The organism is Microbacterium sp. NPDC055910 (assembly GCF_042271185.1).
GTDB lineage: Bacteria > Actinomycetota > Actinomycetes > Actinomycetales > Microbacteriaceae > Microbacterium.
This window is the reverse complement of record NZ_JBHJZS010000001.1, coordinates 225,119-279,078: the sequence shown is the minus strand read 5'-3', so window position 1 is coordinate 279,078 and position 53,960 is coordinate 225,119. Positions and strand designations below refer to the sequence as shown.

General features: G+C 69.4%; 51 protein-coding genes, 1 tRNA gene and 1 other RNA gene (1 of these 53 cut by a window edge). 24 read left to right on the top strand and 29 right to left on the bottom strand.

The annotated features are described in order from the left end of the window. Positions 1-50 precede the first annotated feature (50 nt). The gene (locus tag ACFC3F_RS01380; protein ID WP_376125608.1) at positions 51-944 is read left to right on the top strand and encodes a DUF1295 domain-containing protein; all 894 of its coding nucleotides are present in this window, start codon (positions 51-53) and stop codon (positions 942-944) included. Positions 945-948: 4 nt separating this feature from the next. Here ACFC3F_RS01380 and galE read toward each other — a convergent pair whose 3' ends face one another. The 6 genes from galE to ACFC3F_RS01350 all read right to left on the bottom strand — a co-directional run bounded on the left by galE (position 949) and on the right by ACFC3F_RS01350 (position 7,125). Continuing rightward, positions 949-1,968, bottom strand: coding sequence for a UDP-glucose 4-epimerase GalE (gene galE, locus ACFC3F_RS01375; protein WP_376125605.1), 1,020 nt, complete (start codon positions 1,966-1,968; stop codon positions 949-951). 108 nt (positions 1,969-2,076) lie between these two features. Beyond that, positions 2,077-2,730 carry a thymidine kinase gene (locus tag ACFC3F_RS01370; RefSeq protein ID WP_376125602.1) on the bottom strand — a complete coding sequence of 218 codons (654 nt, stop codon included), beginning with the start codon at positions 2,728-2,730 and terminating at the stop codon, positions 2,077-2,079. A gap of 59 nt (positions 2,731-2,789) precedes the next feature. Next, a complete protein-coding gene (locus ACFC3F_RS01365; RefSeq protein WP_376125599.1) occupies positions 2,790-3,215 on the bottom strand; it encodes a pyrimidine dimer DNA glycosylase/endonuclease V in 426 nt (141 codons plus the stop codon). 10 nt (positions 3,216-3,225) lie between these two features. Further along, the gene (locus ACFC3F_RS01360) at positions 3,226-4,701 is read right to left on the bottom strand and encodes a malate:quinone oxidoreductase (protein ID WP_376125596.1); all 1,476 of its coding nucleotides are present in this window, start codon (positions 4,699-4,701) and stop codon (positions 3,226-3,228) included. A 37-nt stretch (positions 4,702-4,738) separates the two neighbouring features. Next, positions 4,739-5,815 carry an aspartate-semialdehyde dehydrogenase gene (locus ACFC3F_RS01355; protein WP_376125594.1) on the bottom strand — a complete coding sequence of 359 codons (1,077 nt, stop codon included), beginning with the start codon at positions 5,813-5,815 and terminating at the stop codon, positions 4,739-4,741. A gap of 23 nt (positions 5,816-5,838) precedes the next feature. Then, positions 5,839-7,125 (bottom strand): aspartate kinase, encoded by a 1,287-nt coding sequence (locus ACFC3F_RS01350; RefSeq protein WP_376125591.1) that lies wholly within the window; start codon positions 7,123-7,125, stop codon positions 5,839-5,841. Between the two features lie 105 nt (positions 7,126-7,230). Between ACFC3F_RS01350 and ACFC3F_RS01345 the strand changes: the two genes are divergently transcribed. Beyond that, entirely contained in the window at positions 7,231-7,722 is a 492-nt protein-coding gene (locus ACFC3F_RS01345) for a hypothetical protein (RefSeq protein WP_376125589.1), read from the top strand. Between the two features lie 20 nt (positions 7,723-7,742). On the opposite strand, the gene ACFC3F_RS01340 is transcribed toward ACFC3F_RS01345, so the two are convergent. From ACFC3F_RS01340 to ACFC3F_RS01295, 10 genes are all read right to left on the bottom strand, one after another. Beyond that, positions 7,743-8,675 carry a DMT family transporter gene (locus tag ACFC3F_RS01340; protein ID WP_376125586.1) on the bottom strand — a complete coding sequence of 311 codons (933 nt, stop codon included), beginning with the start codon at positions 8,673-8,675 and terminating at the stop codon, positions 7,743-7,745. Continuing rightward, on the bottom strand, positions 8,672-9,268 hold the full coding sequence (gene recR / locus ACFC3F_RS01335) for a recombination mediator RecR (protein WP_376125583.1): 597 nt from the start codon (positions 9,266-9,268) through the stop codon (positions 8,672-8,674). Before recR ends, ACFC3F_RS01340 begins: the two co-directional genes overlap by 4 nt. Positions 9,269-9,271: 3 nt before the next feature. After that, the gene (locus ACFC3F_RS01330) at positions 9,272-11,608 is read right to left on the bottom strand and encodes a DNA polymerase III subunit gamma and tau (RefSeq protein ID WP_376125580.1); all 2,337 of its coding nucleotides are present in this window, start codon (positions 11,606-11,608) and stop codon (positions 9,272-9,274) included. Positions 11,609-11,666: 58 nt separating this feature from the next. Beyond that, on the bottom strand, positions 11,667-14,186 hold the full coding sequence (locus ACFC3F_RS01325; RefSeq protein ID WP_376125577.1) for a glycoside hydrolase family 65 protein: 2,520 nt from the start codon (positions 14,184-14,186) through the stop codon (positions 11,667-11,669). Beyond that, positions 14,183-14,914, bottom strand: coding sequence for an HAD family hydrolase (locus ACFC3F_RS01320; protein ID WP_376125573.1), 732 nt, complete (start codon positions 14,912-14,914; stop codon positions 14,183-14,185). Before ACFC3F_RS01320 ends, ACFC3F_RS01325 begins: the two co-directional genes overlap by 4 nt. A 95-nt stretch (positions 14,915-15,009) precedes the next feature. Next, on the bottom strand, positions 15,010-16,245 hold the full coding sequence (locus ACFC3F_RS01315; protein WP_376125570.1) for an acetate/propionate family kinase: 1,236 nt from the start codon (positions 16,243-16,245) through the stop codon (positions 15,010-15,012). Continuing rightward, positions 16,242-18,386, bottom strand: coding sequence for a phosphate acetyltransferase (gene pta / locus ACFC3F_RS01310; protein WP_376125567.1), 2,145 nt, complete (start codon positions 18,384-18,386; stop codon positions 16,242-16,244). The genes ACFC3F_RS01315 and pta overlap by 4 nt, the downstream gene beginning before the upstream one ends. A gap of 37 nt (positions 18,387-18,423) precedes the next feature. Continuing rightward, positions 18,424-18,520, bottom strand: an RNA gene (gene ffs / locus ACFC3F_RS01305) — signal recognition particle sRNA small type. 23 nt (positions 18,521-18,543) lie between these two features. Continuing rightward, positions 18,544-20,175, bottom strand: a complete 1,632-nt coding sequence (locus ACFC3F_RS01300) for a DUF5671 domain-containing protein (RefSeq protein ID WP_376125565.1) — start codon at positions 20,173-20,175, stop codon at positions 18,544-18,546. Then, positions 20,172-20,645, bottom strand: a complete 474-nt coding sequence (locus tag ACFC3F_RS01295; RefSeq protein ID WP_376125562.1) for a hypothetical protein — start codon at positions 20,643-20,645, stop codon at positions 20,172-20,174. The genes ACFC3F_RS01300 and ACFC3F_RS01295 overlap by 4 nt, the downstream gene beginning before the upstream one ends. 115 nt (positions 20,646-20,760) lie before the next feature. Here ACFC3F_RS01295 and ACFC3F_RS01290 point away from each other — a divergent pair, with 115 nt between their 5' ends. The 4 genes from ACFC3F_RS01290 (at position 20,761) to ACFC3F_RS01275 (ending at position 25,373) form a co-directional block, all read left to right on the top strand. After that, positions 20,761-21,741, top strand: a complete 981-nt coding sequence (locus tag ACFC3F_RS01290) for an AAA family ATPase (RefSeq protein WP_376125560.1) — start codon at positions 20,761-20,763, stop codon at positions 21,739-21,741. Between the two features lie 10 nt (positions 21,742-21,751). Beyond that, on the top strand, positions 21,752-23,008 hold the full coding sequence (locus tag ACFC3F_RS01285) for a DUF58 domain-containing protein (RefSeq protein ID WP_376125558.1): 1,257 nt from the start codon (positions 21,752-21,754) through the stop codon (positions 23,006-23,008). Next, positions 22,998-25,259: a DUF3488 and DUF4129 domain-containing transglutaminase family protein gene (locus ACFC3F_RS01280; RefSeq protein WP_376125557.1), complete on the top strand. Its 2,262-nt coding sequence runs from the start codon at positions 22,998-23,000 to the stop codon at positions 25,257-25,259. The genes ACFC3F_RS01285 and ACFC3F_RS01280 overlap by 11 nt, the downstream gene beginning before the upstream one ends. Positions 25,260-25,285: 26 nt before the next feature. Further along, positions 25,286-25,373: transfer RNA gene (locus tag ACFC3F_RS01275), tRNA-Ser, on the top strand. Between the two features lie 24 nt (positions 25,374-25,397). On the opposite strand, the gene ACFC3F_RS01270 is transcribed toward ACFC3F_RS01275, so the two are convergent. Further along, on the bottom strand, positions 25,398-25,664 hold the full coding sequence (locus tag ACFC3F_RS01270) for a Txe/YoeB family addiction module toxin (protein WP_376125554.1): 267 nt from the start codon (positions 25,662-25,664) through the stop codon (positions 25,398-25,400). Continuing rightward, positions 25,661-25,909: a type II toxin-antitoxin system Phd/YefM family antitoxin gene (locus tag ACFC3F_RS01265; protein WP_376125551.1), complete on the bottom strand. Its 249-nt coding sequence runs from the start codon at positions 25,907-25,909 to the stop codon at positions 25,661-25,663. The genes ACFC3F_RS01270 and ACFC3F_RS01265 overlap by 4 nt, the downstream gene beginning before the upstream one ends. A 208-nt stretch (positions 25,910-26,117) precedes the next feature. On the opposite strand from ACFC3F_RS01265, the gene ACFC3F_RS01260 reads away from it, so the two are divergent. Then, positions 26,118-27,635 carry a SulP family inorganic anion transporter gene (locus tag ACFC3F_RS01260; protein WP_376125549.1) on the top strand — a complete coding sequence of 506 codons (1,518 nt, stop codon included), beginning with the start codon at positions 26,118-26,120 and terminating at the stop codon, positions 27,633-27,635. A 4-nt stretch (positions 27,636-27,639) separates the two neighbouring features. On the opposite strand, the gene ACFC3F_RS01255 is transcribed toward ACFC3F_RS01260, so the two are convergent. Together ACFC3F_RS01255 and ACFC3F_RS01250 are read right to left on the bottom strand one after the other, a co-directional pair. Then, complete coding sequence (locus ACFC3F_RS01255) at positions 27,640-28,047, bottom strand: arsenate reductase ArsC (RefSeq protein ID WP_376125546.1); 408 nt, start codon at positions 28,045-28,047, stop codon at positions 27,640-27,642. A 73-nt stretch (positions 28,048-28,120) separates the two neighbouring features. Next, positions 28,121-29,437, bottom strand: a complete 1,317-nt coding sequence (locus ACFC3F_RS01250) for an NAD(P)-binding domain-containing protein (RefSeq protein ID WP_376125543.1) — start codon at positions 29,435-29,437, stop codon at positions 28,121-28,123. Positions 29,438-29,523: 86 nt separating this feature from the next. On the opposite strand from ACFC3F_RS01250, the gene ACFC3F_RS01245 reads away from it, so the two are divergent. Both ACFC3F_RS01245 and arsB read left to right on the top strand, forming a co-directional pair. Then, on the top strand, positions 29,524-29,874 hold the full coding sequence (locus ACFC3F_RS01245) for a metalloregulator ArsR/SmtB family transcription factor (protein WP_376125541.1): 351 nt from the start codon (positions 29,524-29,526) through the stop codon (positions 29,872-29,874). Between the two features lie 46 nt (positions 29,875-29,920). Continuing rightward, positions 29,921-31,039 carry an ACR3 family arsenite efflux transporter gene (arsB, locus tag ACFC3F_RS01240; protein WP_376125539.1) on the top strand — a complete coding sequence of 373 codons (1,119 nt, stop codon included), beginning with the start codon at positions 29,921-29,923 and terminating at the stop codon, positions 31,037-31,039. A 48-nt stretch (positions 31,040-31,087) separates the two neighbouring features. Here the strand turns inward: arsB and ACFC3F_RS01235 are convergent, their stop codons facing one another. Then, a complete protein-coding gene (locus ACFC3F_RS01235) occupies positions 31,088-31,756 on the bottom strand; it encodes an NAD(P)H-binding protein (protein ID WP_376125536.1) in 669 nt (222 codons plus the stop codon). Between the two features lie 107 nt (positions 31,757-31,863). On the opposite strand from ACFC3F_RS01235, the gene ACFC3F_RS01230 reads away from it, so the two are divergent. Next, complete coding sequence (locus tag ACFC3F_RS01230) at positions 31,864-32,916, top strand: LLM class flavin-dependent oxidoreductase (protein WP_376125535.1); 1,053 nt, start codon at positions 31,864-31,866, stop codon at positions 32,914-32,916. A gap of 51 nt (positions 32,917-32,967) precedes the next feature. Here the strand turns inward: ACFC3F_RS01230 and ACFC3F_RS01225 are convergent, their stop codons facing one another. After that, a complete protein-coding gene (locus tag ACFC3F_RS01225; protein ID WP_376125532.1) occupies positions 32,968-33,462 on the bottom strand; it encodes a bifunctional nuclease family protein in 495 nt (164 codons plus the stop codon). Between the two features lie 88 nt (positions 33,463-33,550). Between ACFC3F_RS01225 and ACFC3F_RS01220 the strand changes: the two genes are divergently transcribed. From ACFC3F_RS01220 to ACFC3F_RS01200, 5 genes are all read left to right on the top strand, one after another. Beyond that, positions 33,551-33,847 carry a DUF503 domain-containing protein gene (locus ACFC3F_RS01220; protein ID WP_376125530.1) on the top strand — a complete coding sequence of 99 codons (297 nt, stop codon included), beginning with the start codon at positions 33,551-33,553 and terminating at the stop codon, positions 33,845-33,847. Between the two features lie 190 nt (positions 33,848-34,037). Continuing rightward, positions 34,038-34,526 carry a Dps family protein gene (locus tag ACFC3F_RS01215; RefSeq protein WP_376125625.1) on the top strand — a complete coding sequence of 163 codons (489 nt, stop codon included), beginning with the start codon at positions 34,038-34,040 and terminating at the stop codon, positions 34,524-34,526. Positions 34,527-34,536: 10 nt separating this feature from the next. Then, positions 34,537-35,541, top strand: coding sequence for a TIGR03557 family F420-dependent LLM class oxidoreductase (locus ACFC3F_RS01210; protein WP_376125528.1), 1,005 nt, complete (start codon positions 34,537-34,539; stop codon positions 35,539-35,541). A gap of 233 nt (positions 35,542-35,774) precedes the next feature. After that, a complete protein-coding gene (locus tag ACFC3F_RS01205) occupies positions 35,775-36,581 on the top strand; it encodes a M14 family zinc carboxypeptidase (protein ID WP_376125622.1) in 807 nt (268 codons plus the stop codon). A 328-nt stretch (positions 36,582-36,909) separates the two neighbouring features. Continuing rightward, the gene (locus tag ACFC3F_RS01200) at positions 36,910-39,321 is read left to right on the top strand and encodes a M14 family zinc carboxypeptidase (RefSeq protein WP_376125621.1); all 2,412 of its coding nucleotides are present in this window, start codon (positions 36,910-36,912) and stop codon (positions 39,319-39,321) included. 65 nt (positions 39,322-39,386) lie between these two features. Here the strand turns inward: ACFC3F_RS01200 and ACFC3F_RS01195 are convergent, their stop codons facing one another. Beyond that, entirely contained in the window at positions 39,387-39,788 is a 402-nt protein-coding gene (locus ACFC3F_RS01195; RefSeq protein ID WP_376125526.1) for a PPOX class F420-dependent oxidoreductase, read from the bottom strand. Between the two features lie 107 nt (positions 39,789-39,895). Here ACFC3F_RS01195 and ACFC3F_RS01190 point away from each other — a divergent pair, with 107 nt between their 5' ends. Together ACFC3F_RS01190 and ACFC3F_RS01185 are read left to right on the top strand one after the other, a co-directional pair. Continuing rightward, complete coding sequence (locus ACFC3F_RS01190) at positions 39,896-40,315, top strand: YciI family protein (RefSeq protein ID WP_376125523.1); 420 nt, start codon at positions 39,896-39,898, stop codon at positions 40,313-40,315. Continuing rightward, positions 40,293-41,549, top strand: coding sequence for an RNA polymerase sigma factor (locus ACFC3F_RS01185; protein WP_376125522.1), 1,257 nt, complete (start codon positions 40,293-40,295; stop codon positions 41,547-41,549). Before ACFC3F_RS01190 ends, ACFC3F_RS01185 begins: the two co-directional genes overlap by 23 nt. A 9-nt stretch (positions 41,550-41,558) precedes the next feature. Here ACFC3F_RS01185 and ACFC3F_RS01180 read toward each other — a convergent pair whose 3' ends face one another. Then, the gene (locus ACFC3F_RS01180) at positions 41,559-42,302 is read right to left on the bottom strand and encodes an NUDIX hydrolase (RefSeq protein ID WP_376125520.1); all 744 of its coding nucleotides are present in this window, start codon (positions 42,300-42,302) and stop codon (positions 41,559-41,561) included. Between the two features lie 204 nt (positions 42,303-42,506). Here ACFC3F_RS01180 and ACFC3F_RS01175 point away from each other — a divergent pair, with 204 nt between their 5' ends. Beyond that, positions 42,507-43,481 carry a lytic transglycosylase domain-containing protein gene (locus tag ACFC3F_RS01175; protein WP_376125517.1) on the top strand — a complete coding sequence of 325 codons (975 nt, stop codon included), beginning with the start codon at positions 42,507-42,509 and terminating at the stop codon, positions 43,479-43,481. An 8-nt stretch (positions 43,482-43,489) separates the two neighbouring features. Here the strand turns inward: ACFC3F_RS01175 and ACFC3F_RS01170 are convergent, their stop codons facing one another. The 4 genes from ACFC3F_RS01170 to ACFC3F_RS01155 form a co-directional block, all read right to left on the bottom strand. Beyond that, a complete protein-coding gene (locus ACFC3F_RS01170) occupies positions 43,490-43,963 on the bottom strand; it encodes a hypothetical protein (protein ID WP_376125514.1) in 474 nt (157 codons plus the stop codon). Between the two features lie 93 nt (positions 43,964-44,056). Continuing rightward, positions 44,057-44,440, bottom strand: coding sequence for a PPOX class F420-dependent oxidoreductase (locus tag ACFC3F_RS01165; protein WP_376125512.1), 384 nt, complete (start codon positions 44,438-44,440; stop codon positions 44,057-44,059). Between the two features lie 38 nt (positions 44,441-44,478). Beyond that, positions 44,479-44,883, bottom strand: a complete 405-nt coding sequence (locus tag ACFC3F_RS01160; protein WP_376125509.1) for a DUF3054 domain-containing protein — start codon at positions 44,881-44,883, stop codon at positions 44,479-44,481. A gap of 173 nt (positions 44,884-45,056) precedes the next feature. Further along, the gene (locus ACFC3F_RS01155) at positions 45,057-46,412 is read right to left on the bottom strand and encodes a serine hydrolase (protein WP_376125506.1); all 1,356 of its coding nucleotides are present in this window, start codon (positions 46,410-46,412) and stop codon (positions 45,057-45,059) included. A gap of 92 nt (positions 46,413-46,504) precedes the next feature. On the opposite strand from ACFC3F_RS01155, the gene msrA reads away from it, so the two are divergent. Further along, positions 46,505-47,047 carry a peptide-methionine (S)-S-oxide reductase MsrA gene (gene msrA / locus ACFC3F_RS01150; RefSeq protein ID WP_376125503.1) on the top strand — a complete coding sequence of 181 codons (543 nt, stop codon included), beginning with the start codon at positions 46,505-46,507 and terminating at the stop codon, positions 47,045-47,047. A gap of 69 nt (positions 47,048-47,116) precedes the next feature. Here msrA and ACFC3F_RS01145 read toward each other — a convergent pair whose 3' ends face one another. Beyond that, a complete protein-coding gene (locus ACFC3F_RS01145; protein ID WP_376125502.1) occupies positions 47,117-48,574 on the bottom strand; it encodes an aldehyde dehydrogenase family protein in 1,458 nt (485 codons plus the stop codon). A 117-nt stretch (positions 48,575-48,691) separates the two neighbouring features. Here ACFC3F_RS01145 and ACFC3F_RS01140 point away from each other — a divergent pair, with 117 nt between their 5' ends. The 5 genes in view from ACFC3F_RS01140 to ACFC3F_RS01120 are tightly spaced (at most 32 nt apart) and all read left to right on the top strand, a layout consistent with a single transcriptional unit that may run on beyond the window. Beyond that, a complete protein-coding gene (locus tag ACFC3F_RS01140; protein ID WP_376125499.1) occupies positions 48,692-49,471 on the top strand; it encodes an SDR family NAD(P)-dependent oxidoreductase in 780 nt (259 codons plus the stop codon). Beyond that, positions 49,468-50,979: a sugar ABC transporter ATP-binding protein gene (locus ACFC3F_RS01135; protein WP_376125496.1), complete on the top strand. Its 1,512-nt coding sequence runs from the start codon at positions 49,468-49,470 to the stop codon at positions 50,977-50,979. The genes ACFC3F_RS01140 and ACFC3F_RS01135 overlap by 4 nt, the downstream gene beginning before the upstream one ends. Then, positions 50,976-51,956: an ABC transporter permease gene (locus ACFC3F_RS01130; protein ID WP_376125493.1), complete on the top strand. Its 981-nt coding sequence runs from the start codon at positions 50,976-50,978 to the stop codon at positions 51,954-51,956. The genes ACFC3F_RS01135 and ACFC3F_RS01130 overlap by 4 nt, the downstream gene beginning before the upstream one ends. 32 nt (positions 51,957-51,988) lie before the next feature. Continuing rightward, positions 51,989-53,014 carry a sugar ABC transporter substrate-binding protein gene (locus ACFC3F_RS01125; protein ID WP_376125490.1) on the top strand — a complete coding sequence of 342 codons (1,026 nt, stop codon included), beginning with the start codon at positions 51,989-51,991 and terminating at the stop codon, positions 53,012-53,014. A gap of 16 nt (positions 53,015-53,030) precedes the next feature. After that, positions 53,031-53,960: the 5' portion of a Zn-dependent alcohol dehydrogenase gene (locus ACFC3F_RS01120; RefSeq protein WP_376125487.1), read on the top strand. The gene runs 156 nt beyond the window's last position; 930 of the gene's 1,086 nt are visible here — the first part of the coding sequence; the start codon lies at positions 53,031-53,033; its stop codon lies beyond the right edge, outside the window.

Sequence of the window (53,960 nt, the reverse complement as noted above, 5' to 3'; positions counted from 1 at the left end):
GACCACGCTAGCGCGTGGTCAGACCACATGCAAGCCCTAAAGTGTCAGCCATGGATCCGCTCGTCGTCACGCTCATCGTCGCCGGCGCCGTATGCGCCTTCTGCTGGATCGCCTCGCTCATCACGAAGGACACCTCGTGGGTCGACCGGCTCTGGTCGATCGTGCCGGTCGTCTACGTGTGGATCTTCGCCGGGGCGGCCATCGCCGCGGGAGAGGACGCCGCGCGCCTGATCGTCATGGCGGTGCTCGTGACGGCATGGGGTGCCCGGCTGACGTTCAACTTCGCGCGCAAGGGCGGGTACACCGGCATGGAGGACTACCGCTGGGCGATCCTGCGCGCGCGGATGCGTCCCTGGCAGTTCCAGCTGTTCAACCTCTTCTTCATCGTGCTCTACCAGAACGCGCTGCTCGTGCTCATCACGCTGCCCGCATACATCGCGTGGCAGCATCCGGCGCCGTTCACGATCTGGGACGGCGTCTTCGCCGTCGCGTTCGCGGGCTTCCTCGTGTTCGAGACGGTCGCCGACCAGCAGCAGTGGGCCTTCCACGCGCGGAAGAAGCGCGCGGGCGGCCACCTCGAGCCCGGGTTCCTGACGGCCGGCCTGTTCCGCTGGAGCCGCCACCCGAACTTCTTCGCCGAACAGGCCCAGTGGTGGATGGTCTATGCGATGGGCGCCACCGCGGCCGTGGCATCCGGTCTGGGCTTGTGGGGAGGTGCGGTCAACGGGACGATCGTGGGCGCACTGCTGCTCACGGTGCTCTTCATCGGCTCGACGATGTTCACAGAATCGATCTCGGCCTCCAAGTACCCCGCGTACGCGGAGTACAAGCGCACGACCTCGATGCTCGTGCCGCTCCCGCCGCGCAAGCCCGCCGCGTCCTCGAAGAAGGCGCCCAAGAAGAAGCCCGCGAAGGCGCGCAAACCCGTCGCGCGGCCCGCATGACGGCTCAGACCGACGCGTACCCCTGCGGGTTCTTCGTCTGCCAATTCCAGTAGTCGCGGCAGGCATCGTCGATCGTGAGCCGCGTCTGCCAGCCCAGCTCGCTGCGAGCCTTCGTCGGGTCGCAGTACGTCGCCGCGACGTCGCCCGGGCGACGCTCCAGGATGACGCGAGGCAGCTCGCGACCCACCGCCGCCTCGAACGACGTGATCAGCTCGAGGACGCTCACGGGCACGCCCGTGCCGAGGTTGAACACGGCGAAGCCCGGCTCAGCCTTCTCGAGAGCCGCGACGTGCCCTTCGGCGAGATCCACGACGTGGATGTAGTCGCGCAGCCCGGTGCCGTCGGGTGTGTCGTAGTCGTCTCCGAACACGCCGATGCGATCGAGCGAGCCGATCGCGACGCGCGACACGAACGGCATGAGGTTGTTGGGGATGCCGGCGGGATCCTCGCCGATGAGTCCCGACGGGTGCGCCCCCACCGGGTTGAAGTACCGCAGCACCGTGACGTTCAGCTCGGGATGCACCCGCGCGACGTCGGCGAGCACGACCTCGTTCATGCGCTTGGACTTGCTGTACGCGTTCGACAGGTCTACGCTCGTCGCCGACTGCTCGGTGAAGGGCAGATCGGCCGGGTCGGAGTACACCGTGCCCGTGCTCGAGAAGACGAACGAGCGGATACCGTGGGCGAGGCCCGCGCGCAGCAGCGCGAAGGTCGTGTCGAGGTTGTTCGAGTAGTACTCCAGCGGCTTCTGCGTCGACTCCCCCACGGCCTTGAACGCCGCGAGGTGCACGATCGCGTCGATCGGGCCGTGGTCGGCGAACACCTGCTCGACGGCGACATCGTCGGCGGCATCCCCCACCACGAGAGGCACGGCACGGCCCGAGATCTCGGCGACGCGCTCGGCGGCGACGGCACTCGTTCCGGACAGGTCGTCGAGCAGCACGACATCGTGGCCGGCATCGAGCAGGGCGACCGCCGTGTGGGTTCCGATGTAGCCGGCTCCGCCGGCGAGGAGAACGCGCATCCCCCTAGCCTAGATGCGGGTCGTGTCCGTGCTGCGAAGCAGCGTGGAGGCGGCCCGGATCTGGATCGAGTAGCCGGCGGAGGCGGCGTGTCGACATCTCCTGCCCCGTCAGCCGAGCCGTCCTCCCGACTCGCTCAGATAGCACTCGGCGCACATCGACTCGTAGGTCACCCGGTCGCTCGACAGCTCGTCGATCGCGACCTGGTCGCCGTCGAACACGAACCGCCCGCCGACGAGCCGCGCGTTGAAGAGCGCCTTTCGTCCGCAGCGGCAGATGGTCTTGAGCTCTTCGAGACTGTGCGCGAGTTCGAGCAGCCGCAGGGAGCCCGGAAACGCTTCGGTGCGGAAGTCGGTGCGGATCCCGTACGCGAGCACCGGGATGCCGTCGAGCACGACGATCCGCAGCAGATCGTCGACCTGCGCGGCCGTGAGGAACTGCGCCTCGTCGACCAGGAGGCACGCGACATCGGCCGCGCGGCCCGACATCGACGCATCGGGGATGAGCGTCTCCACCGCGTCATGGCGCAGCCGCGAGCGATGAGCGGCGAACAGCGCCCGGAGGTCGTCGTCGGGACGGATGAGGAAGTCGACGGGCCGGGACATCCCCAGGCGCGACGAGACGTGGTCGGCGTCCTTCGTGTCGATCGCGGGCTTGGCCAGCAGCACGCGCTGACCGCGCTCTTCGTAGTTGTACGCCGCCTGCAGCAGTGCGGTCGACTTGCCGGAGTTCATCGCCCCGTATCGGAAGTACAGTTTCGCCACGTGCCGAGCGTAGTCGCGCCGAGGTCGCCTCGCGACGCGACGGTCGACGCAGGGATCCCCTACGGGCGCTCCCACGACGCGATGCCCCCGCGCACCTCGCGGAAGCTCGGCGCGGGGCGCGGCACCTCTCCGACGCGCGGCAGCCACGCGGCATCCCGCATCGCGACCTTCGCACGCAGGTGCCCGTGTTCATAGGCGAGCTGGCCGTCGGTCACGGTGATGCCGGGCGTGGCGGCATCCGGGCGCAGGATCCGCGTGCGGTCGAACGAGTATCCGCGGGCGGTCGCCTCGGCCCACAGCGCCTGCAGGAAGTGGCCGATCGCATCGATCGGCTCGGCGCACGCGTGGAAGCGCTCGAGCTGCGGATGCCGCGTGTAGCCGACCGTCGCGCCGGTGAGCACCTTCTGTGCGAGAAGCGCCTCACGCCAGCACGCGACGAGGCCGACCCGGTCGAGCATCTCGGGGTGCAGCGACCAGAGCCTCACGGTGCGGGTGTCAGGCCAGGATGGAGAGCGTTTCGGCCGTCTCGGCGATCGATGCCTCGGCCACGTCGGGTCGCGTGTTGAGGGTCTCGCCGTAACTGGGCACGAGCTCGCGCAGGCGGCCCTCCCACGCGGGCAGCTGCTCGGGGAAGCAGGTCTTGAGCAGTCCGAGCATGATCGAGACGGCCGTCGACGCTCCGGGCGACGCCCCGAGCAGACCCGCGATCGTGCCGTCCGCGCCCGTGATGACCTCGGTGCCGAACTGCAGGACGCCACCCTTCTTCGGGTCCTTCTTCATGACCTGTGCGCGCTGGCCGGCCTGGATGAGCGTCCAGTCCTCGTCCTTCGCGGTGGGCATGAAGGTGCGCAGGCTGTCGACCTTCTTCGCGTGGTCCTTCATCAGCTCGCCGACGAGATAGGTGATGAGCGAGGGGTTGTCGATCGCGACCTTCATCATGGGCCAGAGGTTGCCGGGGCGCACCTGCGCCACGATGTCGGTGATGCGGCCGTTCTTGAGGAACTTGGGGCTGAAGGTCGCGAAGGGGCCGAACAGGAGCGATGCCTCGCCGTCGACGACACGCGTGTCCAGGTGCGGCACCGACATGGGGGGCGCACCGACCGAGGCCTGCGAGTACACCTTGGCCTTGTGCTGCGCGACGATCGCGGGGTTCGTGGTCTTGAGGAACTGTCCGCCGATCGGGAAGACGCCGTATCCCGAGATCTCGGGAATGCCCGAGGACTGCAGCAGTTTCAGCGCCCAGCCGCCCGCCCCGACGAACACGAAGCGCGCATCGGTGAAGCCCGGCGTGTGACCGATCGTGTTGCGCCAGTTCAGGCGCCACGTGCCGTCCTTCCGGCGACGGATGCTGCGCACCTCGTGATTCGTGACGACATCGACGCCGCGGTCGCGGAGGTGGTCGAAGAGCTGACGGGTGAGCGCGCCGAAGTCCACATCCGTGCCGGCGGGCACGCGGGTCGCGGCGAACGGCTCGCCGGCGACGCGCTTGTCCATGAGCAGCGGAGCCCACGTGTTGATGACGCGGGAATCCTCGCTGTACTCGATCCCCGCGAACAGCGGCTGATCCTTGAGCGCCTCGTAGCGCTTCTTGAGGTAGGCGACATCCTTCTCGCCCCGCACGAACGTCATGTGCGGCGCGGGATTGATGAACGTCGAGGGGGCATCGAGCACGCCCTCATCGACGAGCGTCGACCAGAACTGCCGGCTCTGCTGGAACTGCTCGTTGATCGCGATCGCCTTGGCGGGGTCGACGGTGCCGTCGGGCCCTTCGGGCATGTAGTTCAGCTCGCACAGCGCGGCGTGGCCCGTGCCGGCGTTGTTCCACGCGTTCGAGCTCTCGAGGGCGACGTCGCCGAGTCGTTCGACGACGACGATCTTCCAGTCAGGCTGCAGCTCGGACAGCAGCGTGCCCAGGGTGGCACTCATGATGCCACCGCCGACGAGAACGACATCCACGGGTTCGGTCACCATACGATTCTAGGCGCGCCCGCGTGCACGCCCCGACCGCTCAGACTCCGACGCCGTCGCGGAGCGACGCGGCGACGAGTTCGGCGATCTGCACGGTGTTGAGCGCGGCGCCCTTGCGCAGGTTGTCGTTGCTGATGAACAGCGCAAGCCCCTTGCCCTCGGGCGCGGACTGATCGGCGCGGATCCGGCCGACGAAGCTGGGGTCCTTGCCGGCGGCCTGCAGCGGCGTGGGCACCTCGTCGAGCGCGACACCGGGCGCCTCGGCGAGAACGGCGCGGGCGCGCTCGGGCGAGATGTCGCGCGCGAACTCGGCGTTGATGCTCAGCGAGTGCCCCGTGAACACCGGAACGCGCACGCACGTGCCCGCCACACGCAGCTCGGGCAGCTCGAGGATCTTGCGGCTCTCGTTTCGCAGCTTCTTCTCTTCGTCGGTCTCGTCTTCGCCGTCGTCGACGATCGAACCGGCGAGCGGGATGACGTCGAACGCGATGGGGGCGACGTACTTCTCCGGCTGGGGGAAGTCGACGGCAGACCCGTCGTGCACGAGCCGGAGCGTATCGCCCTGCGCGAGGACGCCCTCGACCTGGCCGAGCAGCTCTTGCGCACCCGCGAGACCCGAGCCGCTGACGGCCTGATACGTGCTGACGATGAGGCGCTCGAGCCCGGCCTCGGCGTGCAGGGCCTTCAGCACCGGCATGGCGGCCATCGTCGTGCAGTTCGGGTTGGCGATGATGCCGCGCGTGGCTTCGGCGATCGCGTGCGGATTGACCTCGCTCACCACGAGCGGAACGTCGGGGTCGAGACGCCACGCGCTGGAGTTGTCGATGACGACCGCGCCGGCTTCCGCGAAGCGCGGGGCGTGCGCGCGGCTGCCCGTCGCGCCCGCCGAGAACAGCGCGATGTCGATGCCTGCGGGGTCGGCGGTCGCGACATCTTCGATGATGACGGTCGTGCCGCCGAAGTCGATCGACGTGCCCGCAGAGCGGGCCGTGGCGAACAGGCGCAGTTCGCGGATCGGGAAGTCGCGCTCGACGAGGATCTCGCGCATGACGGTGCCGACCTGTCCGGTGGCGCCGACGATGGCGAGGGATACTCCGGAGTCGGAGATGCGGGTCATGGTGTCGGGTCCTCTCGGGTGGCTCAGCGACCGGTTCCGGCGTGGACGATCGCTTCGATCTCGCCGTCGAGGTCGTAGGCGGTGTGCACGGCGCGAGCGGCCTCGGCCAGGTCGTCGCCGCTGACGACGACCGAGATGCGGATCTCGGACGTCGAGATCATCTCGATGTTGATACCGGCGATCGACAGCGCCTCGAACAGCGTCGCCGAGACGCCCGAGTGCGTGCGCATGCCGGCGCCGACGACCGAGAGCTTTCCGATCTGGTCGTCGTGCAGCAGGTTCTCGAATCCGACCTCGGCCTGCTCCGCGGCGAGGGCGCGCAGCGCGACGCTCGCCTCGATCTTGGGGACCGTGAACGAGATGTCGGTGCGTCCGGTGGTCGCCGCGGACACGTTCTGCACGATCATGTCGACGTTGGCGCCGGATTTGGCGACGACCTTGAAGATCTCGGCGGCCTTGCCCGGCACGTCGGGAACGCCGACGACGGTGACCTTGGCCTGGCTGAGGTCCGTCGCGACTCCCGCGACGATCGGCTCTTCCATCTGTTCTCCCTTTTCGCCGTCGGGAAGCGTCATTCCCGGTCCCAGCACGTAGGTCCCGACGCCCGAGCTGAAGGTCGAGCGCGCGTGGATGAGCACGCCGTGCCGACGCGCGTATTCGACGGCGCGGATGTACAGCACCTTCGCACCGTTTGCCGACAGCTCGAGCATCTCTTCGCTCGTGACCACCCGCAGCTTGCGCGCCTTCGGCACGACGCGCGGATCGGCGGTGAACACACCGTCGACGTCGCTGTAGATCTCGCAGGCGTCGGCATCCAGTGCCGCGGCGAGCGCGACGGCTGTCGTGTCGGTGCCCCCGCGGCCGAGCGTCGTGATGTCGCGCGTGTCGCGGTTGAACCCCTGGAAGCCCGCGACGATGACGATGGCGCCCTCGTCGAGCGCCTCGCGCAGGCGCACGGGCGTCACATCGACGATCCGCGCCGCGCCGTGCGTGGCATCGGTGATCATGCCCGCCTGGCTGCCCGTGAAGGATCGCGCCTCGAAGCCCATCGAATGGATCGCCATCGCCAGCAGCGCCATCGAGATGCGCTCGCCGCTCGAGAGCAGCATGTCGAGCTCGCGCGGGGCGGGGATGGGCGCGACCTCGGTCGCGAGTTCGAGCAGTTCGTCGGTCGTGTCGCCCATGGCGCTCACGGCGACGACGACGTCGTGGCCGGCGCGGCGGGTATCGACGATGCGCTTCGCCACGCGCTTGACGCCCTCGGCATCCGCGACAGACGACCCGCCGTATTTCTGGACGATCAGCGCCACGATGGAACTCCCCGGATGCACGGACGGATGCCGCACACAGACCTCCATCTTACGGAGCCGGCCATGCCCTCCCGCTCATGTGACGACGTCGCTAGAGTGCACGTCATGAGCGGGTTCCTGCAGGAGTGGAGCGAGTTCAACGTCGCGATGACGGGAGCCACGGCCGCTCTGGCGGGCCTGGTCATCGTCGCGGCGAGCGTCAACATCGGCGACATCGTCGCCTCCCGCCCCCTGACGGCTCGGCTCGGGTCGGCGATCGTGATGCTCGTCGTGGCGCTCATCGCCTCGGCCCTGGGGCTCGTGCCCGGCATCGACGGGCTGTGGTTCGGCGGTCTCGTCGTGGCGGCAGCCCTCATCGCACTGGGATTCCAGATCGCCACGGCGCGGGTGCTCGCCGCCGACCGGGATCCGCGCGACGGCGCACGATGGGCGAAGTCGCTCCTCGGGTTCGTTCCCGCGGTCGCCTATCTCGCCGCGGGTGTGCTCGCGCTCGCGGCGCAGCCGGCCGCTCTTGCGGTGGCCGCCGCCGGCGCCCTCCTCGCGATCGTCGGCGCGATCCTCGTCTCCTGGGTCGCGCTGGTCGAAGTGCTGCGCTGAGCGGCGCGGTCGAGGGCGGCTCAGCCGAGTGCGACGGGTGGGATGTCGCCCGGCGGCTTCTTGGCGCGAAGCGCGCCGCCGGTCGCCGCGAGCCAGCATCCGAGGATCACGAGCGGGAAGCCCACGATCAGCCCCGGCGTGATCTGCTCGCCGAGGATGATGACGCCGAGGATGATCGCCACGACGGGGTTGACGTAGGTGAACAGCGGCGCGCGCGACGGCCCGACGAGATCGATCAGCGCGAAGAAGACGATGAAGGCGACCGCGGTGCACACGACCGCGAGCAGGACGAGCGCCGTCGTGCTCTCGAGCGTCGGCATCTCGTGCTGCGTGAGCAGGGCGATCGGCAGATAGAAGATGCCGACGGCGGCGAGCGAGATCGTGATGGTCCCGAGCGCGGGGATGCCCTTGAGCTTGTGCGCGACGATGAACGGCGCGATCGCGTACCCGATGGCGACGAGCAGCAGCTCTCCGATGGCGATGAGGGCGCCCGGACCGCCGACGGCCAGGCCCGGACCGGCGACGATGACGGCGACCCCGCCGAAGCCGATCGCGAGTCCGATCACCCTCGACGGCTTCAGGACCGACCGGTCCCCCGCCGTGAAGGCGACGATCGCGGCGAACAGCGGCACCGTCGCGACGAGGAGTCCCGTGAGCCCCGAGGGCAGCGTCTGCTCGGCGTGGCTCAGGAGCAGGAAGGGCCCGGCCATCTCGACGGCCCCGAACACGAGCACCCAGCCGAGCTTCTTCCACGCGGGCCGCAGCGCTCCCTGCCGCATCGCGAACGGCAGCAGGATGAGGGCCGCGATGAGCGTGCGCCCGGCGACGACGGATGCCGGTGAGTACGAGTCGACCGCCTGCTTGATGAAGAGGTAGGGCATGCCCCACAGCAGGCACATCGCACCGAACAGCACCCAGGCTCGCGGAGTGAACCGCTGGAGTACGGCGGTCATCCGACCGACCGGCGCCCTTCGAACGCGCGACCGAGCGTGACCTCGTCGGCGTACTCGAGGTCGCCGCCCACGGGCAGACCCGACGCGAGCCGGGTCACGGCGATCTCGAGCGTGTGCAGCAGTCTGCTCAGATACGTCGCGGTCGCCTCGCCCTCGAGGTTGGGGTTCGTCGCGAGGATGACCTCTTGCACCGTGCCGTCGGCGAGTCGCTGCATGAGCTGCGTGATGCGCAGGTCGTCGGGGCCGACGCCGGCGATCGGGCTGATGGCGCCGCCCAGCACGTGGTAGAGACCGCGGAACTCTCGCGTGCGCTCGATCGCCGCGACGTCTTTGGCGTCTTCGACGACGCAGATGAGCGTCGCGTTGCGTCGCGGATCGCGGCAGATGCTGCAGCGGTCCTGCTCGGAGACGTTGCCGCACACATCGCAGAAGCGCACCTTCTCACGCACCTCGCTGAGCAGCTGGGCCAGGCGCGAGACATCGAACGACGGCGACTGCAGGATGTGGAACGTGATGCGCTGCGCCGATTTCGGGCCGATGCCGGGAAGCCGGCCGAACTCGTCGATGAGGTCTTGGACGATGCCGTCGTACATGGTCTATCCGAACTTCGTCGCGGGCGTGTAGGGCTCTTCTCGCACGAACGTCGCGCCGAGCATCTGACGCACGACCGCCTCGCCGTAGCGCTGCACGCCGTCGGCGCGACGCGGGGGTGCGATCCGCGGCGCCACGACGGGCGGCACCGGCACGGGGTCGAGCTGCTCGGCATCGATCTCGTCGTCATCGACCGGCTCGATCGACGGCGTCACATCGGCCGGAGGCAGCACGGCGCCGTCGTGCGCGAGGGTCATCGTGCGGGAGTGAGCGGATGCCGCATCCTCGGGTTCGTCGTCGACGGCGAGGGATGCCGCCACAACGCCTGTCCCCCGTGCGGAGGCCGCCCCCGGTGCCGGCGCATCGGGGGCCGCCGGCGCGTCGGGAGTCGCCGGAATAGGTGCGACGGCCCATTCGGTGACGGGCGAGGCCGACGGCGATGCGCGCCCGGGAGCGGGCGCCGTGCGTTCGGGCGCCGGCGAGCGCGGCACCGGGTCGGGCGAGAGGCCGGATGCGGGAGCTGGGCGCGAGGGACCGGGGCGATCGGAAGGGTCGTCGTCGGGCGGCGGCGGGTCGTCGGACGGCGGCGGTGCCTCGTCACGTCCCGCCGGCGGCGGGCCGTCGAGCCGCGTCCGGAAGCGCACCTGGACGCCGAGGGTGTCGGCGATCGCCTGACGCACGTCGACATGGGCGTCGGTGCCGCCCATGGCACGCGGCTTGAACCGCTCGAGGTCGCTCGCGCTGCGGAACGCGAGCGTGATGTTCGGCGCCGCGGGGTCGCCGTCGAGCTCGATGACGCGCGTCGCGGAGGCGAGCAGCCACGACGAGCGCCGCATCTGCTCGAGGCGCGAGAGCACTTCGGGCCACGCATCCTGAATGCGCTGCAGCGTGACCGGACCCGTGGCGACGGGCTCGGCCGCCGGTGCCGACACAGGAGATGCAGGTGCCGGCGCGGCGGGTGCCGGCGCGGAAGCGACGGGAGCCGGCGCAACGGGTGCCGGCGCGGAAGCGACGGGAGCCGGCGCAGCGGGTGCCGGCGCGGAAGCAGCCGGAGCCGGCACGGAAGCAGCGGGTGCCGGCGCGGAAGCGACGGGAGCGGCCGGTGCCTGAGCAGCGGGCGCGGGAGCGCCAGCGGTGGGAACCGGGGTGCGTGCTTCGGTCGTCGCCCGTGGCGACTCGGCCACCGCCGGTCCGCTCGCGAGGACGCGTGCGACCATGAGCTCGAGCTGCAGGCGCGGCGAGGTCGCACCCGTCATGTCGTCGAGCGTCGCGATGACGATGTCGGCCGTGCGCGACAGCCGTGCCGGGCCGAACGCATCGGCCTGACGGGTCATGCGTGCGAGGTCTTCTTCGGAGAGACCGCGCAGCACGGCGGAAGCGCCCTGGCCCGTCGCCGCAATGATGATGAGGTCGCGCAGCCGTTCGAGCAGGTCGTCGACGAAGCGTCGCGGATCCTGCCCCGTCTGCACGACGCGGTCGATCGCCGCGAACGCCCCGGCGGCGTCGTTCGCCGAGAAGGCGTCGACGACCTCGTCGAGAAGCTCGGCGTGGGTGTAGCCCAGCAGCGAGACGGCGCGCTCGTACCGCACGATCACACTGGCTGCACCGGTTCCTGAGCCCGTCGAAGGATCGGTTCCTGAGCCCGTCGAAGGATCGGAGCCGGCGATGAGCTGATCGAGCAGCGAGAGCGTGTCACGCGGAGAGCCGCCCCCGGCGCGCACGACGAGCGGCAGAACACCGGCTTCGACCTCGACGCCCTCGCTCGTGCACAGCTCTTGCACGTAGTCGAGCATCGCGGCGGGCGGCACCAGCCGGAAGGGGTAGTGGTGCGTGCGCGAGCGGATCGTGCCGATGACCTTTTCGGGCTCGGTCGTCGCGAAGATGAACTTGACGTGATCGGGGGGCTCTTCGACGAGCTTGAGCAGCGCGTTGAAGCCCTGCGGCGTCACCATGTGCGCCTCGTCGAGGATGAAGATCTTGAACCGGTCGCGCGCGGGCGCGAAGATCGCGCGCTCGCGCAGATCACGCGCATCGTCGACGCCGTTGTGGCTCGCGGCGTCGATCTCGACGACGTCGAGCGACCCGCCCCCGCCCCGACCGAGCTCGACGCAGCTGTCGCACGTGCCGCACGGGGTGTCGGTCGGCCCCTGCGCGCAGTTCAGACAGCGCGCGAGGATGCGAGCCGATGTCGTCTTGCCGCAGCCGCGCGGCCCCGAGAAGAGGTAGGCGTGACCGACGCGGTCGCCGCGCAGCGCCGTCATGAGCGGATCGGTGACCTGCGCCTGCCCGATCATCTCGCCGAAGGACTCGGGTCGGTACCGACGATAGAGGGCTGTGGTCACCCGCCTAGCCTACGGCGTGCCTCGGACACCGGAGCCGGTGCGGCACCGGCATCCGATCTCACGCGTCGACGCCGTGCTCGACGTCGGCCGCCATCCCGATGACCGGGATCGAGGCGGTGACCGTCGGCACCGAGGCCGACAGGATCGAGCCGTCCTCCCGCCGCGCTTCGCCGAGCTCCTGCAGCGACGGCCGGCCGGCGATGACGGGGCCCTGCCCGCGCAGCGGGACGACGACCTCTTCGTCCGATCCGACGACGTATCCCGTGCCGCGCACGCTGAATCCGACCGGGTCGCCGTCCGACGCGCGCACGCGCAGTTCGTCGCGCGTGACCTTCACCTCGAGGCGCGTGCCGTGCCAGTGCAGCACGTACTCGAGCGAAGGCCACGAGACCGGAAGCCGCGGGTCGAAGGTCAGCTCGCCGAAATGGTCGCGCATGCCGCCGAAACCGGACACGAGCGCGGTCCACACTCCCCCGGCCGACGCGACGTGCACGCCGTCCGCGGTATTGGCGTGCAGGTCGGCCAGATCGACGAACAGCGCCTGGCGGAAGTACTCCAGCGCGAGGTCCTGATAGCCGACCTCGGCCGCGAGAACCGCCTGCACGATCGCCGAGAGCGTCGAGTCGCCCGTCGTCAGCGGGTCGTAGTACTCGAAGTCGGCGAGTTTGTCCTCGGCCGAGAAGTGATTGCCCTGCAGGAACAGCGCGAGCACGACGTCGGCCTGCTTGAGCACCTGGTAGCGGTAGATGACGAGCGGGTGGAAGTGCAGCAGCAGCGGGCGCTTCTCGGGAGGCGTGCTCTCGAGATCCCAGATCTCGCGTTCGAGGAACACATGGTCCTGAGGATGGATGCCCAGGGCCGGGCTGAACGGGATGTGCATCGCCTCGGCGGCACGATCCCACGCCTCGGCCTCGTCGGGCTCGAGATCGAGGCGCTCGGCCATGAGCCGGTAGGCCTCGGGAGCGTTCTGCTGCATCTCGCGGACCGTCCGCGCCGCGAAGCGCAGATTGAAGCGCGCCATGACGTTCGTGAAGAGGTTGTCGTTGACGACCGTCGTGTACTCGTCGGGACCGGTCACGCCGTGGATGTGGAACGACTCGACGTCGATGCTGCCGTCGCTGACGCGCCAGAACCCGAGGGTCGCCCACAGGCGCGCCGTCTCGACCGCGATGTCGACGCCCTCGCGGTGGAGGAAGTCCATGTCGCCCGTCGCTCGGATGTACTTCGCCAGCGCGTAGCTGACGTCGGCGTTGATATGGAACTGCGCCGTGCCGGCGGCGTAATAGGCCGAGGCCTCTTCGCCGTTGATCGTGCGCCACGGGAACAGCGCGCCCGCCTCGTTCAGCTGGAAGGCGCGACGCCGTGCCGCGGGGAGCATGAGGTAGCGCATCCGCAGTGCGTTGCGCGCCCACAACGGCGTCGTGTAGGCGAGGAACGGGAGCACGTAGATCTCGGTGTCCCAGAAGTAGTGCCCGCTGTATCCGGAGCCGGTCATGCCCTTCGCCGGCACGCCGTGGGCGTCGGCCCGAGCGGCGGCCTGTGCGAGCTGGAAGAGACACCAGCGCGTCGCCTGCTGCAGGTCGTCGTGTCCGCCGATGCGCACGTCCGAACGCTCCCAGAACCGGTCGAGCCACGTCCTCTGGTCGGCGAAGATCGTGTCGACGCCGAGAGCGAGGGCGCGGTCGACCGTACGACGCGATCGGTCGACGAGCTCGCGCGCGGGCACGCCGCGCGACGTGTGGTAGCCGACGAGCTTCGTGATGCGGATCGGCACGCCCGCCTTCGCGTGGACGCGATAGACGTTCTTGGCGATGTCGGCGTCGACGAGGCGTCGCGTCTCGAACTCGTTCGCGGTCTCGACGATGTGATCGGCGACGACGGCGATCGTCATGCCCGACTCGCTCACGCGATACGACAGGCCCGAGCGGTCTTCCTCCTGCCAGTACTCCTGCGGCTGCAGGACGCGCTCCTCGAGCTTCTCGGTCTTGCGCGGATCGAAGCCGGCCTTCTTCGTGACGATCGGATTGCCGCCGTACACGTTCTCGCCGTCCTGGCGATTGATCACCTGGCAGCTGATCGTGACGGGAGCGTCGTCGTTGAGCACCGTGACATCCAAGCGCAGCACCGCGAGGTGCTTCTGGTCGAACGAGACGAGCCGCTCGTCTTCGACCCGTACCTCTTTGCCCGACGGCGTGACCCACAGCAACGACCGGCGCAGCACGCCGTCGCGCAGATCGAGGCTGCGCTCGTACTCGCGCAGATCGGCGATGTCGAGCGTGAGCGGCTGGTCGTCGACGTAGACCCGCATGACCTTCGCGTCGGGGGCGTTCACGATCGTCTGACCGACCTCGGCGAAACCGTACGCCTGCTCGGCATGACGGATCTGGAAGGTCTCGTGGAACCCGTTGATATAGGTGCCGTCCTCCTGCGCGTGCAGCCCCTCCGCGTGATTGCCGCGCAGTCCGAGGTAGCCGTTGGCGAGCGAGAACAGCGTCTCGGTCACGCCCGCGTCTTCGTCGGAGTACGAGCTCTCGACGAGACGCCACGGGTCGACGGGGAAGCGGTCGCGATCGATCACGGGACGAGCTCCTGCAGGTCGGCGACGACGACGTGGGCCCCGGCGTCGGTGAGAGCGGATGCGCCGACGCCGCGGTCGACGCCGATGACGAGGGCGAAGCCGCCGGCGACGGCGGACTGGACGCCGCTGATGGCGTCTTCGACGGCGACCGAACGGGCGGGATCGACCCCCAGCATCCGGGCCGCTTCGATGAAGACGTCGGGCGCGGGCTTGGAGGCGAGATGGTCGCGTTCGGCGATCACGCCGTCCATCACGACGGGGAATCGCCCGCGGATGCCGGCGACGTTCAGAACCTCTTCGGCGTTCTTCGAGCTCGAGACGACCGCGACCGGTGTGCCGGCGGCGTCGAGCACGTCGAGCACGGCGACCGAGCCCGGGTAGGGCGCGATGCCGTCTTCGCGCAGGACACGCTCGAACACGACGTTCTTCCGGTTGCCGATGCCGCACACGGTGTCGGCTTCGACGGGGTCGGACGGGTCTCCCCAGGGCACCTCGACATCGCGCGAGCGCAGCAGGCTCGCGACGCCGTCGTACCTCTTCTTGCCGTCGAGCGATGCGAAGTAGTCGGCGTCGCTGTACGGCGGCTCGATGTTCCACTGCGCGAACAGCTCTTCGAACATCGTCCGCCAGGCGTGCATGTGCACGTCGGCGGTGGGGGTGAGCACGCCGTCGAGATCGAACAGGACGGCGTCGTACGCGGAGAGATCGGGGTGCGGCTCGGTGGTCACGGGTTCCCTTCGACGGAGGAACGGCAGACGGGCTCGGCCCACCTTCGCGCCGTCATGCAAGCGTAATCGGCGCGCGCCGCGAGCGACACCCGCCGTCAGGCTTCCGTCGCCTGCAGCGTCTGACGCGCGATCTCGAGCTCTTCATCGGTCGGCACGACGAGCACGGTCACACGCGACGCGTCGGTCGAGATGCGACGGGTCCCCCGTGCCCGCTCTTCGTTCCGGGCGGGGTCGATCTCGACGCCGGCGAAGCCGAGTGTCGCGAGGGCGCCCGCCCGCACAAGGGCGGAGTTCTCGCCGACACCGGCCGTGAACGAGATGACATCGACGCCGCCGAGCTGCGCCAGGTATGCACCGGCGTAACCGCGCAGGCGATGCAGATACACCTCGAACGCCAGGGTCGCCGCGGCATCCCCCTTCTCCATACGCTGCACGACGTCGCGCATGTCGGACACGCCGGCGAGACCGCGCAGGCCGGAGCGCTTGTTCAGCAGGGTGTCGAGATCGTCGATCGACATGCCCGCGCGACGCCCCAGCTGCAGCAGCACCGCCGGGTCGATGTCACCCGATCGCGTGCCCATCACGAGGCCTTCGAGCGGTGTCATGCCCATCGACGTGTCGACGGAGCGTCCGCCGTCGATCGCCGTGACGGATGCACCGTTGCCGAGGTGGAACACGATCTGGGTGAGATCGCCGAGCGGGCGGCCGACGAAGGCCGCCGCGGCTTCGGAGACGAACTTGTGCGACGTGCCGTGGAAGCCGTAGCGGCGGATGCGGTGCTCGGCGGCCAGTTCGCGATCGATCGCGTAGGTGTAGGCGGCGGGCGCGAGGGTCTGATGGAACGCCGTGTCGAAGACCGCGACGTGCGGGATGTCGGCGAACGCGAGTCTGGCGGCGCGGATGCCCTGCAGCGCCCCGGGGTTGTGCAGCGGCGCGAGCATGGACAGCTCGTCGATGTTGATCTCGACGAGCGGCGTGATGATGGTGGGCTCGAAGAAGCGCGCGCCCCCGTGCACGACCCGGTGACCGACGGCGACCGGCGGCCGCTCGTCGAGCGAGGGCCCGTGCTCGGCGAACGCGTCGAGCATGACGGCGAAACCGGCGGTGTGGTCGGGGATGGCGAGTTCGCGTTCGTACGTCGCCTCGACGACGGTCGGTGCGGGACCGCGAGGGTCGGCCAGCGCGGCTGCTTCGACCGTGTGCACCGCGCGGCCGACGGCCTCGCCGATCCGCTCGACGAGGCCCGAGGCGAGAACCGACTCGGTCTGCATGTCGATCAGCTGGTACTTGAACGACGAGGACCCGCTGTTGACGACGAGCACCGTGCTCATACGGCATCCTCTCCCTGCGCCTGGATCGCCGTGATCGCGATCGTGTTGACGATGTCCTCGACGAGCGCGCCGCGCGAGAGGTCGTTGATGGGCTTGTTGAGCCCCTGCAGCACGGGGCCGATCGCGATCGCCCCCGCGGAGCGCTGCACGGCCTTATAGGTGTTGTTGCCCGTGTTCAGGTCGGGGAAGACGAAGACCGTCGCACGGCCGGCGACCTGCGAGCCGGGCATCTTGGCCGCCGCGACGGCGACGTCGGCCGCGGCATCGTACTGGATGGGGCCCTCGACGAGCAGCTGGGGCGCGCGTTCGCGCACGAGTCGCGTCGCGCCGCGCACCTTCTCGACGTCGGCTCCCGAACCGGACTCCCCCGTCGAGTACGACAGCATCGCGATGCGCGGGTCGATCCCGAACTGCGACGCGGTGGCGGCCGACGACACCGCGATGTCGGCGAGCTGCTCCATCGTCGGATCGGGGATGACGGCGCAGTCGCCGTAGACGAGCACGCGGTCGGCGAGCGCCATGAGGAACACGCTCGAGACGACCGAGACGTCGGGCCGCGTCTTGATGATCTCGAACGCCGGCCGGATCGTGTGCGCCGTCGTGTGGGCGGCGCCCGAGACCATGCCGTCAGCGAGGCCCAGATGCACCATGAGCGTGCCGAAGTACGACACGTCGGTCACCGTGTCGGCAGCTTTCGCGTACGTCACGCCCTTGTGCGCGCGCAGGCGCTCGTATTCGCGCGCGAACATGTCCACGTGGCCCGGGTCGAAGGGCGACAGGACGTGCGCCTGCTCGATGTCGACCCCGAGCTCGATGGCCCGCGAGCGCACCTCGGTCTCGTCGCCGAGGATCGTGAGGTCTGCGATGCCTCTCGAGAGCACGCGCGCCGCCGCTCGCAGCACGCGGTCGTCGCCGCCTTCGGGCAGCACGATGCGCTTGCGGTGACTGCGAGCGCGTTGGACGAGCTCGTACCCGAACATGAGCGGCGTCACGACCGTGGATCGCGCGAGGCCGAGCGATTCGGTCAGTTCGGCCGTGTCGACGTGCGTCTCGAACATCGCCAGCGCCGTGTCGTAACGCCGCTGCGAGTCGGCGGCGAGCCGCCCGCGCGTGCGCATGACGCGAAGCGCGGTCTCGTACGTCCCGAGGTCGGTCGTGATGATCGGCAGCGACGAGGCGAGGCCGTCGATGAGCCGGTTGATCGGGTCGGGCAGCGGGAACGGGCCGTTCAGCACGATGCCGGCGAGCGAGGGGAAGGTGCCCGAGGCGTTCGCGAGCAGCGTCGCCAGCAGCACCTCGGTGCGGTCGGCGGCGACCACGACGATCGCGCCCTCTTCCAGGCGCGGCAGCACGTTGACCATCGACATGCCCGCCACGACGACGCTCAGCACTTCGCGCGTCAGCAGGTCGGGGTCGCCCTTGACGAACCGGCCCTCGACCGACCGGAGCACGCCGCGCACCGACGGCGCGATGAGAAACCGGTCCTCGGGCAGCGCCCAGACGGCAGTCGGGTGCTCGGCGCTGGCGCGTCCGGCGTGCGGCGCCGTCTCGACGACGGCCTTCACGGCCTCGACGGTCTCGGCGAGGCGGTCGGGGTCGACGCGGTTCGCGATCACGGCGAGCAGACCCGCTCGCCCGTGCGCGAGCTCGGTGAGCGCGAGCGACGCGATCTGCCCGACCTGCTCGGGTGTCCGCGCCGTCGACGCGCCGAGTTGCTCGCCCTGGCCGGCGCGGCCGCTCAGCACGAGCAGCACGGGTGCGCCGAGGTTCGCGGCGATGCGAGCGTTGTAGGCGAGCTCGGCGGGACTGGCGACATCGGTGTAATCCGACCCGACGATGACGACCGCATCGCACCGCGCCTCGACGGCCTTGAACCGCTCGACGATCGTGGCGAGGGCGGCATCCGGATCGAGTCGCACGTCGTCGTACGTCACGCCGACGCAGTCCTCATAGGGCAGATCGACGCCGTCGTGATCGAGCAGCATCTGCAGCACGTAGTCCGGTTCGTCCGTCGAGCGGGCGATCGCGCGGAAGACCCCGACCCGGGGAGTCGCCCGGCTCATGGCATCCAGAACGCCCAAGGCGATCGTGGATTTACCCGAGTGACCTTCGGCCGACGTGATGTAGATGCTCTGCGCCACTCGTCCACCCTAGGCGCGCACCGGATCCACCGGGGAAAAGTAAGACTCTCCGCGAACCCGGCAGAGCCTGGTTACCCTTGCTACGTTTCCGTCCTGGGGGAGTTGGCCTGGATGCCGCCTCGCGGAGAGCTGGCTCCAGTGTACCCGCCTCGGGCGCTCACTCCGCCAACGGGATGATCCGCGGGCCCGCGGCATCCGCGATGACGAGCACACGCTGCGCGACGATGCCGCGGAGCGACTGCACGAGCTCGGACAGCGCGCCATCGGAGAACGCGGCCGGGTGCTCCGAGGGGGCCGCATCGGCGGTGCGCCACAGCGTGACGGGCACCCCCAGACCGGTTCGGATCCCCGCCGCCAGCGACTCCCCTTCCGGACCGCCCGCGACGAGGAGGATCCTCCCGATCGTCGCTTTCGGAGTGTCGGCGGCGGTGCCGCGCGTGCGCCGCCACACCGCGAAGTGGTAGGCGAAGACCAGTCCCGTCGCGACGACCACGCCCAGCGGTGCGCGCAGGACGTCGATGGCGCCGCCGGCAGAAGACGCGTCGAAGACGAGCGCGAGCAGCCGCGACCCGATCATCAGCAGCGCGATGATCGCGACGATCGCGCTCGTCCCGAACACGATGACGAGGTAGACGCGGCGCGCGCGATCGTCGACGGGTGCGTCGGCGGGCGGAGCGACGGCCGGTGGGCTCGGATGGGCGGGCCGCCACGCGAGCCACCACACCGGGGCGCCGATGACGAGGGCGCTGAGTCCGCCGAGCAGCAGGGTGAGGGGCGCGGTCGCCACGATCGGCGCCGTCAGCGAGGCCAGGAGGGCGTTCACCACGACACCGAATCCGCTCGCGGCGCCGATGACGGCGATCCCCGCCACGGCGAGCCTCGTCGCCTGCCGGACCCTCGATGAGGCCCGATGCGCGATACCCCCGTGATAGGTGCTGATGATGCCGGCGACGAGCGCCGCGGCGAGGGCGACATCGACCGACGTCAGCACGACGCGTGCATCCCCGTCTCCGAACAGGAGGCGCAGGATGCTCTGCAGCAGCACCCCCGCGCCGACGAGCGCGAGGGCCGCGAAGCCGGCGGTGACGGCCACGAGGACGATCTCGGCGAAGCCGCCTCTTGCCGTACGTGCGCCCTCACCGTAGGTGTGCCATGCCCACGCCGCGGCGCCGAGGAATGCCCAGACGAGTCCCTGCAGAACGGCGACGGCGGTTCCGTTGGTCGCCACGAGCACCGACGCGCCATCGAGCGCGTCGGAAACGAGCGCCGCGAGCGCCGCGATCGCGCCGGACGCTCCCACGACGAGACCCCACACCGCCGACAGCGACACGGTCGGGATCCCGAGCCGTGTCGGCGACAACGACGGGCTGCGATGAAGGGCGCGGTGGAGCACCCACACCGCCGCCCAGACGACGCCGGTCGCGAACGCCCCCGGACGCCACTGACCGGCGAGTGCGGCGGCCGCGGCATCCCCCATCCCCACCGTGGCGACGATGAGCGACGTCAGCGTGACGACGAGCAGGTACAGGCCCCACCCGATGGAGGAGCGTTCCTCGGGATCGGTGCGCAGCCGACGTGCTTCCCACCACCACAGCGCCACGGCGAGCGGGGTCGCGATGAGGGTGAAGGCGAGCGAGCGGGCGATGTCGCCTCCGCCGACATCGACGACGACCGTGCCCACGTCGAGCAGCCGGGCGAGAAGGCCGCTCAGACCGATCGCGGCGACGGTGACGAGCGAGAACAGGACGAAGAAGACGATGACGCGGCGAACCACCGTCTGACCTCTCATTGCGCGCTCCGCATGCACTCGACGAAGGGCCAGGGCGCGGACACGATGAGCCAGTCCCCGTCGGTGCGGGTGAGCCGGAAGACCTCCTCGGACTGCGACTCGCCCCCGCCGAAGAGGCCGCCGCTGTACGAGTAGGTGACCACGACGCGCACTCGGGCCGTGTCGCCGTCGACGGTGGTTCCCGCCAGAGTGACGCGGTACTCCGTTCCGTCGGGCATGAAGTAGCCGCAGTCGTCGTCGCCCGGAGCGAGCAGCTCGACGGCGGCCTCGACGTCGCCGTCGATGAGCGCCTGCGTGTAGCGCTGCGCCACGCCCTCGGGCGAGGTCTCGTCCAGCGCCGTGGGACCGCCGCGCAGCAGCACGGTGACGAGGGCGATCACCACGACGACCCCGACGAGCACGAGGAGGGTGATGAGGGCGGCACGCGGGCCGCGGCCCGGCGTCGGGGCCGGTGCGCTTTCTTCGCTCATGCGCTCATGGTGCCGCAAAATCCGGCGTTCGCCGCGCAGGCCCGCCCCCGGGTCTGCGCGGTTACCATCGTTGTGCGGGCGCCGCGGCCCGCTTCACCGCATCCCAGGGGGTCGCATGCCCGATGCCGAGGTCCTCACGGGCGACGAGTTCACGCGCATCACCGACGCCGTCGTGTCGTCGGTGACGACCGTGATCGACGGCAAGCCCGAGGCCGTGCGCTCGGCGCTGGTGTGCCTGCTCGCCGAGGGGCACCTGCTCATCGAGGACGTGCCCGGCGTCGGCAAGACGATGCTCGCCCGCGCCCTCGCGGCATCCGTCGACGCGAGCGTGCGCCGCATCCAGTTCACGCCCGATCTGCTCCCCGGAGACGTCACCGGCGTGAGCGTCTTCAACCCGATCGAGCGCGAGTTCGAGTTCAAGCAGGGCGCGATCTTCGCCAACATCGTCATCGCCGACGAGATCAACCGGTCCTCCCCCAAGACGCAGTCGGCGCTGCTCGAGGCGATGGAGGAGCGCCAGGTCACCGTCGACGGTCGCACGCACCTCGTCCCCCACCCGTTCCTCGTCGTCGCGACGCAGAACCCGCTCGAGATGGAGGGCACGTATGCGCTCCCCGAAGCGCAGCGCGACCGCTTCATGATGCGCATCTCGATGGGCTACCCCGATGCCCGCGCCGAAGCGCTCATGCTGCGCCAGAGAGAGACGGCCAACCCGCTCGACGCGCTCGCTCCGGTCACCTCGAGCGCGACCGTCGCACAGCTCATCGCGTCGGCGCGGGCCGTGCACGTCGCCCCCGCGATGGAGGAGTACGCCGTCGGGCTCGCCCACGCAACCCGTGGCCACGCCGACCTCCGCCTCGGCGCGAGCCCGCGCGCGACGCTGCAGCTCGTGCGCGCCGCCAAGGTGTGGGCGGCGCTGGATTCACGCAGCTATGTCATCCCCGACGATCTCACCGACCTCCTCGCTCCCGTCTTCGCGCACCGCCTCATCCCGGCGCGGTCGGCCGGACGAGCGCGCAACGCGACCGAGACCGTGACCGCCGTGCTCGAGCGCATCGCGGCGACCGTGCGGGTGCCGATCGCGGCGCGGCAGTGACGGCGAGACCATGAGACGCCTGTGGCCGCTCACCCCTCGGGGAACGGGCGCGCTCGTGCTCGCGATCGCGTGCTTCGTGCTCGCGAGCGAACTGGGCGTGACCGAGCTGCAGTACTTCGGGATGCTGCTCATCGCGGTGCTCGTCGCGAGCGTCGGCAGCCTGCACCTGCTGCGCCGCACCGACGCCGTCGCGCGCTCGCTGCACCCCGACGTCGTGACGGTGGGCACCCAGACGCACGTCGACGTGCGCGTCGGGCTGCGCAGCGTCGTCCCGACGCCGGCGGGAACCTGGCGCGACGAGCTTCCGGCCGGGCTCACGGGTCCCGCAGAGGGGGCTTTCGCGGCGCTCGGCTCGGGACTCATCGGCGGCGTGCACGGCGGCAACCGCACCCTGGAGCTGACGTATGTCGCGACGGGCGCGCGGCGCGGCATCCATTCGATCGGACCGCTGACGCTGCGCTGCAGCGACCCGTTCGGGCTGGCCCGGCGCAGCATCCGTCTGCGCGAGCGCACCGTCGTGACGGTGGCACCGGCCCTCGTCGATCTGCCGGCGCTGACCGACCTCGCCGGTGAATCGGGCGGGATGCTGCACACCGCGGTCGACCAGCTCGGGCAGGGCGCCGACAACCTCATCGCGCGGCCCTACGCGCCGGGCGATTCGATGCGGCGCATCCACTGGCGTGCGACGGCCCACCGCGACGAGCTCATGGTGCGGCAGGAGGAGCAGGAATCGACCCCCGAGGCGACCGTCGTGCTCGACCGGAGCGTGCTGCGCTGGTCGGCAGATGCGCTCGTCGAGACGGGAGCGGACCCGGGCTTCGAGACCGGCGTGTCGGCGTGCGTCTCGGTCGTCGCCCGACTCGTGCGCGACGGTTATGCCGTCGATGTGCTCGATTCCGACGGCGCCGTGCTCATCGAGCGGCTCGATGATGCGGACCCCTCCGACATCGAGGAACTGCTCACGCGCTTCGCGACGATCATGGCCCGGCGCGACGACCATCTCCCGCGCGTCGCGCAGCTGTTCGCGGGGGTCATGACGGGGCCCGTCGTCGTCATCGTCGGACGCCTCGATCCCGCGGATGCCACGGCCCTGGCCGCCGTCGCCCACCACAGCGCGCTTCCCGTGCTGCTCACGACGGCGCCGGTCGGAGACGCCCTCGAGCGGACCGCCGACGCGGGCTGGCACACGGGCGCGCTCGAGGCGGGTGGAGACGTCACCGACCCGTGGCGCGCCGCCGTCGGACGAGGAGCCGGCCGTGTCGGCTGAGGCACGACCCGTCGGCCGCGGCGACCTGCTCACCACGGTCGCGCTGCTCACCGCGCTCACCGCCGCGCTCGTGCCCGTGCTGCCCATGGTGCAGGGCAGCTGGTGGCTCGCGGCATCCGTCGGGGTCGCCGTCATCGTGCTCGGCGCGGGGCACGTCGCACGGCGACGTGGCCTGCCCGCCGTCGCCGTGTCGCTCATCGAGGCCGTTGTCTGGGTGCTCTGCCTCACGGGACTCTTCCTGCGCGACACGGCCTTCCTGTGGGTCATCCCCACGCCCGACACGATCGGGGTCGTGCCCTCGCTCGTCGCGCAGGCGTTCGAGGAGATCGCCGTCGGTGCCGCTCCGCTCCCGGCGACGCCTGCGCTCTCGTTCCTCATCGTGGGCGCCCTGGGGCTGCTCACGGTGCTCGTGGATCACGTCGTGCTCACGGCGCGTATGCCGCTGCTGGCATCCATCGGGATCATCGCGGTCTCGCTCATTCCGGCGATCGCCGTGCCGGGCCGCATCGATGTCACGGCCTTCGTGCTGCTGGGGGCGGCGGTGCTGTTCCTGCTGCGCGCCGAAACCCGTTCGCGCGAGGCGCCGGCCGAGCGCGTCGTCGAGCGACGGGCCGGTGTGCCCGCGACGGCGTTCAGCATCGCCGCCGTGGCCCTCGTCGTCGCCGTCGTCGCGGCTCCCCTGCTGCCGACGCCCGCGGTGCAGACCGGCGGCGGCCTGGGCGGCGGACCGGGCATCGACGCGAGCCTGCAGCTGGGCGACGACCTGCGCCGGCCGCAGGAGATCGAGGTGCTGCGGATGCGTTCGACGGAATCCACCGCGCCGTACCTGCGCGCCACGACGCTGTCCCGCTTCGACGGCGACGTGTGGCTGCCCGACCGCGTGCGGACCGTGCCGCTGGACAGTGCGTTCGGTCTGGGCGCACTCGGCGTCGGGGAGGACATCCGCATGGTCGAGACGACGGCGAATGTCGAGGTCGTGAACCTCGCGTCGGTGTGGGCGCCGATCACGTTCCCGGCGGTCGAGGTGAACGGGCTCGAGGGCGAGTGGGCCGCTGTGCCCTACAACCGCACCGTCGTGGCGCAGACCGGGTCGACGCAGGGGCAGCGGTATGAGGTCGTCGCGAGCGTGCCGCGCCCCACGCTCGAGCAGATCCGCGCGCGGTCGACGGGGTCGGGCGAAGCCTTCGAAGACGCCCAGGCGCTGCCGGGCGACGTGCCCCCCGTCGTCGCCGAACTCGCCGCCGAGATCACGGCGGGCGCGACGAACGACTACGACGCGCTCATCGCCCTGCAGCGCTGGTTCCGCGGACCCGACTTCCGCTACTCGCTCGATGCTCCCGTCGAGGACGGCTTCGACGGCACGGGGGTCGAGGCCGTCGAGCGGTTCCTCGAGGTGCGGCGGGGCTACTGCATCCACTTCTCGTCGGCGTTCGCCCTGATGGCACGCACGCTCGACATGCCGAGCCGCATCGTCGTCGGCTACCTGCCGGGCGCCGCGACCGATGACGTCGAGGACGACGAGACGGTGTATTCGGTGTCGAGTTCGTTGCTGCACGCGTGGCCCGAGGTGTACTTCGACGGCATCGGGTGGATCGGGTTCGAGCCGACGAGCGGTCTCGGCTCCCCCACGGCGTTCCTGTCGTCCGCGTCGAGTCCGACCGGTGTCGACGCCGACGACGAGGCGGAGCCGCGGCCGTCGGCGTCGGCGAGCGCGTCGACGACACCCGCCCCCGATTCGCGCTTGGACCCGCGCGACGAAGCGCTGCCCGGGGCGGGCACCGGGGCGGCCGGCACTGTCCCGACGGTCGTCGTCGTGTTCGGCGTGCTGCTCCTCCTCGCGATGCCCGCTCTCGCACGCGAAGTGCGCCGTCGTCGGCTGGTCGCCGCCTCGCGCGCGGGTGACACCGCCGCGGCGTGGGCGATGATGCAGGATGCCGCGATCGACGTCGGCGCGCCCGTTCCGGCGAGCGAGTCGCCGCGCGCGTTCGCCGCGCGACTCGTCGCGGAGTACGGCGCCCCCGCCGATGCCATCGAGGTGCTCGTGCGTGCGATCGAGCGGGCGAGCTACGCGCCCGCTCGCGTCGCCGGCTATTGGCACGGCGATGAGGTGACCGAGGCCGCCGCCGCCGTCCGCGCGGCGCTGCTCGCGGCTGCGCCCCCGTCGCGGCGGCTGCTCGCCGCCGTGGCCCCGCGATCGCTCGTCGTGCGGCCGGGGAGCGTGTACGCATCAGGGGTCGCGCGCGCAGGGTAGGATAGCCCGTGGCCCTCCGGGGCCCTGGAGGATTCGCCTAGTGGCCTATGGCGCACGCTTGGAAAGCGTGTTGGGTGCAAGCCCTCAGGGGTTCGAATCCCCTATCCTCCGCCAGTGTGATGAGTCGCGACGCAGGCCTCAGTAGTGGTACCGGGCCTGCAAGATCGTGACGTGCTGCTCGTCGGCGACGTAAACGAGCCGATTGCTTTCATCGATTCGTCGCGACCAAGCGCCGGCCAGCGCGTACTTGAGGGGTTCGGGCTTACCGATCCCCTCGAAGGGGTCGTCTCGAAGGATGTCGCCGATCAGTGTGTTTATGCGTCTCAGCGTCTTTCGGTCCTGAGTCTGCCAGTAGAGGTAGTCCTCCCAGCCTTCGGACGTCCACACGAGTTTGCGCTCGGTCACGGCTCGAGCAGCTCGCGCTCTGCCACCTCACCCGAGCGAGCGCTCTCCATCGCGTTCAGCAGTCGGCGGGCGTTCTCCGGTGAACGCAGCAGGTAGCTGGTTTCCACCAGCGAGTCGTACTGATCTTTGGAGATCAGTACCGCGGAGCCGCGCTTCGAGATGATCTCCACCTCGCTGTGGTCCAGGTTGACGCGTTCAATGAGGCCGAACAGGTCCCGCCGCGCTTCGCTCGTCGTGATTGCCATGGCGCCTCCTCAAAGCCGTACCGGATATGGTACCACTCGGTCGATAGCGCACGCCCCGCCGTCGCTCCGGCCGGATAGCTTGACGGTAGAGTCCATTCGGCCGCACCGAGCCGGCCGCCATCTGCCCCTCAGCAGAACCACCCAGAACATGCGCAAGGGTGCGCTCCACCCAGTGAATCTCGTCTCGGCCGCACCGAACGGAGCCCGCATGACTGCTGTCGCCCCTGCGCAGGACCCCGCGAGCCGCTACCGGATCGAACCGACCGTGCTGCAGGCCCTGCGCAGCCCCCGCATCCTCACCCGCGAGGTGCTGGCCGGCCTCGTCGTCGCGATCGCACTGATCCCCGAGGCCATCGCGTTCTCGATCATCGCGGGCGTCGATCCTCGCCTGGGCCTGTTCTCCTCGTTCGTGATGGCCGTGGCGATCGCGTTCCTCGGGGGCCGGCCCGCCATGATCACTGCGGCGACGGGCGCGGTCGCCCTCGTCATCGCGCCCGTCGCGCGCGAGTACGGCATGGACTACTTCATCGCGACGGTCATCTTCGGCGGCGTCATCCAGATCGTCCTGGCCGTCCTCGGCGTCGCGAAGCTCATGCGGTTCATCCCGCGCAGCGTCATGGTGGGCTTCGTCAACGCGCTCGCCATCCTGGTCTTCGCAGCTCAGTTCCCGCAGCTCATCGACGTGCCGTGGCTCGTCTACCCCCTCGTCGTGGCGGGCCTGCTCATCATGTACCTGATGCCGCTCGTGACGAAGGTGATCCCCGCACCTCTCGTCGCGATCGTCCTTCTCACGGGCGCGACCGTCGTCTTCGGGCTCAACGTGCCGACTGTCGGCGATCAGGGCGAACTCCCCCAGCGTCTGCCCGAGCTCTTCATCCCGAACGTTCCTCTCACGTGGGAGACGCTCAGCATCATCTTCCCCTTCTCCGCCGCGATGGCCGTGGTCGGCCTGCTCGAGTCGCTCATGACGGCGAAGCTCGTCGACGACATCACCGACACGCACTCCCGAAAGACGCGCGAGGCGTGGGGCCAGGGTGTCGCGAACGTCCTCTCCGGCGCGTTCGGCGGCATGGGCGGCTGCGCCATGATCGGCCAGACGATGATCAACGTGAAGGCATCCGGCGCCCGCACCCGCATCTCGACGTTCCTCGCGGGTGTCTTCCTGCTGATCCTCGTGCTCGTCCTCGGCGACATCGTCGCCATCATCCCGATGGCCGCGCTGGTCGCGGTGATGATCGTCGTCTCGGTCGCGACGTTCGACTGGCACAGCATCCACCTCTCCACCCTCAGACGGATGCCGAAGAGCGAGACCCTCGTCATGCTCATCACGGTCGCCATGACGGTCGGGACCGAGAATCTCGCGATCGGCGTCGGGGCGGGCGTCGTCGCCGCGATGATCCTCTTCGCTCGCCGCGTGGCGCACTTCGTCACGGTGACGAGGCGCGTCGCCGAGACGGACGGCTCCCCCGTGGCCCACTACACGGTCGACGGCGAGCTCTTCTTCGCCTCGAGCAACGATCTGACGACGCAGTTCGAGTACTCGCGCGATCCGGACCGCGTCGTCATCGACATGGCGCGCTCGCACGTGTGGGACGCTTCGACGGTCGCCGCGCTGGATGCCATCCAGACCAAGTACACCCACCTCGGCAAGACGGTCGTGTTCGAGGGCATGAACGAGGCGACGGCGCGCCTGCACCGCCGGCTCAGCAGCGGACCCGAGGCCTGAGCCCTCAGCGAGCGGGAAGCAACGTCGCCAACAGCGCTTCGATGCGAGCGCGGATGTCGTCGCGGATCGGGCGGACCGCCTCGATCCCCTGCCCCGCCGGATCGTCCAGTTCCCAGTCCTCGTACCGCTTGCCGGGGAAGATCGGGCACGCATCACCGCAGCCCATCGTGATCACGACGTCGGATTCCCGAACCGCGTCCACCGTCAGGATCTTCGGGATGCCGCCGGCGATGTCGATTCCTTCCTCGGCCATCGCCCGCACCGCGACGGGGTTGACGGCGTCCTTGGGCGCGGAACCCGCCGAGAGCACCTCGACGTCATCGCCGCCCAGGGCCCGAAGGTAGCCCGCGGCCATCTGGGATCGTCCGGCGTTGTGCACGCAGACGAAGAGGACGGTGGGCTTGCGTGTCATGAGGTCGTTCCTTCTCGTCGCGGACGGTTGGCGGAGGGCTGCCCCCGACCGGTGGCGCGCACGCGCGATCCGTTCACGCGCAGCATCCGCCATCGATACCGGGGTCCGTCGAGCACACGCCGGTGGCCGGAAGCACCAGATCGACCTTCGCCGCGGAGGCCATGTCGCCGGCGAGCCACGCCGCGACGGATCGGACCTGCTCGTACCCCGTCGAGAGGAGGAATGTCGGCGCGCGTCCGTAGGATTTCATGCCGACGATGAAGAAGCCGTGCTCGGGGTGCGTGAGCTCGCCGAAGCCGTGCGGCTCGACCGTGCCGCAGGAGTGCATGTTCGGATCGATGAGCGGGGCGAGGCGCCGGGGAGCCTCGACGACCTCATCGAGGTCGAGTCGGATCTCGCGAAGCATGCCCAGGTCGGGACGAAAGCCCGTCGCGTTGACGACGACGTCGGCCTCGTGCACGGCGAGATCCCCGTGTCGACGGCCCCCCAGTTCGACGGTGTCCGCGACCCGTCGGGCCGTCATGATCTCGAAGCCGTCGAGCAACGCGATCTCCGAGCGCTCGACGGCCCGATCGACGCGGCGGCCGAGGTGCGCGCGTCCGATCAGCTCGTCATCGGGCGAGGAGGAGACCCGCACCGCTCGAGCCGTGCGGATGAGCCAGGTCACGCTGGTGTCCGGCTCCTCCCGCGCGAGGTCGATCAGGGCGAGGAGCGTGTTCGCGGCCGAGTGCCCCGCACCGACGACCGTGACCCGACGCCCGGCGAACTGCGCACGATCACGGCCGAGCACGTCGGGGAGCGCGGGGGTCACGAGGTCGGCGATCTCCGGCATCCCGAGCAGGTCGAGGCCGTTCGACGACAGCGGATTGGGCGACCGGTACGTGCCGGATGCGTCGATCACGGCGCGCGCAGGGACATCCTCGATGCCGCCGCCTCCCGTTCGGATGCGCACGTTGAACGGCGCATCCGCTCGTGCCGCACTGCGGGTGCGGTCCATTCCCTCACGTGTCACGCCCACGACTTCGACGCCCGTGCGCACACGCGCTGCGATCTCGTCGACCTCCGCGAGCGGGGCGACATAGCGCTCGACGAGCTCGGCGCCCGTCGGGGCGCGCTCGGGATCGGGAAGCTCCCACCCGCGCGCTTCGAGAAGTCGGCGGGATACCGGGTCGACGAGGTGCTTCCACGGAGAGAAGAGCCGCGTGTGCCCCCATTCGAGAATGCTGGATGCCGCGTGCTCCCCCGCCTCGAGGACGACGAAGTCGATCCCGCGCTCGAGCAGGTTCGCCGCGGCCGCCAGTCCGATCGGTCCCGCACCGATGATGGCCACGGGCAGCGTCGAGAGCCGACTCGTCTCGGTGACACGCGGCGTCAGGTCGAGCAGGGTCACGATGGCCTCCAGATATCGATGAGCGTCGATGCTGTCCGATTCTGGTCGCTCTATCGACGCCTGTCAATATCGATTACCCTCGATACATGACCACGATGCTCGAGCCGACCGACGTCCGCGCCGACGCGTGCTGCGCCCCTCTCGTACGCGAGCCGCTCACGGCGGCGGAAGCGGAACGGCTGGCGACGACGATGAAGGCGCTGGCCGATCCGACGCGGTTGCGACTGCTGTCGATCGTCGCCGCTTCGGAGGACTTCGAGGCGTGTGTCTGCGACCTCATCGAGCCGGTGGGTCTCAGCCAGCCGACCGTCTCGCACCACCTGAAGATCCTCACGACCGCGGGCTTCCTCACGCGGAGCAAGCGCGGAACCTGGGCGTATTTCCGGCTCGTCCCCGGAGCGCTCGATCGCGTGTCGCAGCTCCTCGTGGGGTCCTGAACTCGTGTCGCGCACACATCATCGCGAAGGGTCGGCGCGGAGCACGATGACACACGCCGTCGCGCCGGCGAGACTGTCCCGTCTCGATCAGCTTCTGCCGCTGTGGATCCTTCTCGCCATGGCCGCAGGACTCGCCCTGGCGGTATTCGCTCCCGCCTTCGGCGACCTGCTGCATGCAGCATCCATCGGATCGGTCAGCGTGCCGATCGCGCTCGGTCTGCTCGTGATGATGTACTCGGTGCTGGCGAAGGTGCGCTACTCCGATGTCGCCGTCGTCGCGCGGGACAGGCGCCTGCTCGTCTCGTCGCTGATCCTCAATTGGCTGGTCGGCCCCGCACTCATGTTCGCGCTGGCCTGGCTTCTGCTTCCCGACCTGCCGGAGTACCGCACCGGGCTGATCATCGTCGGACTCGCGCGGTGCATTGCGATGGTGCTCATCTGGAACGACCTCGCGTGCGGGGACCGCGAGGCGGCCGCCTTCCTCGTGGCCGTCAACTCCGTGTTCCAAGTGGTCGCGTTCGCGGGCCTCGGATGGTTCTATCTGCAGGTGCTGCCGACGTGGCTCGGCCTGTCGACGACGAGCGCCGAGTTCTCGGTCTGGGCGATCACGGTCAGCGTCCTGGTGTTCCTCGGCGTCCCGCTCATCGCGGGGTACCTGTCGCGCGTCATCGGCGAGCGGCGCCGGGGACGCCAGTGGTACGAGTCCGTCTTCCTCCCGAAAGTCGGCCCGTTCGCGCTCGGCGGGCTGCTCTTCACGATCGTGATGCTCTTCGCCCTGCAGGGCCAGCACGTCATCGACAGGCCGTTCGACGTGGCGCGGATCGCGCTCCCGCTCCTGGCCTATTTCGTCCTGATGTTCCTCATCGGCTTCCTGACGGGCAGGCTGATCGCCCTCTCGTACGAGCGCACCGTGTCACTGGCGTTCACCGCGTCCGGCAACAACTTCGAGCTGGCCATCGCGGTCGCCATCGGCACGTTCGGCGCCACGAGCGGACAGGCGCTGGCGGGCATCGTCGGGCCGCTCATCGAGGTGCCCGTTCTGGTCGCTCTCGTCTACGTCGCGCTGTGGCTGCGCCCGCGGTACTCCGCGGCGAGATCGTATCCGCAGACCGGCAGTCCGCCGCAGGAGCGTGCTCCATCGGATGTGCGCCAGCTCAGTCCGTGAGGGCAGCGGTGTCCGCGCGGGACACCACGACCGGCGGCGGCGTTCGGGCTACTCCCGGCTTCGCCGGCCCGTGCCCGCGACCGCCTCGGGGATCGGCACGTCACCGGAGTTGAATCGGATCGTGCGCCCGATCGTCGAATCGTCGGCGAGCGCGGCCGCGACGACGGCCGCGACGTCCGCACGGGACACCGTGCCCGACTCGTCGGCTTCGACGTCGATGCGCCCCGTCGGCTCGTCGAGCGTCAGACCGCTCGGCGCGACGATCGTCCAGTCCAGTCCGCTCGCGCGCAGATGCGCATCGGCGGCGGCTTTGGCCTCGGCGTAGGCGAAGAACGAGTTGTCGGGGTCGACACCGTGATCAGCGCCCGCGCCGAAGTACGACACCATGACGTAGCGCCGGACGCCGGCGGCGACCGCCGCCTCGATCGATCGGATCGCGGCATCCCGATCCACAGCGTAGGTGCGGGCCGCGTCGCCGCCGCCCGCTCCCGCCGACCAGACGACCACGTCGTTGCCGCTCACGAGGTTCGTCAGCTGCTCGGTGTCGAACTCCTCGATGTCCGCGACGAGCGGCTGCGCACCGGTCGCGGCGACGTCGGCCTCATGATCGGGATTGCGAATGACCGCCGTGACGGTGTCGCCGCGATCGGCGAGGATCGGTTCGAGCAGGAGCGCGACCTTGCCGTGGCCGCCGATGAGCAGAATGCGAGTCGACATACCGCGAGCCTATGTCCCGGCACCGACGAACGGGGCGGGGTTGACACGCACCACCACCGACGTGCATTCACCGGAATGGATACCGCACAGGTGCGGTTGCATCCGTCATGCAGCGCTTCGGAACCCTCTCGTTCGGTCATTACGGTCCCCTCGGCGGCGGACGCCAGCTCACCGCCGCCGACTCGATGCACCAGGCCATCGATCTCGCCCAGGGGATGGACGACCTCGGTGTCAACGGCACCTACTTCCGCGTGCACCACTTCGCACGTCAGCAGTCCTCGCCGATGCCGCTCCTCGCCGCGATCGCGGCACGAACGGAGCGCATCGAGGTCGGCACCGGCGTCATCGACATGCGCTACGAGAACCCGCTGTACCTCGCTGAAGAAGCCGCGGCGGTCGATCTCATCTCACGCGGACGGCTGGCGCTGGGCGTGAGTCGCGGATCACCCGAGACCGTGGTTCGCGGATACGAGGCGTTCGGATACACGGGCTCGGCCGATCCGCGCGGCGCCGATATCGCGCGCGAGCACTTCGACCTGTTCCTGCGCGCGATCGACGGCGAAGGACTCGCCGAACGCGACGCGAACTCGCCGTTCGGCGGCGGCACGGGCATGCAGCGGATCGAGCCGCACTCCCCCGGGCTGCGTTCTCGGGTGTGGTGGGGTGCCGGCACGCGCGAGACGGCCGAGTGGGCGGGCAGCATCGGGGTGAACCTGATGTCCTCCACGCTGCTGACCGAAGACCGCGGCCTGCCGTTCGACGAGCTGCAGGCACAGCAGATCGACGCGTTCCGTGCCGCGTGGCGCACGGCCGGGCACGGCGGTGAGCCGCGCGTCTCGGTGAGCCGCTCGATCTTCCCCATCACGACGGCGGAGGATGCGCTCTACTTCGGGCGCACCCGAGAAGGAGATCAGGTCGGCGTCATCGACGGCATGCGGTCGACGTTCGGGCAGAGCTATGCGGCCGAGCCGGATGTGCTCGTGGAGCAGCTGCTCGACGATGCCGCGATCCGCTCGGCGGACACCCTCATGCTCACGATCCCCAGCCAGCTCGGGGTCGAGTTCAACCTGCGCATCGTCGAGTCGTTCGCGACGCACGTCGCCCCCGCCCTCGGCTGGGAGCCGGCCACCGCGGGCCGGACGCCGTCCACTCAGGACTGACCGGCCGTCACGCCGGGGTCGCGACGCGTCCGACGGCCTCGCGGTGGAGCCTCAGCCGCGGAAGTCGTCGGGGTCGACGTCGTTGAGGAACCTCTTGAACTCGTCCACGCTCTCTTCGGCATCGACCTCGTCGCTCATCAGATCGGGCACGCCCGCCTCCTCCATGACGGCGTCGGCGACCCACAGCGCCGCTCCGGCACGGGATGCCAGAGCGACGGCATCCGAGGGTCTCGCGTCGATGATGCGGATGCCGCCGGGCGTGACGAGCGTGATCTCGGCATAGTACGTGCCATCGTCGATGCGGGTGATCTCGGTGCGCTCGACGCTCGCGTCGACGGACTCGATCACGCCCTTCATGAGGTCGTGTGCGAGCGGCCTCGGCACGCTCGCGCCCTCGACCGCGATGAGGATCGAGGTCGCCTCGAGCGCCCCGATCCAGATCGGGAGCATGCGCCCGGCGCCGGGCAGCTGGTCGATCGGCTTCAGCAGCAAGACGTGCTGCCCCGACTCGTCGAGCGCGATGCCGGCAACGCGGACCTGGACCACGGGCGGCTCCTTCCGGTCGAGGTGCTCCTGCCATGGTAGGCAGACTGCGCGCGCGTGGGACGCGCAACGCAGTGGCAGACTCACCTGCATGTGGATCGGCTGGATGGAGTTCGATGTGCTGCTGGGCGACGTGCGGTCGCTCAAGGAGAAGCGCAGCATCCTGCGGCCGCTTCTGGCCGATCTGGGCCGGCGCACCGAGGTCGCCGTCGCCGAGGTCGGTGCGCACGACCTGCACCGCCGCACCGCGATCGGCGTGTCCATCATCGCGGCGGACGCGTCCCACGTGCGCGACGTGCTCGATCGCGCAGAGCACCTCCTCGCCGACGAGCACCCCGAGGTCACGGTGCTGTCATCGCGCCGCGGGCTGCACTCGAGCGACGACTGAATAGCACCGGGATGCGGCATCCGCAATCCCCGGGCGCACGTGCCGGCGAGCTCGTACCGTCGAAGGACAGCTCGAAGGAGACGACATCATGGCGACCACCACGAAGAACGGTTCGAAGAGCAAGACCGCAAGCGACGCGTCGAAGAAGTCCGCGACGAAGAACAAGCGGCGCCCCGCCCGCAGCGGCGCGATGCTCACGAGCGAGCAGAATGCCGAGAGCGGTTTCCGCGCCTCGGAGTCGCTGAGCGAGAACCTTCAGCGCGTGCTCGTCGATCTGCTCGAGCTCGCGAGCCAGGGCAAGCAGGCCCACTGGAACGTCGTGGGCAAGAACTTCCGTGACATGCACCGGCAGCTCGACGAGATCATCGAGGCCGCGCGCGGCTTCAGCGACACGATCGCCGAGCGGATGCGGGCGCTGCACGCGCTCCCCGATGGCCGCAGCGACACGGTGACCGAGACGACGACGCTGCCGGAGTTCCCCCAGGGGGAGATCGACACGGCCGACGTCGTCGACCTCGTGACCGAGCGCCTCGACGCCGCGGTCGCGACCTGCCGCGACGTGCATGACGACGTCGATGAGGAGGACCCGACGAGCGCCGACATCCTGCACGCCATCCTCGAGTCTCTCGAGCAGTTCGCGTGGATGGTCAGCGCCGAGAACCGCACCGCGACCCGCTGAGGACGCTGTCATGACGAGGTTCGGCTACACCCTCATGACCGAACAGAGCGGACCGCGCGAGCTCGTGCGCTACGCACAGGCCGCGGAGGACGCGGGATTCGACTTCGAAGTGTCGAGCGACCATTTCTCACCGTGGCTGACCAGTCAGGGACACTCGCCCTACGCCTGGACCGTGCTCGGCGCGGTAGCCCAGGCGACCTCGCGCGTCGAGCTGATGACCTACGTCACGTGCCCCACGATGCGCTACCACCCGGCGGTGGTCGCGCAGAAGGCCGCGACGATGCAGATCCTCAGCGAAGGCCGGTTCCTGCTCGGAATCGGATCGGGCGAGAGCCTCAACGAGCACTTCGTCGGCGACGGGTGGCCGAGCGTCGACACGCGTCAGTCGATGCTCGTCGAAGCGCTGGAGATCATCCGTGAGCTGCAGACCGGTGACCTCGTCACCTACGACGGCACGTTCTTCCGCGTCGACTCCGCGCGCATCTGGGACGTGCCCGACACGGCGCTCGAGGTCGGTGTCGCCGTCTCGGGCGAGCAGTCGGTCGAGGCGTTCGCGCCCCTGGGCGACCATCTCATCGCCGTGCAACCCGAAGCGTCGCTGATCGAGGCGTGGGATGCCGCGCACGATGGGCCGTCGCGAAAGATCGGCCAGGTGCCCATCTCGTGGGATCCGGATCGGGACGCCGCGATCGAGCGCGCGCACGACCAGTTCCGCTGGTTCGGCGGCGGATGGGCCGTCAACGCCGACCTGCCGACTCCGGCCGGGTTCGAGGCGGCGAGCCGCTTCGTACGCCGTGAGGACGTCGCGGAATCGATCGCGTGCGGACCCGACCTCGATGAACTCGCCCAGAGCGTGGTCCCCTACACCGAAGCCGGGTTCACCGACATCGCGGTGGTCCAGATCGGCGATGAGCGTCAGGACGACTTCCTCGCCGACGTCGCCGAGCCGCTGCTCGAGAAGATGCGCGCTCTCTCCTCGGGCGTTCGACGCGATTCCGGCGCGACCGGCCGATGACTCTCTGATCGCGCCTGATCGGGGCTGAAGCCTGCCGTGCGCCCGCCGGCGCGCTGATGGATCGGCGGCGGTCTGACCACGCGACACGACGACGCCGGATTCACAGCGGATGCGGAGAAATCGCTTCGCAGCGCCGCAACATGGTGAACTACTGCCCGACGACCGGCACCGGTGACTTCCTCGCCCGCAATTCGTGGGGTGTCGATGTCAACCGGAACTACGACACCTAGAGCCTGTTCGACGGCTACAGCGGCGCCTCGACGTCGTGCAGCAGCGACACGCACGCCGGTCCGTCGGAGCTGAGTGAGCCCGAGTCACGCAACATCGACTGGCTCGCGGCGAACTACCCGAAGATCCGCTTCTCGATGAACCTGCACAGCTCGGGTGACTACTTCATGTGGTCCCCCGGTGCGTACAAGCTACCCGGTCGCGAGACCACGCCGCGGCCGAGCGCAGAGGACGAGGCGTACTTCTGGGAGGCCTCCTCGCGCATCCTCACCGAGATCAAGCGGTACCGCGGACTCTCCGTGACGCCGGCGCGCACGGGACCGATCGTCGACGTGCTGTACTCGGCGGCCGGCAACTCCGGTGACATGTTCTGGTACAAGTACGGCATCTACGCGTGGAACTTCGAGGTCGCCCGGTCGCTCCAGCCTCCGTTCACGAGCGCGAACCCGACCGCCGCGGCAGCTCACCCCGAGTCGCAGGAGTACGCGAATGGGCTCATGGAGCTGATGCGCGTCGCTCTCGACCGCAGCAGGGTCGGTCTCGACGCGGAGGTCGCCACGCGCTGCCTCGCCGGCAAGGTCTACACGTCGGTGTCGGTCACGAACAACGACACCGTCCCGGCGGACATCAGGGTCACCAGCGGCCACGGCGGCAAGTCGTTCACGGCGGTGCAGCCGGGCCAGACCGTCTCGGTCTCGATCAACACCCGCACCGCGACGCTGACGGCAGGAGAGATCGGCATCACCGGCACCGCCGGTGACCGGACCGACCTGGAGACGAGCGTCACGTACGCCGCGACCAACTGCGGCTGACCCTTCGGAAGCCTGAGGCCCGTGACCGGTTCGGTCGCGGGCCTCACGCTTGTGTCCTCCTGCGCAGGATGCTGATGCAGGACGATATCTCGCCGCCAGTCTGACGGGTCTGGCTGCATCTCGCTGTGCGATCCGTTTACGCCGATTCACAGCGGATACTTAGAAATAGCTTGACCCCCGGTGCATACAACCGATAGACATTGGACAACGCGATGACCCCCGCTCGCGGATGAGCTTGGGACTCGCCCTCGGGGTGATGCACCGTTCGACCCGCACCACCCCGCTTCGCTGCACGATGCTGTTCACGCACCCAAGGAGGGGATGCTTGATGTTGTCCGCTGTGAGAAGAAGAAAAGCAGTCGGAGGTGTCGCGGTCAGTGCCGCGCTCGCCGGCCTGCTCCTGACAACCCTGACACCCATCGGTGCAGTCGGGTCCGAGGACGACCTCGATCTGCACCTCGAAGCCGACGACGCGGTCAATGTCGTCGAAGTGACGGTTCCCGACCGTGACGAACTCGACCGTCTGATCGCGACCGGCGTCGACCTCGACCACGGCGTGGATCAGCACGACAACGGCTCGTTGACCGTGCAGGCCGTGGTCTCCGACAGCCAGGTCGCAGCCCTCGAGGCACGCGGCTTCACCATCGGCTCGGTGCTGTACACCGAGCAGGACACCGAGGACGTGCTCGCCGAGCGCGAGGCGTTCCGCACGCAGACACTCGCCGAGAACCGGTCCTTCAGTCGGGCTGCCCAGGCGGACGACGTGTCGTCCATCGAGATCCTGCGCGTCGACTACTACACGTCGTTCGGTGTCGGCTACCTCTCGGTCGAGGCCCGCTTCGCCGATGGCCAGACCAACACCGCACCGATGGTCGTGCGTCGCGACAGCGGCCCCGGCACCGAGATCGGCTCGGGCGGACAGCAGAACATCACGCGCTTCGTGGACGCCAGCGTCTACATCAAGCACCGTGGCGCTGCCGCTGTCCAGACCCGTCCGGAGATGATCAGCATCACGAGCCCGACCGGTGAGGTCGTCACCGCAGAGGTGAACGACTGGCTGGCCATCGATGACGAGGACCCGTTCGGCCCCCTCGAGAAGGACTTCATCACGTCCTACCTCACCCCGACCGAGCTCTACACTCGCATCTACAGCCTCGCGGCTGAGTTCCCGGAGATCTCCGAGATCGTCGAGATGCCCTACCAGACCAACGGTTACCGTCGCCTCGCTCAGGGCATCGTCGGCACGGGCAACGCCAGCATCGTCGGTGTCGACTCGAAGGCGTGGGGCCACGAAGGTGGCAACGGCATCGTCGTCTCGATCGCCGCACCCACCGGCGCGAACGCCGCGCTCGGTGTCGCCGTCGACGGCACCACCGTCACGGTGACGCCCGCAACCGACGCCGAGGGCGCGATCACGACCACGGCCGCACAGGTCGTCGCCGCGATCAACGGCTCGGAGGCTGCATCCGCGCTCGTCAACGCGTACACCTACCGCGGCAACGCGGGCCTGGGCACGGTCGCCGCGGCGACCGCGACGCTCACCGACGGCCTGTCGGCACCGGCATCCGTCTCGCGCGAGCCGCAGACGGTCTACGGCATCCGCATCGGCACCACCCGCGACGGCTCGAAGATGGGCGTCATGGCGTACGCCCAGGAGCACGCTCGTGAGTGGGTCCCGCCGCTGGTCACGATCGAGACGGCCGAGCGTCTGCTGCGCAACTACGAGTCCAACGCCGAGGTCCGCAAGCTCGTCGAGAACCTCGACATCTGGATCCTGCCGTCCGTCAACCCCGATGGTGGTCACTACTCGTTCTACGACTTTGCGTCGCAGCGCAAGAACATGACGAACCACTGTGAGATCACGGGTACCGCGGACTACAACTCGCGCAACTCGTGGGGTGTCGACAACAACCGCAACTACGACACGTACAGCCTGTTCGACGGCTACAGCGGCGCCTCGCACTCCTGCACCAGTGGCTCGTATGCGGGTCCGGCGGAGCTGAGCGAGCCCGAGTCGGCCAACATCGACTGGCTCGCGACCAACCACCAGAACATCACGTTCTCGATGAACCTGCACAGCTCGGGTGACTACTTCATGTGGTCGCCGGGTGCGTACAAGGTCCCCGGCCGCGAGCCCGCCCCGCGTCCGAGCGCCGAGGACGAGGCGTACTTCTGGGAAGCCTCGGAGCGCATCCTCGGTGAGATCAAGCGCCACCGCGGCCTGTCGGTGACCCCGGCCCGCACCGGCCCGATCATCGACGTGCTCTACTCGGCCGCCGGTAACTCGGGTGACATGCTGTGGTACAAGCACGGCATCTACGCGTGGAACTTCGAGGTCGGTCGTTCCTTCCAGCCCCCGTTCACGAGCGAGAACCCGACGGCTGCCGCGGCTCACCCCGAGTCGCAGGAGTACTCGAACGGTCTCATGGAGATGATGCGCGTCGCTTACGACCGCAGCCTGGTCGACCTGGATGCTCAGGTCACCACGCGCTGCCTCGCAGGCAAGGTGTACACCTCGGTCACCGTCAAGAACAACGACTCCGTCCCGGCGGACATCACGGTCACCAGTGACCACGGTGGCAAGTCGTTCACGGCGGTGCAGCCGGGCAAGACCGTTTCGGTCTCGATCAACACCCGCACCGCGACGCTGACGGCAGGCGACATCGGAATCACCGGCACCGCCGGTGACCGTAACGACCTGACGACGAGCGTCACCTACGCCGCAACCAACTGCGGCTGACCCTCTGAAAGCGGAAGCCCGTGACCGATTCGGTCACGGGCTTCCGTGTTTTCATCGAGCGCGGGTTACTGCTTCGTCGAGCGTTCGATCGACATGACGAGGATCACGCGGTCGGCCTTGTCCGGCGGGGGCGTCGTGCTGGGGTTGCCGTACCGGTTCTGCAGCTGCACGTAGAACGCCCCCTCGGGGTCGGGCACGACCTCGACGAGACGCCCGGCCACCTCGAGATAGCGGAACGGGCTGTCCGGATCGAGGATGGACAGAGCCATCGACGGGTTGTGCTGCAGGTTGCGGTACTTCTGGCGGTAGTTCGTGTGCGTGAATCGGACATGTTCACCGTCGAACTCGAACCACATCGGAGTGACCTGCACGGTGTCGTTCGGTCGAATCGTGCCGAGGTGCCCGTACAGCGGCAACTCGAGCAGACGGCGGTATTCAGCGGGGACGATCTCGTCGACATGGGGCATGGTCATAGTCTGCCCCGAAGATTTCGGCAGCATGTCGATTCCGCGGCCGCCCGTTCGACGTCATAGTGAGAGGGGATGACCGATCCCCGCCGAACAGGGAGCACCCCATGAAGCACATGCTGATCATGCGCGCGACGTCGCAGGCCGCCGACGCGTACGCCGAGATGGATTTCGAAGCGGTCATCAACGCGATGGGCGCGTACAACGAGTCGATGATCTCCGCCGGGGTCCTCGTCGCCGGCGACGGGCTCGCACCCGAGCCGGGCTACGTCGTGGATTTCGACGGCGAAGCCCCCGTCGTGAGCGATGGGCCCTACGGCGAGGTGCACGAGCTGTTCAACGGGTTCTGGATCGTGCAGACCGCGACCGCCGAAGAGGCGCTCGAGTGGGCCAAGCGCTGTCCGCTCGGTCCCGGAGCGAAGCTCGAGGTGCGGCGCGTGACCGACGAGAGCGACTTCGCCGACTACTCCGACAACGAGTTCATCCGCAAAGAGAAGGAGTGGCGTGCCGAGCTCGGCACCGAATGACGTCCGCCGCACGGTCGAGGCCGTCTGGCGCATCGAAGGCGTGCGGATCGTCGCCTCCCTCGCCAAGATGACCGGCGACCTCGGCCTCGCCGAGGACGTCGCGCAGGAAGCCGTCGTCGAAGCGCTCGGGTCGTGGCCCGCAGACGGCGTGCCGTCGAACCCCGGCGCATGGCTCACGGCCGTGGCGAAGCGCCGAGCCATCGACTCCTGGCGCAGGCGAGAGCGCCGCGACGAGCGCTACGCCCGGATCGCGGTCACCCTCGACGAGGCGGCGGATGCCGAATGGGAGCCGATCGACGACGACATCGTGCGCCTCGTCTTCACCGCATGCCACCCTGTGCTCTCGCGGCAGTCGCAGGTCGCGCTCACGCTCCGCGTCGTCGCGGGCCTGTCGACCGACGAGATCGCACGGATGCTGCTGACGACCGTGCCGACCGTGCAAGCCCGCATCACCCGCGCGAAGAAGACCCTCAGCGCCGCCCGCATCCCGTTCGAGACTCCGGACCCCGCGGAATGGAAAGCGCGCCTGGGCACCGTGCTCGGCGTCGTCTACCTCGTCTTCACCGAGGGCTACGCCGCGACGACGGGAGACCGATGGCTGCGCCCCGATCTCGCCGACGAAGCCCTGCGTCTCGGACGTGTCGTGAGCGGATTGCTCCCCCGCGAGGCCGAGCCCCTCGCCCTCGTCGCCCTCATGGAGTTCCAGCGCTCGCGCTTCGCCGCGCGCGAGACCTCGTCGGGCGCCCCGGTGCTCCTGGCCGACCAGGATCGTGCACGCTGGGACCACGGCCAGATCGCCCGCGCGCGTGGGCTCCTGGAGAGAGCGGATGCCGCGGCCGCAGCGCGCCGATCCGGTCGCGGCCCGTACGCGCTGCAGGCGGCGATCGCCGAGTGTCATGCCGTCGCGCCGAGCGTCGACACGACCGACTGGTCGCGGATCGTCGTGCTGTACGAGGCCCTTGGCCGTGTCGCGCCGAGCCCGGTCGTCGAGCTCAACCGCGCAGTCGCGGTGTCGATGGCGACCGGTCCCGCGCAGGCCCTGCCGATACTGGACGAGCTGGAGGCCCGCGGCGCGCTGAACGGCTCGCACCTCCTGCCGAGTGTGCGCGGAGAACTGCTCGCCCGGCTCGGGCGCGTCGACGAGGCGCGTTCCGAGCTGCGAACCGCGGCATCCCTCGCACGGAACGCCGCCCAGCGCTCTGTCCTCGAAGCCAAGGCGGAGACGCTGGCGTGACGCGACGGGTCAGCGCCCGTTGTCGTCGCCGAGAGGCGGAAGAGGCAGTTCGCGGGCGGCATCCCAGGGCTCTGTCCACCCGAGCCTGTCGAACAATCCGTCCAGCAGCGCTCCCGTGAAGCCCCAGACCAGATGAGCGCCGGGCCGATCGGCGCGCGGCACGAGGAACCCGGGGCTGCGGAACCGCTGCTCACCCCGCGTGACCACGATCGACCCGCGATTCGCGGGGTCGAGGAGATCCGCGACGGGAGCGCGGAAGACGTCGGCGGATTCCCGCTCATCGACCACGCGGACCGCGCTGGGATGCCGCCACCAGCCCAGGACAGGCGTGACGAGATGACGCGAGAAGGTGAGCGGCACCGCCTCCAGCGTGCCGAGCACGTCGACGCCGTCGGGATCGAGCCCGGTCTCCTCCTGTGCTTCGCGCAGGGCCGCGCCGACCGGCCCGTCGTCGTGCGGATCGAGGCGCCCACCGGGGAACGCGATCTGACCGGGGTGAGCGCGCAGCGTCTCGGCGCGCGCGAGCAGCAGCACGTCGAGATCGCGGCTGACCGCCGACGCCTGCGCATCGTGATCGCTCGGAAGATCGTCGAGCACGCCGAAGAGGATGAGCACCGCCGCCGATCGGGCGTCCCGCAGTACAGGCTCGTCCGCGAAGGCGGTGAATCCTGACCCGCCACGCCCCGTCGCGACCGCGTCGGCCAGCGCTGCGAGCTGCATCCGCGCGCTCTGCGGATCGAGGTCGGTGGGCATCGATCCAGGCTATCGCCGTCCGGTGACGCCGCGGCGGACAGCCGCTTGCCGACGCTGCGCGAAGCTCCCGGCATCCATGTAACGCTCAGGTAACGCACCCGAATCGTCCAGAAACGGGGAGCAGACTCGCTGACTTGTGCCTGCGGAGACGGGCACCACGCGTCTGCCCGATGGCGCGAATACCCCGATACGGAACCAGAATTCATGCGCTCGAACACGTCTTTCTCTCCTGCCCGCCGCCTGCGCCGCCTCGCCGAACAGCGAGCGCGCCGCCGCCCCACCGTCATCGCCGCGACACTCGCCCTGGGCCTGGTCGCCACCGCGAGCATGACCGCCGCGAGTCCCGTGGCACAGGCCGAAGCCGCGGGACCCTTCGGGAGCTTCGTGCTCGCGTCAGCGGTCACTCCGCTCCACGACGCGACGACGACCGACGACACCCACGGCGACGTGCTGACCGAGGCGAACGACGCCCTCGCCGCCGCTGAGGCGACGATCGCCGCGGCTGAGACGGTGACCGCCGATATCGCCGCATCCGGTCTCGAGATCGATGCCCCCGTCACCGTCGTCGACACGACCGAGCTCGTCGAGGCCGTCGAGCGCCTCGACGCCGGCACCGAGGCGAGCGCGGTCGTGTTCCTGCCGACCGTGACCGACGAAGTGACCACGCTCATCGACCCCATCGAGGCCGAGGTCGCAGCGCTGCGCGGCAGCCTCGACGCCGCCATCGCGCTGAAGGCCGAGCAGGAGGCCGCCGAGCAGGCCCGCCTCGAAGCCGAAGCCGCAGCCGCGGCGGCGGCCGCTGCTGCTGCCGCTCCCGCCCGGCCCGCGGCATCCGCCCCCGTCTTCGCGACCGGCGGTGCCGTCGGCGACAACAGCCCGGCCGGCGCGCAGGCATCCGCGCGGGCGATGCTCGGCAACTACGGCTGGGGCGACGACCAGTTCGGATGCCTCGTCTCGCTGTGGAACAAGGAGTCGGGCTGGAACTACCAGGCCTACAACGCCTCGAGCGGTGCCACCGGCATCCCCCAGGCGCTCCCCGGCAGCAAGATGGCCAGCGCCGGTGCCGACTGGCAGACCAACGCCAGCACGCAGGTCGCGTGGGGCCTCGGGTACATCGCGGGGCGCTACGGCTCGCCGTGCAACGCGTGGGGCCATTCGCAGTCGGTCGGCTGGTACTGAGTCAGCGCTCACACCGCGATCGCCGCTTCACCGAGGTAGTCGTCGGGGGTCAGAATCCGCACACCGTCGTCGTGCAGACGGAACTGCCCGCGCAGCGGCACCTCGGCGTGGCGACACGCGTCTGACATGGCACGTGCCCATCTGAGCTCGTCGGAGCCGAACTCGGGCGGACCGGGCCGCTCCCAGACGAGCACGACGCTCGCGGCATCCGTCCACGTGCAGAGATCCCCCAGGTGCGCCGCGAGGACGCTCGCGTTCGTGACATGCCCGAGATCGGGTACTCGGACGATCTCGTCGGGGTCCTGCGGGTAGTCGTCGCACGGCATGATCGAGTCGGTCAATCGATCGCCCGCGTCGAGGAACAGCAGCCACAGCTGCCGTGGATTGATCGCCCGCTCGAGCAGCAGGCCGAGTTGATCGGTGAGGGCTTCGTCGCTCGTGAGGATCCGGTTGCGGTCGAGGTCTCGTCTGGTCGGTGTCATGCGTCCACCCTGACGGCGCCCCAGCGCCCCGCGACGTGCAGATCCCGGTCGGTGGAGAACGTCGGCGATCGCCCCGCCTGGGGAGGAAGCTCGCTACGAGATGACGAGCGCGACCGACGCGCTCTGCGCGCGACGGAGCTTCTGCGCCGCACGGAGCATCTTGTATTTCACGCCGTACTTGGCCGCGAGCGCGCGATCGAGACGACCCAGTGTCGCCGCGTCATCCCGCACGACGGCGGTCGCTTCGACGGAGTCCGCGTCGTCGGCGGGATTGCCGCGCGCATCGCACGGGGTCAGGGTGACACGCGGAGTGTGCCGGAGGCGCTTGACCTTGCCGGAACCGCCTCCGGTCGTGACGAGCAGCTCATCGCCGTCGCGGACGATCCACACGGGGGTGCCCACCGGCACGCCGGTCTTGCGGTAGGTCGTGAGCAAGACGTACTCGTGATCGGCGATCGGACTCGAAGGTTCGGGCATCCGTCCATTGTCGCCCGGTCAGCGCGGGGCGCCGACCCTCAGCGCGCGCGGGTCACGAGTCCGGCGATGAGCCGCCAGCCGACGAGCATGACCAGAAGCACGGATGCCGCGACGATGACGAATGCGAACTGCGTGCCCTGACCGCTCAGGATCCGAAGCAGCATGGCGCCCGCGACCGTGATGGCCCACACCGGCAGCCCCGTGCGCACCGGCGCCATCGGTGCTCGCCACGCCAGGCTCACGCCCCAGGCGATCACGAGGGCGAGGAGAAACGTCCACGCGGTGTCCCACAGACCGATGAGCGGATGGTCGTCGTGGCTCGCGCGCCCGATCGCCGCGAAGATCGTGACGAGTACGGCGTCGATCAGGAACGACAGGATGAGCGGCTTCGCGGGATAGCTCGGTGCCGCGTCGACGGCGCCGCCCGACTGGTTCGAGGTCACGGATCGAGGGTATCGCTCGTGCCTCGGGGCGACGTCGGGATGGCGTGGGAGTTCGCGCGCGTCGAAACCGCGCACGCGCACGTCAGCGGCATCCGCGACCGCAGGTTTCGTGCGCGCGAACGGCCAGGGCCGCCGGGCCTCGGGCCACCGGGCCGCCCGCCACCGGGCCGCGATCAGCCGGCGGCGAGCAGCGCGGCGGCGTCCTCGGCGATCGCGAAGAACGCCGTCGGGTCGGCGACGGCGGCCGGGTCGTCCGAGCGCGCGAACGCCGTCAGCACGACGGGTTCGGCGCCGTCGCGCTCGAGGTACCACGACCCGGCGAGCACGCCGATCGAGCTGCCGCCCTTGTAGCCGACGTACGACCACTCCTCGCCGAGGTCGAGCCCGGGATTGGCCGAGAGGATGCCGCGCACCGGCGCCCCGGCATCCGTCGATGCCCGCTCCTGCAGGGCGATGTGCGCCCGCGCGATGTCGTCGGGCGTCGCGAACCAGTCGACGCCCGACTGCCAGGCCGTCACCGCCCAGTCGCCGCTCGCGATGTCGGGCACGCCCGCGGGCACGTCGGCGAGGATCGCTTCGCGCTCGGCCGGGGTCGCGGCATCCGCCCACCGCTCGCGCAGCGACGGGTCTGCCCATCCGAGCCAGAAAAGCTCGCGCGTCGTCACGAAGGGCGTGTTGATCGCGGGGTCGTGGTGCCCCATCTCGGCGAGCGCCGCCTCGGCGGCCTCGCGGCCGACCGCACGGATGAGGGCGTCGGTCGCCGTGTTGTCGCTGATCGCGATCATCTTCTCGGCCGCTTCGAGCGCCGTCACAGTCGAGCCGTCGGGCAGATCCTGCAGCTCGCCGCTGGGCAGGCTCCGCACCTCGCCGTCGATCGTGAGCGGGGTCTCCCACGCGAGATCGCCGCGCTCGACGGCGTCGACGACCGCGCCGAGCACGTAGAGTTTGAAGATCGATCCGATCGGAGCGGCCGACGCATCGCCGATGAGCTCGTCGGGCGCGTCGGAGCCGACGGTCCGCACCTGCAGCGAGGCGTCGTACGGCAGGGCCTCGATCTCGGCGCGCAGTTCGTCCCAGCTCGCCGCGGGGACGCGGTCGGGCTGCGGCATCCCGAAGAAGAGCCCGTTCATGCGCCCGTCCGAGCCGACCGAGACGGTCATGTCGTACTCGGCCGCCGACGAGGCGATGCGCACGCGCGCCTGCTCGTCGCCGCCGTCGTACGTCTCGACGCGCCACGGCTTGGCGTCCTGCATCTGGCCGAGGATGGACCGCAGATCCTCGACGGAGACCTCCTCGAGCATGACGGGGTCGAAGCGCTCCTCGATCTCGGCCGCGTCGCTCACCGCGTCGGCGTTGATCTCGTCGAGCACCCACTGCGCCTGACTCCCCACGGCGGTGTCCGGGATCTCGAACGTCTCGGTCGGCGCGTCGGGCGTCACGGCGCACGCGGCGAGCGCGAGGGCGAGCACGGCAGCTGCGAAGCCGGCCGCCGCGCGGCGGATCGGTCGTTTGTCGGTGAAAGTGACCATCGTTCCAGCCTGCCTCATGTCGGGTCCGGCCCTCCTCCCCCCGTGGGCTGAGATACTGCTGGAGGACGCCCGCGCACCGCTCAGGAGAAGCCATGACCGACGACACCGGCACGATCACGCAGACCCCCGGCACCGAGACCGCCGTCCTCGCGGGCGGATGCTTCTGGGGCATGGAAGACCTCATCCGCCGGCAGCCCGGCGTGCTCGCGACGCGCGTCGGATACACGGGCGGCGAGAACGCCCACCCGACCTACCGCAACCACCCCGGGCACGCCGAGGCCATCGAGGTCGTCTTCGACCCGGCGCAGACGTCGTATCGCGACATCCTGGCGTTCTTCTTCCAGATCCACGACCCGTCGACGCTCAATCGCCAGGGCAACGACATCGGCACGAGCTACCGGTCCGCGATCTTCCCCGTGACGCCCGAGCAGGAGCAGGTCGCGCGCGACACGATCGCCGACGTCGACGCCTCGGGCCTCTGGCCGGGTGCCGTCGTCACGACGATCGAGCCGTCCGGCCCTTTCTGGGAGGCCGAGCCCGAGCACCAGGACTACCTGATCACGTACCCGAACGGGTACACCTGCCATTTCCCCCGCGCCGGGTGGGTGCTGCCCCGCCGCGACGTGCGCGCGTAGCGGGCTGCATCCGTCGGGCCGCATCGATATCCGTCGGGCCGCATCGATCAAACGCGGCCCGACGTGAGGCTACAGCTGGATCGACTTGATCTCGAGATACTCCTGGATGCCGTGGGCTCCGAGCTCGCGGCCGAGCCCGGACTGCTTGAAACCGCCGAAGGGTGCCTCACCACCGAGCTTGAACCCGTTGAGATCCACCTGTCCCGTGCGCATCCGCCGGGCGACGGAAAGCGAGCGGTCTTCGTCCGGTGAGAAGACTGCCCCGTGCAGACCAAAGATCGAGTCGTTCGCGATGCGCACGGCATCGTCATCACCGTCGTGCGCGATAAGGGCGACGACAGGACCGAATACCTCCTCCTGGGCGATCCGCATGCCGTTGTCGACACCAGAGAGGATCGTCGGCTGGACGAAGTATCCACGATCGATCCCGCGCGGCAGAGCGCGGCCGCCCGTCACCACGCGCGCTCCGTCGGCAATTGCGCCATCAATGTAGCTACGAACACGATCGCGTGCAGCGCTCGTGACGATCGGACCGAGTGTCGTCTCGGGGTCGAGCGGGTCGCCCACACGATGTGCGCCGACGATCTCGCGCAGGATCTCCTCGCTCTCGGCGAGACGTGAACGGGGTACCAGGAGGCGGGACCACGCGAAGCAGACCTGACCCGCGTTCGTGAAGGCCTGGTCGGTGGCGCGCTGCAGTGCGACCGACAGGTCGGCGTCATCCAGCACGATGGCGGCCGATTTTCCTCCCAGCTCGAGGTGGGCGCGCTTGATCGTCTGCGAGCCGAGTTCGAGAAGACGACGGCCGACGCCGGTAGAGCCCGTGAAGCTGATCATGTCCACGAGCGGGTGCGTCGCCAGAGGCTCGCCCGACTCGGGTCCGTAGCCCGTGATGAGGTTGATGACCCCCGGCGGCATCCCGATCTCTTCGGCGACCTCGGCGAGGTGGAACAGGGCGCCGGGCGCCGTCTCAGGCGGCTTCACCACCACGGTGCAGCCGGTTACGAGCGCAGGGCCGAGCTTGACCAGGGTCAGCAGCAGCGGGAAGTTCGACGGGCTGATCGCGGCGACGACTCCGACGGGCTCCTTGATGATGAGGGAGTCACCGAGGCGCTCCTCGAAGGCCATCGATTCGCCGAGGTCGGCGAAGATCTCGAAGAAATCGGCCGCACGCAGCGTCTGGTACCCCCGCGCTCCCGCGATGGGCATGCCCACCTCGAGGCTGATGAGGGGCGCAATGTCGTCGACGCGGGCGCGCAGGCCCGCGGCGAGCTTGCGCAGATAGGCGGCGCGCTCGCAGACCGGAAGCGCCGACCAGGCGGGGAACGCGGCATGTGCGGCGCGCACGGCTCGGTCCACGTCATCGGCGGTCCCCGCGGGGACGGTCTCGAGCACCTCTTCCGTGACCGAGCTGTAGATCGGGATGCTGCGCGAGGGGTCCGCCGGGGCGACCCACTCGCCGTTGATGAAGAATCGCTGCCGATCGATCGTCATGGCGGCCGCTCGCTTTCGTTTGTATATCGACATGTTCGGGTTCTTGACCCCGACACCTGAGCATCCCTATTCTCAAGTACTGCGAGCCCAGTCGCACATGATGCGAATGTAGTCGGATCGGGGGCCGCGGATCAAGAGGAGCGAACAACGATGTCCGAAGCATCCGTGCACCCTGCCACCCGCACGCTCGAGGGCAAGACGGTCGTCGTCACCGGCGCGAGCCGCGGACTCGGTCGAGCGATGGCCCGGGCAACCGCCCTCGCCGGTGCGGCCGTCGTCGTCACCGGCCGCGACCTCGCCGCTCTGGATGAGACGGTGCAGCTGATCGGCGCCGACGGCGTGGGCACCGCGCTCCCCTACGCGTTGGACGTCACCGACGCCCCGGCGGTGGAGAGCACCGCTGCAGCGATCTGGGAGGCGACCGGCGGCGTCGACGTCGTCTTCGCCAACGCCGGCATCTCACTCACCAAGCCCGCACGAGAGACCTCGATCGACGAGTTCGACCGAATCCTGAAGACGAACGTCAACGGCACCTTCTCGACGCTGCGGGCGTTCGGGTCGCGCATGCTCAACCAGGGCCACGGCAAGCTCGTCACGGTCGCTTCCGATATCGGCATCCGCGGCAGCGAGGGATGGGTCGCCTACTCGGCGAGCAAGGGTGCCGTCATCGCCATGACGAAAACCCTCGCGTGGGAGTGGGCACCGACTCTTACCGTCAACTCGATCGCGCCCGGCGCCTTCGCGACCGACATCAACTCACACCTGCTCTCGCTGCCCGAAGTCATGACCGCGATCGAGTCCACGACGCCCCTCGGTCGCGTCGGCCGGTCCGACGAGATCGGGCCGCTGACGGTGTTCCTTGCGAGTGCGGGGTCCGACTTCATGACCGGTCAGATCATCAGCATCGACGGCGGCATCCAGCGCTCATGACCGAGTCCGTCATCCGCGCCACAGGCGTCACGAAGATCTACCCGGGCGTCGTCGCACTGAAGGACGCGGCACTCGAGCTCTATCCGGGAGAGATCCATGCCGTCATGGGCGAGAACGGCTCGGGCAAGTCGACGTTCCTCTCCCTCATCGCCGGCTCGCAGGAGCCCACGGCCGGTGAACTCGTCGTCTTCGGCGAGGCACGGGCGACCCTGACCCCGAAAAAGGCCAAGGACCTGGGCATCGCGCTCGTCCAGCAGGAGCCCCAGCTCGCACCGGCACTCACCGTCGGTGAGAACATCATGCTCGGGCGCCTGCCCGGCAGGGGCGGGGTGAGCTGGCGGGCAGTGCATCGTCAGGCTCAGGCCCTGCTCGACGGCCTCGGCTTCGGCATCGACTCGAAGGCGCCCGTGAGCTCGCTCTCGACGGGGCGTCGCCAGCTCGTCGAAGTCGCCAAGGCCCTCGTCGTCACCCCCCGCGTGCTTCTTCTGGACGAGGCGACCAGCTCGCTGGATGAGGCCGACGTCATCCGCCTGGTGGCGGTGCTCGAGCGTCTTCGAGATGAAGGCGTCGCGATCGCCTTCATCTCGCACCGCATGAAAGAGGTGATGGAGATCGCCGACCGGGCGACCGTCCTGCGCGACGGCCGCTATGTCGGAGCGACCCTCATCGCCGACACGAACGAGCGCGCGCTCGTCGCCATGATGGTCGGTCGCGATCTGGCCGACTACTGGCACAAGGCCGAGGTCGATCCGGGCTCACCGGTCCTGGAGATCCAGGGACTCACGCGCGGACACCTGCGCGACATCGACCTCACGGTGCGCTCGGGCGAGGTCGTCGGCATCGCGGGTCTGGTCGGCAGCGGCCGCAGCGCCATCCTGCGCACGATCATGGGAACCCGAAAGGCCAAGCGCGGCGTCATCAAGCTCGATGGCACGCCGGTGCAGATCCGCAGTCCTCGCGACGCCCACCGACTCGGCATCGGCTACGTGCCCGAGGACCGAAAGGCCGAGGGCCTGGTGATGGGCTGGTCGATCCTGCGCAACGCCGCCCTCGCGCTCATGAACGAGCGCGGACCGCTCTCGTTCATCACCAAGCGCTTCGACCGCGAAGCCTACGAACAGGGTTCCCGGGGCCTGCGCATCAAGGCGAGCAGCCCCGAGCAGATCGTCTCCCAGCTGTCCGGCGGAAACCAGCAGAAGGTCGTCATCGCCCGCGAGCTCGCGACGAAACCGCGCGTGCTTCTGCTCGACGAGCCCACGCGGGGCGTCGACGTGGGCGCCAAGGAGGACATCTACGCCGAGATCGCTGAGCTGGTCTCGCAGGGCATGGGCCTGTTGGTCGTCTCGTCCGAGCTGCCCGAGCTCCTCGGTGTCTGCGACCGGATCTACGTCATGTTCCACGGGCGCATCGTCGCGGAGTTCTCTGCGGACGAGGCGACGGAAGAACTCATCGCCTATCAGGCAGCCGGGGCGCACGAAGTCGCCACCGCAGAAGGGACCCACCGATGACCGACACGCTGCCGATCATGAACGCCGCGCCGCGCCGTTCGCTGCAGTCCCTCGCCCTGCGCTACCTCGGTGTGGGCGCCGCACTCATCGTGCTCGTTCTCGTCCTCGCCGTGACGCAGGAGAACTTCCTGACCTACGGCAACATCCTGAACATCCTGCGCACGAACTCCGTGCTGTTCGTCATCGCGGTGGGCATGACCTTCGTCATCATCAGCGGCGGGCTCGACCTGTCGCTCGGATCGATGACGGCCCTCGGCGGCGTGATGCTCGCCATGATGCTCGTCTCAGGCATCGACCCGATCCTGGCGATCCTCCTCACGGTCATCGGATGCACGCTGCTCGGGACGGTGTTCAACGGTGTGCTGATCGCCTACGGGGGTTTCAACTTCTTCGTCGTCACGCTCGCCATGATGGAGCTGTTCCGCGGCGCGGCGCTCGTGCTGAGCAACGGCATCCCCGTCTCGACGATGCCCTACCCGATCGTGCAGATCATCGGCGACGGCACGATCAACGGGCTGTCCATCCCCGTGCTCATCGCCATCGCGGTCGGCATCGTCGCGTTCATCGTGATGCGCTGGACGCGCTTCGGGCGTTCGGTGTACGCCGTGGGTGGAAACGCCGCGGCAGCCCGGCTCGCGGGCGTGAACGTTCGCCGCATCCGTCTGACGGTGTATGCGATCGCCGCGCTGACCGCGGGCATCGCGGCGATCATGCTGGCCGGACGACTCACGTCGTCACAACCCGTGAGCGGCGCTCTCGGCCTCGAGCTCTCAGCAGCGGCAGCCGTGCTGCTCGGCGGCGCGAGCTTCTCAGGCGGCGCGGGCAACATCGGCGGCACCGCGATCGGCGTGCTCTTCCTCGGCGTCATCGCAAACGGCATCACTCTCGCCGGTGTGCCGTCGTACTGGCAGGGCATCGCGACGGGCATCATCCTCGTCCTCGCCATCGCGCTGGACCGCATCCGCAATCGCACGTGACTCAGCACTACCACCACGAACAAGGAGAATCCATGGCACGACTCACTCACCGTCGCTGGACGGTCACGGCGGCGATGACGCTCGCCGCAGGTATTGCTCTTGCCGGCTGCAGCGTCTCGTCGACGCCCGCCGGCGAAGGCACCACAGCACCAGGCGCCGACAGCGACGGAACCTACGTCGTCGGCATCTCGGGCGCCAACTACGCGATCGAAGGCGCGCGTGCACAATACGAGGCGCTCGCTGCCGGCCTCATCGAAGCGGGCATCGAGGTCAAATTCCTCGACGCCGCGCTGGACATCAACGCCCAGGTGTCGCAGGTCGACCAGTTCATCGACCAGGGCGTCGATGCGATCGTGCTCAACCTCGCTGGTGACCCCAACGCGATCCAGGGCTCTCTGCAGCGTGCAACCGACGCAGGCATCGACCTCTACTCGATCGGCGGCACCGGGAACGATGACGTCCTCGTGCAGGTCGATCTGCCTTCGACCGAGCTCGGCGAGCTGTCCGGTCACTACATGTGCGAACAGACCGGCGGCACCGGCGAGATCGCCCTCATCGAAGCCGTCGACATCCCCGTCCTCGCCGAGCGCTGGGACGCATTCCTCAACACGATCGAGGCGGAATGCCCGGATCTCGAGATCGTCGCGCGCGAGCGTGCGATCCCCGATGACGCGGCGACGGCGCGCCCGATCGCCGAAGACCTGCTGACGCGCTTCCCGAACCTCACCGCGATGTGGACCATGGGCGACGGCCCCGCACTCGGTGCCGGTCTCGCCGTACAGGCATCCGGTCGCGATGTCATCGTGACGGGCCTCAACGCCGAGAGCCAGGGCATCGACGGCATCCGCCAGGGCGCCATCCACGCGACGTGGGACCTCGAGCCCACCGAGATCGGCCTGCAGCTGGCGGATCGCATCATCGCGATCGTCGACGGCTCGTCGCCGCGTCCGACCCAGACCGAGGTCTTCACCGTGACAGACCTCGCCGAATGGACCACCGACAACGTCGATGACTGGGTCGCCTACGACGCCCGCGTGACGTTCCCCGGCATCAACTGATTCGAAGGAGTCACGCATGCGCGCACTCGTTCTGACCGAGGTCGGTCAGCCCCAGGAACTGGTCGACGACCTCGTCCTCGACCAGCCGCGGGACCACGAAGTCCTCGTCCGCACGAAGGCCTGCGGGGTCTGCCACAGCGACCTGCACTTCCGGCAGGGCACGTGGACCACCTTCCCGCTCCCCCTCGTGCTCGGACACGAGTGCGCCGGCATCGTCGAAGCCGTCGGGTCGCAGGTGACCTACCTGCGACCCGGCGACGCCGTCGTCGGCTGTCTCACGGCCTTCTGCGGTGAATGCTCGTACTGCCTCAGCGGGCGAATGTATCTCTGCGCACAGGGTGGGCTGAGCCGCGATAGCGGGGCGCCCCGCCTGTCGCGCAACGGTCAGCCGGTCTCGCAGTTCGTGAACCTCTCGGGCTTCAGCGAGATGATGCTCGTCCACGAGCGAGCGCTCGTCAAAGTCGATCCCGACATTCCCCTCGATGTCGCCGCGATCGTGGGTTGCGCCGTCACGACGGGCGTCGGGGCGGCCGTCAACACCGCGAAGGTCCGCCCCGGCGAGACCGTCGTCGTCGTCGGCTGCGGCGGCGTCGGACTCAATGTCGTCCAGGGTGCCCGAATCGCTGGCGCCGGCCGCATCATCGCGGTTGACCGCTCCCCGACCAAGGCCGAAGCCGCGCGAACGTTCGGGGCGACCGACGTCGTGGTTGCGGACGGCACCGAGGTCGACCAGGTCCTCGAGCTGACCTCTGGGGGCGTCGAGCACGCCTTCGAAGCAGTCGGGCGGCGGGTGACCGCAGAGGCTGCCTTCCGCATGCTCACGGTCGGCGGCACGGCGACAATCGTGGGCCTGCTTCCCGAAGGCGAGCAGATCTCGGTGTCCGGCGTCGACCTGACCTTCGGCCGTACTCTGCAGGGCTCGAACATGGGCTCCAACCGCTTCCGC

What these genes read in the sequence shown, in the direction of transcription:
- ACFC3F_RS01170 (WP_376125514.1), bottom strand. Translation starts at nt 43,963, where the DNA reads ATGACACCGACCAGACGAGACCTCGACCGCAACCGGATCCTCACGAGC.
- ACFC3F_RS01165 (WP_376125512.1), bottom strand. Translation starts at nt 44,440, where the DNA reads ATGCCCGAACCTTCGAGTCCGATCGCCGATCACGAGTACGTCTTGCTC.
- msrA (WP_376125503.1), top strand. Translation starts at nt 46,505, where the DNA reads ATGACCGACGACACCGGCACGATCACGCAGACCCCCGGCACCGAGACC.
- ACFC3F_RS01135 (WP_376125496.1), top strand. Translation starts at nt 49,468, where the DNA reads ATGACCGAGTCCGTCATCCGCGCCACAGGCGTCACGAAGATCTACCCG.
- ACFC3F_RS01295 (WP_376125562.1), bottom strand. Translation starts at nt 20,645, where the DNA reads ATGAGCGAAGAAAGCGCACCGGCCCCGACGCCGGGCCGCGGCCCGCGT.
- ACFC3F_RS01360 (WP_376125596.1), bottom strand. Translation starts at nt 4,701, where the DNA reads ATGGTGACCGAACCCGTGGATGTCGTTCTCGTCGGCGGTGGCATCATG.
- ACFC3F_RS01300 (WP_376125565.1), bottom strand. Translation starts at nt 20,175, where the DNA reads ATGAGAGGTCAGACGGTGGTTCGCCGCGTCATCGTCTTCTTCGTCCTG.
- ACFC3F_RS01265 (WP_376125551.1), bottom strand. Translation starts at nt 25,909, where the DNA reads ATGGCAATCACGACGAGCGAAGCGCGGCGGGACCTGTTCGGCCTCATT.
- ACFC3F_RS01215 (WP_376125625.1), top strand. Translation starts at nt 34,038, where the DNA reads ATGCTCACGAGCGAGCAGAATGCCGAGAGCGGTTTCCGCGCCTCGGAG.
- ACFC3F_RS01255 (WP_376125546.1), bottom strand. Translation starts at nt 28,047, where the DNA reads ATGACACGCAAGCCCACCGTCCTCTTCGTCTGCGTGCACAACGCCGGA.
- arsB (WP_376125539.1), top strand. Translation starts at nt 29,921, where the DNA reads ATGACACACGCCGTCGCGCCGGCGAGACTGTCCCGTCTCGATCAGCTT.
- ACFC3F_RS01315 (WP_376125570.1), bottom strand. Translation starts at nt 16,245, where the DNA reads ATGAGCACGGTGCTCGTCGTCAACAGCGGGTCCTCGTCGTTCAAGTAC.
- ACFC3F_RS01180 (WP_376125520.1), bottom strand. Translation starts at nt 42,302, where the DNA reads ATGCCCACCGACCTCGATCCGCAGAGCGCGCGGATGCAGCTCGCAGCG.
- ACFC3F_RS01125 (WP_376125490.1), top strand. Translation starts at nt 51,989, where the DNA reads ATGGCACGACTCACTCACCGTCGCTGGACGGTCACGGCGGCGATGACG.
- ACFC3F_RS01245 (WP_376125541.1), top strand. Translation starts at nt 29,524, where the DNA reads ATGACCACGATGCTCGAGCCGACCGACGTCCGCGCCGACGCGTGCTGC.
- ACFC3F_RS01290 (WP_376125560.1), top strand. Translation starts at nt 20,761, where the DNA reads ATGCCCGATGCCGAGGTCCTCACGGGCGACGAGTTCACGCGCATCACC.
- ACFC3F_RS01380 (WP_376125608.1), top strand. Translation starts at nt 51, where the DNA reads ATGGATCCGCTCGTCGTCACGCTCATCGTCGCCGGCGCCGTATGCGCC.
- ACFC3F_RS01230 (WP_376125535.1), top strand. Translation starts at nt 31,864, where the DNA reads ATGCAGCGCTTCGGAACCCTCTCGTTCGGTCATTACGGTCCCCTCGGC.
- ACFC3F_RS01190 (WP_376125523.1), top strand. Translation starts at nt 39,896, where the DNA reads ATGAAGCACATGCTGATCATGCGCGCGACGTCGCAGGCCGCCGACGCG.
- ACFC3F_RS01140 (WP_376125499.1), top strand. Translation starts at nt 48,692, where the DNA reads ATGTCCGAAGCATCCGTGCACCCTGCCACCCGCACGCTCGAGGGCAAG.
- ACFC3F_RS01130 (WP_376125493.1), top strand. Translation starts at nt 50,976, where the DNA reads ATGACCGACACGCTGCCGATCATGAACGCCGCGCCGCGCCGTTCGCTG.
- recR (WP_376125583.1), bottom strand. Translation starts at nt 9,268, where the DNA reads ATGTACGACGGCATCGTCCAAGACCTCATCGACGAGTTCGGCCGGCTT.
- ACFC3F_RS01260 (WP_376125549.1), top strand. Translation starts at nt 26,118, where the DNA reads ATGACTGCTGTCGCCCCTGCGCAGGACCCCGCGAGCCGCTACCGGATC.
- ACFC3F_RS01235 (WP_376125536.1), bottom strand. Translation starts at nt 31,756, where the DNA reads ATGTCGACTCGCATTCTGCTCATCGGCGGCCACGGCAAGGTCGCGCTC.
- galE (WP_376125605.1), bottom strand. Translation starts at nt 1,968, where the DNA reads ATGCGCGTTCTCCTCGCCGGCGGAGCCGGCTACATCGGAACCCACACG.
- ACFC3F_RS01210 (WP_376125528.1), top strand. Translation starts at nt 34,537, where the DNA reads ATGACGAGGTTCGGCTACACCCTCATGACCGAACAGAGCGGACCGCGC.
- ACFC3F_RS01355 (WP_376125594.1), bottom strand. Translation starts at nt 5,815, where the DNA reads ATGACCCGCATCTCCGACTCCGGAGTATCCCTCGCCATCGTCGGCGCC.
- ACFC3F_RS01285 (WP_376125558.1), top strand. Translation starts at nt 21,752, where the DNA reads ATGAGACGCCTGTGGCCGCTCACCCCTCGGGGAACGGGCGCGCTCGTG.
- ACFC3F_RS01155 (WP_376125506.1), bottom strand. Translation starts at nt 46,412, where the DNA reads ATGGTCACTTTCACCGACAAACGACCGATCCGCCGCGCGGCGGCCGGC.
- ACFC3F_RS01340 (WP_376125586.1), bottom strand. Translation starts at nt 8,675, where the DNA reads ATGACCGCCGTACTCCAGCGGTTCACTCCGCGAGCCTGGGTGCTGTTC.
- ACFC3F_RS01145 (WP_376125502.1), bottom strand. Translation starts at nt 48,574, where the DNA reads ATGTCGATATACAAACGAAAGCGAGCGGCCGCCATGACGATCGATCGG.
- ACFC3F_RS01200 (WP_376125621.1), top strand. Translation starts at nt 36,910, where the DNA reads ATGTTGTCCGCTGTGAGAAGAAGAAAAGCAGTCGGAGGTGTCGCGGTC.
- ACFC3F_RS01195 (WP_376125526.1), bottom strand. Translation starts at nt 39,788, where the DNA reads ATGCCCCATGTCGACGAGATCGTCCCCGCTGAATACCGCCGTCTGCTC.
- ACFC3F_RS01175 (WP_376125517.1), top strand. Translation starts at nt 42,507, where the DNA reads ATGCGCTCGAACACGTCTTTCTCTCCTGCCCGCCGCCTGCGCCGCCTC.
- ACFC3F_RS01345 (WP_376125589.1), top strand. Translation starts at nt 7,231, where the DNA reads ATGAGCGGGTTCCTGCAGGAGTGGAGCGAGTTCAACGTCGCGATGACG.
- ACFC3F_RS01220 (WP_376125530.1), top strand. Translation starts at nt 33,551, where the DNA reads ATGTGGATCGGCTGGATGGAGTTCGATGTGCTGCTGGGCGACGTGCGG.